Below are 48,163 nucleotides of genomic sequence, written 5' to 3'. Positions count from 1 at the left end.
GTAGTGAAACCGCTTAGCGCCGATGGTAGTGTGGGGTCTCCCCATGCGAGAGTAGGTCATCGTCAGGCACTTATTGTGAAAAATCCCCCGGGGCTTACGCCCCGGGGGATTTTTTTTGCGTGCAGGAAAGGCACTCTGCTCTTTCCGATGGTAGCTATTAAACCCCGGCGGCGCGGGGCGCCGCGTCGCTGGCTGAAGCCTGCTCCTACAACGTACAGGGGCGTTCTCTTGTAGGAGCCCAATTCTATTGGGCGAAAGGCGCCGTCAGGCGCCTTGACTTGGCAGCCCTGCCAATTAACGCCAAATACTTTCCAGGGCTTCTAACAGGCTATCCATTTCATCGTCAGTGCCGATCGTAATACGCAGGAAATTGTTGAGCTCAGCAGTATTGAAGTGACGTACCAGAATGCCCCGCTCGCGAAGGCTGGTAAATAACTGGGCGCCGGCAACGTCAGGGTGCTGGACCAGGACGAAGTTGGCCTTTGAAGGCAGTACTTCAAAGCCCAGAGCTTCCAGGCGCTGACGAGTACGCTCACGCGTGGTGATTACCCGCTCACGGCACGCATCAAAGTGTGCTTCATCTTCAAGCGCTGCAATACCCACAAGGCTTGCCAGGCTATCGACCGGGTAGGAATTGAACGAGTCCTTCACTCTCTGCAAGCCGTCAATCAGCTCGGCTGAGCCTACCGCGTAGCCAAGGCGCAGGCCGGCAAGGCTGCGTGATTTAGAGAAGGTGCCTGTGACCAGCAGGTTGGGGTAGCGGTCAACCAGTGCAATCGCGCTTTCTCCACCAAAATCGACATACGCCTCATCGACCAGCACGACGCGATCGGTTACGCGCTTCAATAGCGCCTCGATGCTTGCCAGTGAATGGGCATGCCCGGTAGGCGCATTGGGGTTGGCAAGGATAACGCCGCTGCGCTCGGATGCCGCGCCAAGCGCCTCCATGTCCACTTCCCAGTTTGAGGTCAGCGGGTGGGTGCGCAGCGCGACATTATAAAGATTGGCGTAAACCGGATAGAAGCTGTAAGTGATCGCGGGCGTATCCAGCGGCGCGTCGTGGCAGAAGAACGCTTGAAAGGCCAATGCCAGTACTTCATCGGAACCGTTACCTACGAATACCTGCTGGCTTTCCACGCTGAACGTTTTGGCAAGCGTGGCGCGCAGAGCGGCAGAGGTGGGGTCCGGATAAAGGCGAAGATGGTCAGTGGCGTAGTGGCGCAGCGCCTCGCCCACGCCCGGTGCCGGCGGGTAAGGATTTTCGTTGGTGTTTAATTTGATAACGCGCTCACGGGGCTGCTCGCCTGGTACATAAGGGGTGAGCGCCTTGACCGCGGGACTCCAGTATTGGCTCATGGTGGTAACCTGATTATCCTTGCGTAATAGGCCATGGTCGCTTGATGCTTGCCCAAGCGCAAGCATTCCCATGCGCCTGGGGGGTGGGCGTCGCACCTTGTAACGGTTATGCTGTCATAACCGCACGTAAGAAATGTATGACCAACACGATAAGGAGAGACCCAATGCAATTCAGGAGTTTGCTAGCCGGTTCGGCTATGTTGGCATTGTTGGCTGGTTGTGCAACCGGCGGCCCGTCAGGCCAGGAGAGTGATGCAGGTGTGAGTGCATCACAACAGCACTACCAGGGAACGCTGCCTTGCCGCAACTGTGACGGTATCGATCTGGACGTTACCATGGTGGGCGAAGAGACCGGTGCAGCAGACGAGCGTACTTTTACGCTGGATGCGACCTATCGTAACCACCCACAAACGCCGCCGCCAGAAAATTACGCGGGTAACTGGGAAGTGCTGAACGGTACGCCGTCCGACCCGGACGCGACCGTCTATGAGCTGACGCCTGATGGCGACGGTCAGATCTACTACTTCCAGCGCATCAACGAGCGTACGCTTGAATTGATCGACCCGGAGCGTCGTCGCTTCGAAAATGGCGAAATGTTGCAGCTACAGCGTCAGTAATCAAGCAGTAGCGAAACAAGGCGGCCACGGGCCGCCTTTTGTATTTTAGCGCCTGACGCCGTCAACATGATTCAATAACGGGAGTATGAACGCAGTGGCTAAAGCCAAGAGTGCCTTTGTATGTACCGAGTGCGGGGCCGAATACCGCAAGTGGCAAGGCCAGTGCTCCAGCTGTAACGAGTGGAATACGTTAAGCGAAATCCGCCTGGCAAGCGCCCGTCCGGGCAGTGGCAGCACGACTACCGGCAGGGCAGGCTATGCAGGTGACCTTTCCCGTGATGTGGTGGATCTAAGCAATGTCGACCTGAGCGAGGTACCCAGACTCAGCTCTACGTTCAACGAATTTGACCGCGTGCTGGGCGGCGGCCTCGTACCAGGTTCAGCCGTGCTTCTGGGCGGCAACCCGGGGGCGGGTAAATCGACGCTTCTGCTACAGACAGCCTGCAAGCTGGCCCAGCAGCGGCGCATCATGTACGTGACTGGGGAAGAATCTCTTTCCCAGGTGGCCATGCGTGCCCATCGTTTGCAGCTGCCCACCAGCGGCCTGAAGATGCTGGCCGAAACCAGTGTCGAGACCATTCTTGCCGTCGCTGAGCGTGAAAAGCCGGAAATTCTGGTGATCGACTCTATCCAGACCATGCATCTGGAAGATATCAGCTCGGCGCCGGGCGGAGTCGCCCAGGTGCGCGAGTCCGCGGCCGCACTCACCCGTTTTGCCAAGCAGAGCAATACAGTGCTGCTGCTGGTGGGCCACGTGACCAAGGACGGTACCCTGGCAGGCCCCAAGGTGCTTGAGCACATGATTGATGCCTCCTTGCTTCTGGAAGGCGGTGCCGACTCCCGCTTTCGCACGCTGCGCGGTCAGAAAAACCGCTTTGGTGCCGTCAACGAACTGGGCGTTTTCGCCATGCTCGAACAGGGCCTCAAGGAGGTCAAGAACCCCAGCGCCATCTTTCTTTCACGCCAGGAAGAGCAGGCGCCGGGAAGTTTGGTCATGGTGGTATGGGAAGGCACTCGGCCTATTCTGGTAGAAGTACAGGCTCTGGTCGATGAATCCGCACTGGGCAACCCACGCCGCGTCGCCGTCGGGGTGGATCAGAACCGCCTGGCCATGCTGCTGGCCGTGTTGAACCGCCATGGCGGGCTGTTTACCGGCGACCAGGACGTATTCCTGAACGTGGTGGGCGGTGTAAAGGTGCTGGAAACCAGCGCGGATCTCGCTGTACTGCTGGCCGTGGTTTCCAGCTTGCAGAACCGCGCGCTTCCCAAGGAGCTGGTCGTGTTTGGCGAAGTGGGGCTTTCCGGCGAGATACGCCCGGTACCCAGCGGCCAGGAGCGTATTGCCGAGGCCGCCAAGCACGGTTTTTTACGCGCTATCGTGCCGCGCGCCAACGCCCCCAAACAGTCGCCCAAGGGCATGGAAGTGATCGCCGTGGATAAGCTCAGCGATGCCTTGGAGGCACTGTAAGTAGGCTACGCTATTAAGTCATCATGAAAAAGACATCTACGTGCCAAGGAGAGACGCCATGAGCTCGATTCGTTTAACCCAGTACAGTCACGGCGCCGGATGTGGCTGCAAGATCGCCCCCGATGTGTTGGATAGCATCCTTGCCAAGGCGGGGCCGGCCGCCGGGCACAAGCAGCTGATCGTGGGCAATCAGGGCCGCGAAGACGCTGCGGTCTACGATTTGGGCGACGGCCGCGGCATGATCGCCACCACGGATTTTTTCATGCCGATCGTGGACGATCCGTTCGATTTCGGACGTATCGCGGCCACCAACGCGATCAGTGATATCTATGCCATGGGTGGCACCCCGGTCATGGCCTTGAGTATCCTGGGCTGGCCGCTGGATAAATTGAGCGCGGAAGTGGCCGGTGATGTGGTCGCTGGTGCCCAGGGCGTATGCCGTGAGCTGGGCATCGCCTTGGCAGGCGGGCACTCCATCGATGCGCCGGAGCCAATCTTCGGTCTGGCGGTTAACGGGCTGGTGGATCTGGACAAGCTCAAGCTCAATAGCCGCGCCAAGCCTGGGGATCTTCTGTTTCTGACCAAACCGCTGGGCGTGGGTCTGCTTACCACGGCCGAAAAGCGTGGCCTGCTGGAAGCGGGGCACCACGGCCTGGCCCGGGAGACGATGCTTAAATCCAACCGCATCGGGGTTTCACTTGCCGGTGTCAAAGGCCTCAACGCCATGACCGACGTGACCGGTTTTGGCCTGGCCGGGCACCTTACGGAGATGTGCAGCGCCAGTAACGTGATGGCCCAGATCGATTTCCGCCGTCTGCCGCGACTGGCCGAAGCCGAGGCGTATCGCCGTCAGGGGGCGGTACCCGGTGGCACGCTGCGCAACCGCGATGCCCTGGGCAAGAGCCTGCCCAGTATGGATGAAGCCCACTGGCAGTGGCTGTGCGACCCGCAAACCTCGGGCGGCCTGCTACTAAGCGTCGACCCGGCCTGGGAAGACGATGTCGAGCGCATTGGTCGGGAATTTGGATTGTCGCTTGAGCCGTTTGGCGTCATGAAGCCTCGTACAGGCGAAGCGTTGATCGAGATGGTCGGATAATGCTTGAAGCGCTGCCTCCATCCCTAGGTTTAATCAGCGAAGCGCGCCCACTGATTGATGTGCGTGCCCCAATCGAGTTTGCCCAGGGCAGCCTGCCCGGCGCGGTCAATCTACCCCTGATGGTGGACGAAGAGCGCCGTCAGGTGGGTATTGCCTACAAGCAGCAGGGCCAGGAGGCCGCGATTGCTCTCGGCGAACGGCTGGTCAGCGGTGAGACCAAGCAGGCACGCATCGCGGCCTGGAAAACGTATCTGCACGAGCACCCTGACGCCGTCATCTACTGCTTTCGTGGCGGGCTACGCTCGCAGATCACGCAACAGTGGCTTGAAGAAGCTGGTCTTTCCAGGCCGCGCATCGAAGGCGGCTGGAAGGCCATGCGCCACGCGCTCTGCCAGCGTATCGAGCAGGCGGCCGAGCAGCCCATGCTGGTGGTGGCCGGATTGACCGGTTGCGCCAAGACCACGCTGATCAATCAGCTGGAAAACGGTGTCGATCTTGAAGCCTGCGCCCACCATAAAGGCTCCGCCTTCGGGCGCAGGCCAGAAGCACCCGCCACACAGATCGATTTTGAACATGCGCTGGGGGCGCGGCTGCTGGCCCTGCCGGATAAGCTCGTCATCGAGGATGAGTCACGCCAGATCGGCAATGCCAACATACCGCTCACCTTCTGGCATGCTCTGCAAAAAGCACCGCGCGTGCGTATCGAGATGCCGCTTGATTGGCGTCTTGACCAGCTCCTGAACGACTACATCATCGAGCTTGAAAAAGAGTACACCGCATATTGCGGCGCGCAAGAAGGTTGGGCATTGATGCAACGTCAATTAGGCAATGCGCTGATTCGTCTGGAAAAGCGTTTAGGGAATGCGCGTCTTCAGCGTTTACAGCGCCTCCAGGCGCTGGCGTTCAAGGCCCATGCCGAAGGTAACCCTCAGGCCCACGAAGCGTGGTTGGCACCACTTTTGACCGAATATTACGACCCACTCTATCGCTATCATCTGGAAAAACAGCAGGCGAGCGCCGCGCCGGATATTCATGTGGGCGATTGGGAAAGCTGCCGGGAGGCTGCCAGGCAGTGGAGCGCCCGGCAGCCTGAGTAGGGTAGGTCAGGCCAGCTTTAACCACTGGGTCATGACCCGGTCGAGCAAAGGCGCCAGTTGATGAAAGCGGGTAGCGTTTTCCAGAATCTGGTTTTCGGACTGTACAAAGCGTTCGGCTGTCGGGCTACTGGAAGCCACAGGCGCGGCCTCGCTTTTCACCTGCTCAATAAGCTGAGTAGCGCTTGCAAGCGTTACCTCCAGGTGGCAGAGCAGGCCTACCACGCGGCCGCTGTCCCAGCTGAAGCCCTGTAGCGGGGCCGCCGGGCTCCCACCCAGCGGCAGGGCGTCTTCCGGCAGGCTGAACACGTAGCGATGCCACATGAACGCCTCGAATTGCTCGGGCAGATCAAACGGGCTTTCCGGGGCCAGGGTCACCTCATGAAAGCCCTGTTCTGGATAGGTGCCAGGAGCCACCACGGCATCCAGCGCCCGGGCAATCAAAAGCGCGCCCAGGCCGATGCCCAGAACGGGCTTCTGGCCATCCAGGTAGCGGTTGATCAGCTTGTTTTCGGCCTTGAACCACGCAGGCGGCTGATCAAGAACGGTTTCTGGACCGCCCAACACGATCAGCGCATCGCTTTCCGCGGGGCGTGGGGTGAGCTCGCCCGCGTATAGATGAAAAACGGTGTAACTATGCCCCATACTGCTCAACCAGTCGGTCAAGCGGGCGGGGTCATGATCAGAGCCGTGCTGTAGCAGATGTATATGCATGGTAATCTCCTCGCCGGCCGTACTCAGTCAGGGCTGTCGGGGTTTACGACAGCGCAGGTTCGACCATAACGTATTGACCCCATTTCACCAATATCGCGCGTTAGGAAATCAGTATGGTGTCCAAACCCTTAGGTTTTTATCAGCGGCTTCAGGTGCTGCCGCTCGCGGCTCAGCAGGCGTTCATGGCCGCGCTTTGTGAGCGGCTATTACCCAATTACGCGCTGTATGAGCAGACCACCGGCCAGGGGGATGGCCATACGCTGCGCACGGTGCTGAATCTGGTCTGGGAGCGGCTTAGCGTGCCCGGTGCCAGTATCGACTTTGCGCGCCAGGCGGAAAAGCTGGCCGAATGCGAGCCGCCTGCAGAAGATGAAAGCTTTGGCGCCCGCCGTGCGCTGGACGCCGTGGTATCCATCTCGGCGCTGCTCGATACGCTGCAGGGCGACTCTCCCGAAGCCGTGCTGGATGTAAGCCGCACCTCGCGCGCCGGGGTGCGCGCCTTTATCGAGCTTACCGAAGGTGAGGAGGATGCTCAGAAGCTTGCTCTGCTGATCCGCGATCACCCGCTGATGGAAGATGAAAACGCCTTTCAGGACGCCGTGCTGGAGGCCGTCAGTGAGCCGCTCAACAAGGCCGCGTTGAAAGAAGTTCGCACGCTTGGCCGCAATGACGGCATCAGCAACCTGGGGCTGAGCCTGGACGAAGAAGAGTAGGCCAAGCCTTAGAAGCGCAGGCCTGCCGTCACCATCATGCCGGCAGTGCCAAACACGATCAGGTCGGACTCAAGGCGCCCCCACTGCACGCCAATGCTTGGCAGCAGCGCCGGGGCCACTTCCAGATGGTTGAGCGGAATCTTGTCGCGGTACTCACCCTTGTAGCCGCGCAGCAAGCCACCGCTCAGCTTGGCGCGAACGTTGATCTCATCGGCAAACTGCCACAGGGGAAATTCACGCCCGGCATAGACGTACCAGGTGGGCTGTTCGTAGGAGTTCTTGAACCAGGCGGCCCCGGCCATCCAGCGGTCAGGGTTGTGAAGCTCGATGCCCATCAAGTGCTGCTGGTTGTTGTGATCCGGCTGCGGGTCGAAGTGGCGTGTCAGCAGGCTGGTCTGTACCAGCGTATGGTCGAGTGTGAACGCCGGCGGCCAGTCGGGCATAGAAAAGGCCGAGGCCGAAGCGCTCAGCCAGATACCTAGAAGCCCTCCTGCCCATGCAGTGTAACGTGGCATGTAAAACTCCTGGAAAGAAGGGCGCTGCGTCAATGGGGTCATCAAAGGCGCATTTCGATGCCGCGTTCGGCCATATAGCGTTTTGCTTCGGGAATGGTGTGCTCGCCAAAGTGGAAAATGCTGGCCGCCAGTACGGCGTCGGCACCGCCCTTGAGCACGCCATCCACCAGGTGGTCCAGATTGCCCACACCGCCAGAGGCAATGACCGGCACGCTGACCGCTTCTGAAATCGCGTGGGTCACGCCCAGATCAAAGCCGATCTTGGTGCCGTCACGGTCCATGCTGGTCAAGAGCAGCTCGCCGGCGCCGAATGCCACCATCTTCTTCGCCCACTCCACGGCATCAAGCCCTGTTGGCCGGCGTCCGCCGTGGGTGAAGATTTCCCAGCGCGGCGGCTCGCCTTCACCAGATACCCGCTTGGCATCGATCGCCACCACGATGCACTGGCTACCAAAACGCTCGGCCGCTTCGCGAACGAACTCGGGGTTGGTCACCGCTGCGGTATTGATCGACACCTTGTCGGCGCCCGCATTGAGCATGGTGCGGATATCGTCACAGGTACGAATGCCGCCGCCGACGGTCAGCGGAATGAACACCTGCCCGGCAATGCGCTCCACCATGTCCACCGTGGTGGCGCGGTCTTCGTGGCTGGCGGTGATATCCAGAAAGGTGATTTCATCGGCGCCCTGCTGGTTATAGCGCTGGGCGATCTCGACGGGGTCGCCCGCGTCACGGATGCCGACAAAGTTGACACCCTTGACCACCCGCCCGGCGTCAACGTCCAGGCACGGGATGATACGCTTGGATAGACTCACGCATTGCCTCCGGTCAGTTGATCGCTGAGGCGCTGGGCCTCGGCTACGTCCAGGCTGCCCTCGTAGATGGCCCGACCGGTAATCGCGCCTAAAATGCCGCTATCGGCCACATCGCACAGGGCCTTGATATCGTCCAGATTGGTCACGCCGCCAGAAGCAATTACCGGCAGGCCGCCTTCGCGGGCCAGCTGGGCGGTGGCTTCCACGTTAACGCCCTGCATCATGCCGTCGCGGGCGATGTCGGTGTACACGATGCTGGATACGCCGTCATCGGCAAAGCGCTTGGCCAGATCCACGGCCTTCACGGTAGAGACTTCCGCCCAGCCATCGGTGGCCACAAACCCATCCTTGGCATCCAGGCCGACAATCACATGGCCGGGAAACGCGCGGCACATCTCGCCCACGAAATCCGGCTCCTTGACCGCCTTGGTACCGATGATCACGTAGGAGACGCCTGCATTCAGATAGTGCTCGATGGTCTCCGCGCTACGAATGCCGCCGCCAATCTGGATCGGCAGGTTGGGGTAGGCGCGGGCAATGGCGGTGACCGCTTCGCCGTTGACCGGTTTGCCTTCAAAGGCACCGTTCAAATCGACCAGATGGAGCCGGCGCGCGCCAGCTTCCACCCAGCGTGCGGCCATGGCAACCGGGTCGTCGCCGTAGGACGTCGCATCTTCCATGCGGCCCTGTTTGAGTCGCACACACTGGCCGTCTTTGAGATCAATCGCAGGAATTACCAACATAACTAAACCTCTTAGGGCGTCCAGGTGACAAAATTTTCAAGCAGGCGCAGGCCCGCACGGGAGCTTTTTTCGGGGTGAAACTGTACGGCAAAGGTGGCGTCACGGCCAATCGCCACGTGGGCGCCTACCCGGCCATAGCGCGTGGTGCCAAACACCTGAGTATCGTCGGCTGCATTCACGTAGTAGCTGTGAACGAAGTAGAAGTGTTCGTTATTATCGATGCCGGCCCACAGCGGGTGGGCGTGATTCTGCTCGACCAGGTTCCAGCCCATGTGGGGTACTTTCAGGCGCTGGTCGTGCTCATCGCGCATATCGATGGGAAACTTGTCGACACTGCCCTGGAAAAAGCCCAGGCAATCGACGCCGCCGTTCTCTTCGCTACGCTCCAGCAGCATCTGCTGGCCCACGCAGATGCCCAGCAAGGGTTTGGCTTGGCGTGTCAGCACATCGTCCACCAGGCCGCGAAGCTCAGTGCGCTCGAGTTCGCCCACGCAGTCACGGATAGCGCCCTGGCCGGGCAGTACCAGTCGCGTGGCGCCCAGAATGCGCCGCGGATCGCGCGTGATAATGACATTTTCATGGGTCACGTGCTCCAGCGCCTTGGCGACAGAGTGCAGGTTTCCCATTCCGTAGTCGATCACAGCAATGGTCATGAAGCGCTCCTTAACGGAATGAACGAACGGTGGCGTGGATTATCACGACGCACCATTAAAGGCTGCCTTTGGTGGAGGGCATCTGGCCTGCCATGCGCGGGTCTTCGGCCACGGCCATGCGCAGGGCGCGTCCAAACGCCTTGAAGATGGTCTCGGCCTGGTGATGGGCATTGAAGCCTTTGATATTGTCGATATGCAGCGTTACCCGGGCGTGATTGACGAACCCCTGGAAAAATTCCCAGAACAGCTGGGTATCCAGGCGGCCGATGATGTCACGGGTAAACTCGACATTCATGTAAAGACCGGGGCGGCCGGAGAAATCGATCACCACCCGCGAGAGCGCTTCATCAAGTGGCACGTAGGCATGGCCATAGCGGTAGATGCCGCGCTTGTCGCCAATCGCTTCATTGAAGGCCTGGCCCAGGGTAATTCCCAGGTCCTCGACGGTGTGATGATCGTCGATATGCAAATCGCCGGTAGCGTGAATATCCAGGTCGATCATGCCATGCCGTGCAACCTGATCAAGCATATGATCCAGAAAGGGAACGCCAGTTTCGCAGTTGAGGTGGCCTTCGCCATCCAGATTGACGCTGACCTTGATCTGGGTTTCATTCGTATCACGGCTAACCGTGGCAATACGCGCTGACATGTTGCATCTCCTGCGCTCTAGCGCATTCTGAGGGGAAGGCGATGGGCCGCACTGTCTCTCCACCAGTTGATCAGGGCATGAATCTGCGGCAAAACAGCCATTATAGAGAATCGGCGCACCCATCCGCTACAATGCGCGAAAGGTAGCTACCGTTTTAGGGCATTCAACATAGCAGCTTGGCTGCTTTGGCAAAGAGGAGTTCACCATGTCGGTGACACTGGAGCATGTCGATAAAGCCCGCTGGGACACCGATGAACAGGTGCGCCTTGATCTTGTGCGTATTTATGAAGACGCGCCCAAGGAGCGGGTGCCTACCCAGGCAGTGTTGCCGTTTATCGAACAGCATCTGGAGGCCGGCCACTTTTTTGCCTGCGCGCACTTCAACGACCACCTGCTGGGAGCTGCGGCGATTCAGGAAGCGCCGGACCGGGCGTGGTGGCTATCTGAGCTCTGTGTGCGCAAAACCACCCGCCGCCGCGGCGTTGGTTCACGGCTGGCGGCGCTTTTGGGTGAACAGGCCCTTCAGGAAGGGCGTAAACTACGCATTGAAACCGCATCACTGCCGCTTGCCGATCAGTTACTGCTTTCCAAGCTTGGCTACCGCCCTGGTAGTCAGGCCGAAAGGCCCGCATTGGGCGGACCGCTTATCAGTGATTTTGTTGAGCTAGACCCACAAGGGAAAGGGTAATGAAACAGTTATTACGTATTTTACTGGCCGCCATCGGTATTCTTGGCATTGTGGCAGTGGCCGCGGTGGTCTATGTCACCACCTTTCTCGACCCTGAGGACTTCAAGCCACGTCTGACTGCCGTGGTCGAGGAGCACACAGGGCTGCATCTGGCGCTGGAAGGGCCGATCACCTGGTCGTTCTACCCACGCCTTGGCGTCAGCGTAGAGCAGGCCCGCGCCTGGTTGCCCGAACAGCCTGAAGATGAAGCCTCGTTTGCAGCGATCAATCGCGCCGAGGTCAGTATTGCGTTTGCGCCCTTGTTGCGTGGTGAAATTGCCATCGATGGCCTGACGCTCGACGGTATGCGCTTGAACCTGGAGCGCGATGAGGAGGGCGAAGGCAACTGGGAGCCGCTGGTCGAGCGTTTGGCCGAGCGCAGCGATGAAAAGGCCCAAACCGTGCTGGCGCCGGCAAGCGCCGGCCCGAACGCCGATGCGGGCAGCCTTTCCGTGGTGCTCAATATCGCAAGCGTTGAAGTACGCGGCGCCGATATCCGCTTTCGTGACATGCAGCGCCAGGCGCTGTGGCGCATGCAGTCGCTGAATATCTCCGGCAGCAACGTCAACCCGGTCAGCCCTTTCCCCTTGAAGGCCATGTTCACGCTTACCCGGCATAACCGCCTGGATGCCGAGGTGCTGGAGCGCACGCCGGATCTGACCAGCGATGTTGATCTCGAGACGCGAATCAGGCTTAAACTTGGCGAGGATCGGGTCGTGCTGGAAAATACCCGGCTGACCACACGCACGCGAATGGACGCCGAGGGCGAGCCGCAGCAGCTCAACCTGCGGGCCGCTGAAATCGTTGCCCATCTGGAAGAGAAGCAGCTAAGCGTTATCGAAGGCGTGCTGGAAACCGGCCTGCAGAATGCGGAAAAGTGGCAGGGCAGCCTGGCACTGGCGCTGGCCTTTGGGCTCGAGAGCGACTGGGAGGCGCAAACGGCGCAGCTAAAGGATCTACAGCTGACTGGACCTGATGGGCTACGTGTCAGCGGGCATCTCAATATCGAGCAGATGCTGGATGCACCAAGGTATCGAGGCCAGATTACCGCCGCTCCCTTTACCCTGCGCCCTTGGCTAAGCCGTACTGGCGTCGAGCTTAACACTGCCAATGAGGCTGCGCTTAGCGACATTGCCATGACCAGCCCCATCGAAGGCGACGCCGAGCAGGTATCTCTACCGCGGCTCTCCCTGGTAGTGGACGACAGTACCTTTACCGGCGAACTCTCCGCCGCACTGGACGGCACGCGAGTCGCCTTCGACCTTGAGGGCGATCAGCTCAATCTTGATCACTATCTGGCCGGGCCCACCACCGCGCAGCAGGCAAGCCGAGGCTTTTTACGCAAGGCCATTGCCCAGAGTAGCGAAACTCTGCTCCCCCAGGCCTGGTTTAGCGAGCTTTCGCTGGACGGCGCGCTGAGCGTCGAGCGGCTGCTGCTTGGCGGGCTGACCTTTGAAAACACGCGCCTGCAGCTGCAGGGTGAAGAGGGTGAACATCGGCTTAGCGGGTTTGAGTCACGCTTTTATGGCGGCGAGCTTAACGCCAGCGGCCGCCTGGACGCGCGTGAACGGATCATGGAGTGGGCGCTTGCACCCAGTGTCAGCAATGTTCAGGCAGGCGCGTTGATTGAAGCGCTGGGCGAGGAGACGTCTCCACTGCGCGGGCGTCTCAATGCCGATGGCGAGCTTACATCGCGTGGCAATAGCCGTGATGCACTGATCAGCAATCTCAACGGCCAGGTGAACGCCCGCCTTGATGAAGGCGCCATTCTGGATATCAACATTTCTCAGCAGATGTGTGAACTGGTTGCCCAACTGGAAGGTGAGGGTACGTTACGGGATTGGCATGCCGATACGCGCTTCGAGCGCTTCGATGCCACCCTCCAGGTACGCAACGGCATCATCAGCAGCGACGATCTGCTGATCACTTTGCCGGGTATCAATGTGAATGGCGAAGGCGAACTTGATTTCAACAGCCGCAACTTCGATACCCAAGCCAACGCACGGCTGGTGGATACCGCTGATGCGGCGTGTAGCGTCAACCCACGCCTTCAGCAGCTGCCGCTGCCCGTGCGCTGTGAAGGCAATCTTGGCGACGACCATACGCAGTGGTGCCGCTTTGACCGTGACGCCTTTCAGACCGCCGTGGTCGATCTGCTGCGCAATGAGGCTGGTAGCCGCGTGACCGAAGAGCTCGAAGAGCGCGTAGGCGGCTCGCTGGAGCAGCTTGATGAGCACCTGGGTAAAGGAGCCGGTCAGGAACTTCGCGAAGGCATCCGACGTCTATTCAACTGAGCATTCAGGTAAGTCAGTCTGCGCCGGCCCACACGCCGGCGCTTTTTTATTGGCGTCATACTAAGCACCATTGCGCCCGCTTTCTCTACTACCTGTTCTATCGAAGGAAACCGCATGGCTGATATGCCAACTCCCCGGCTCGCGGCAGACGAGTTCTGCCGCCGCCTGCTTACCTGGTTCGACCGGTATGGCCGACACGACCTGCCTTGGCAGTCGCCGCGCAGCGCTTACCGCGTATGGGTATCCGAGATCATGCTGCAGCAGACCCAGGTGGCCACCGTGATTCCCTACTTCGAACGTTTCATGGCGCGCTTCCCGAGCCTTGAAGCTCTCGCTCGTGCGCCACAGGACGAAGTACTTCACCTGTGGACAGGGCTTGGTTACTACGCCCGTGCGCGCAACCTGCACAAGGCCGCCCAGCAGGCGCTTGCCGAACATGGCGGTGAGTTGCCCACCGAGAGTGTCGAAGCGCTGGTGGCTTTGCCGGGCATCGGCCGTTCAACCGCTGGCGCCATTATTGCCCAGAGCACCGGTCGTCGGGCGGCGATTCTGGATGGCAACGTCAAACGCTCGCTGACGCGACTGCACGCCATCCCTGGCTGGCCGGGCAAGCCCGAGGTCGAACGTAAGCTATGGGCACTTGCCGAGCACTACACGCCCACAGCCCGCCTGGCGGACTTTACCCAGGCGATGATGGATTTCGGCGCTACCCTGTGCAAGCGCAGCCGGCCGGACTGTAAGGTGTGCCCGTTCAACGACGTCTGCCTGGCCTACGCCCAAGGCGAACCGAAACGCTACCCGGAATCCAAACCCAAGAAAGCCCTGCCCACCCGCAGCACCATCATGCTGGTACTGCGCGACCAACAGGGCAAGGTGTGGCTTGAACAGCGCCCGCCCAGCGGTCTGTGGGGCGGGCTCTGGAGCCTGCCCCAGTTTGATACACACAGCGAACTGAACGACTGGCTGGAGGCGCACGTGGCATCACCCAGACGCGAGTCGACAATGCCTGGGTTCCATCATACCTTCAGCCATTTTCGCCTGGAGATTACCCCTCAGCCGGTATCCTGCGATAGGCTGAACGGGATAAGGGAAGGCGGACTCTGGTACGACATCGATAACCCCCGCGAGCTTGGCCTGGCAGCCCCGGTCAAAGCGCTGCTTGGCCAGCTTGCGCCCTTTACTCTCAACTTAACGCCAGGGCGTGTATAGCCTAAGCCATACGCCTATCAAGGAGTCTCTAATGAGCAACACGGTTTTTTGCCGCAAATATCAAGAGGAGCTGCCCGCGCTCCCGTTTCCTCCGCTACCCGGCAAGCAGGGCCAGGAGATTCAGGCCAGCGTTTCCAGGAAGGCATGGGAAGAGTGGCAGGCATTGCAGACGCGTTTGATCAACGAAAAGCACCTCAACATGCTCAACCCAGAGGACCGCGCCTACCTGATGGAGCAGATGCAGCGCTACATGGATAATGAAACGACCGACCAGGCTGAGGGTTATGTGCCGCCTACGCAGGCGTAAACCGGTACCTTGGCAGGCCGAAATGGCAGGAAATACGGGCGTTTCAGCCCTTCACCGTTAGCCGAAGGTATGCCCTAAGCAACGGTCAGGAAAGAAAGTTTCACAAAGGTGTTGACGAAAAGCTGCGTTTTTAGTTTAATACGCACCGTTGGCAGCGGCCAGATAGCTCAGTTGGTAGAGCAGGGGATTGAAAATCCCCGTGTCGGCGGTTCGATTCCGTCTCTGGCCACCAAACAGTTGGGGTATCGCCAAGTGGTAAGGCACCGGTTTTTGGTATCGGCATTCCCAGGTTCGAATCCTGGTACCCCAGCCATTGCCAACAAGATTTCTTGTTGACTGAATAGCTTAATCGCAAACCAGTCATATTCTCAAGAAAACGTGAAGCGCCGACATAGCTCAGTTGGTAGAGCAACTGACTTGTAATCAGTAGGTCCCGGGTTCGACTCCTGGTGTCGGCACCATCAAAAGATGGTTAAAAGCAACATGTTAGAGAATCAGATCAAGCCGTCCGAAAGGGCGGCTTTTTCGTGCGCGTAATATCATACGTAGCAAAATGGCTATGCGTGTATAAGCTCTCTGCCCAGCGTGAAGACATGTTTTCAATACATAGAGGCCATCCTTGGCCTGCCGTGCTTCCTTCTTCCCTTCGCTTGGTGCCTTCCTTATCCATCCTTGAATGAGCACGGCGTACTTGGCTACTGCGATAAGCAGCTCGTTCAGTGTAGCTGCCAAGTGAATGATTGCTGTAGTCCATCAACGACAGGTTTTGTCAGCTATTTCTTACAACCGGATACGCGTTGCCGCGCCGAATTTTAAGCGGCGCCGATGGGTAAAGGTATGCCGGATGATGGAGCGTGATTAAAGACAAGGCTTACGGGGTAAGGCGGGGGGAGAGAATAGAAAGCTTAAAAGCCAGAAACAACAACGCCCCGGTTAAGGGGCGGTTGATGTACTCATGCCATCCTGGCGAGTAGTCACTCATCCTGAGTGGAAATTCCTTTTCTGTGGTGGCTTCCTGCCGCCGACAACTTCATACTATGCCATGTATAATATATGCACAAGTCTTTAAGGCAAAAAAATTGTACTGATACCTATACCATTCCCTTCTAAGCTCAACCTTTCGTTCCCCAGGTTACGGCAAGCCTGGCTTTGCGTGGGATCGTACGGCTCTTGGCTACCACCGCAATTGTGATCACATTTTGCTCAAGCCGTGAAACGTAGCCGTATGGTTGAACCGGCGTATCAGTACGGACATTACTTGTTAAACTTTTTTCGCCGCTGCTCGGCGCGCTTGAGAGCACTAAGCTTCTCTGGGCGCTTCATGGACGTCCATCGGCGGATCTCCTCGATACTGCGCCCGCAGCCGGTGCACAACTCGCCTTTGAGCTTGCAAACCGAAATGCAGGGGCTTTCAACTGTCTTGGCCATTAGTGGATGGCCTTGACTGAGGTGAGTCGGCGCTGCCAATCACCCCCATGCTGGCGGCGACATGCCTGTTCACTGTCAAAATCAATGTGCGCTGAAACATCATTCACCATGACGCCTGCCTCGATAAGTGCCGCTGCGGTTTCATCGTGAAGGCGCTGCCTCACGTCACTTTTAAGCGCCTCGGACAGGTGGGCATCCGTATCAAACACCCAGATGACCATTAGGCTCATGGGAAAGCGGGTGTAGTCGACCTGATGGGTCACCCATTCAAACCCGGGAATATGGCTTTTATTGTTTTCGCAGGCGGCGGTCAGTGACGTGACTAGCCGACGCTCAATTTTGCCGCGTTCGCGTTTGGCAAGCATGGGATCTCCTGTCCTAGATCAGAGGGGTAAATGTTGCATATATTTTTCGTGTACTCAAAAAAGCACGATTAGGAAGGCGGTGTAAAGTGCTGATGCCAAGCCAATGTGTCATAACATTTATTAGTTGGCATAAGTAGCCGGTTATTATATTGGTATTTAAAAACAATAGCTGTTTGGAAAGATGGGGTTGTTTTATGTGCTGATTGTCTTGTTGTTTTATAGTCAGTGAAGGATCAATTTTTATCGTCTTCTTCATTGTGCTAAAGTTTTTAATTGATGGTAAAAATATATTCAATCATTTAGCTTTTTGTTTTTATTTATTTAAATCATGGATTTATGTTGATCAATGGCTTTCTGTAGTCCTGGTTTAAAAATGTATACATACTGTGTGATAAAAGTTAAATATTTCTACATGCACTTATCCTCGCTTGATAAGTTAGTTTCCTTGGCTACTCTCAAATAGCCAGATTGATTGATCAATGGTTAGAACCAAGTTAATCGGAGTTAGTGATTGGTCTGTTTTTACCACTGCTTGATCTCTTTCTTTTAGATACCTGTCGCATGTTTTGGACGGGCAATTAAATAATGAGGCTATGCTATGTTCCATCACTCTGCAAAACTGCAATACCCCGTCAAAGTGGATAAACCCAATCCTGAATTTGCCATGCTGCTCCAGCAGGCCATCGGCGGTGTGGAAGGGGAAATTCGGGTCGCCATGCAGTACTTTTTCCAGGCGATGGGCGCGCGTGGGGATGACCGTATCCGCGATCTGCTCATGTCGACCGCTACCGAAGAGCTTTCGCATATCGAAATGCTTGGCCATGCGGTGGCCCTTAATCTGGAAGGCGCCCCGGTTTCCTACCAGGAAGCAACGGCCAAGGACCCGGTAATGAATGCCATTCTGGGCGGCGCCAACCCACGTCATATCCTGTCGTCGGGGCTTTCTGCCATGCCGGTGAATGCCAATGGCGTGCCCTTTGATATGAGCCACATCTACGCCACGGGCAACGTAGCAGCCGACATGCTGGCAAACGTAACGGCAGAAGCCAGTGGCCGAGTATTGGCATCGCGGCTTTATAACTGGACCGATGATCATGGCATGAAGGATTTTCTATCCTTCCTCATTGCCCGTGATACCTATCACCAGCAGCAGTGGCTGGCAGTAATTGAAGAGCTTGGTGGTCTAGGCGCACAGCTGCCGGTACCCAACTCGACGCCGGAAGATCACGAAGCGATGCAGCACTCTTACTACTACCTGAACACCCTGCTGGATAAAGAAGCACCCAAAGGGCGTTGGGGTGAAGGTCCATCCTTTGATGGTCGCAGCGAGTTTTCCGTACAAAACCAACCTGCACCTGAAGGCCAGGAGCCTACCCTGGGAATGGCGAAGGAAAAATCAGGCGCTCAAAAAGAGCAGATCGACCCGTCTAAATAAAAGACACCGGATTACTCAGTTTTACAAGGAGATGCACCATGGATACCAAGTACTTAGAAAACTGGTTGCGCGATGCACATGCTATGGAGCAGCAGGCTGAGAAAATGCTGAAATCCCAGGCAGAGCGCCTGGTAGATTACCCGGAGTTACAGGCGCGTATTGAACAGCACCTGGAAGAAACACGTCACCAGTCTGAGCGTCTGGAACAGGCCATGTCAGGCATGAATATAGATACGTCTACCATCAAGGACCTGGGCGGCAAGTTAACAGCGTTTGGTCAGGCATTGGGTGGCATGATGGCAGGCGATGAAGTGTTGAAGGGCACTATTGCCTCCTACGCGTTCGAACATTTCGAAATCGCCAACTATAAGGCGCTGATTCAAGCCGCAGAAAATGCGGGTCAAACAGGTGTTGCTCATGTATGCCGGGATATCCTCAAAGAGGAAGAAGCCATGGCGGATTGGCTGGGGCAGCATATCGAGTCGACCACTACTCAATTCCTGCAGCGTGACGATGACGATAATTTACGCGCCAAACGGTAGACCTTCAATTATTTAGATACCTGATCTTATTGTATGCCATACCCTGACACATCGTTGTCGGGGTATTCTCGTTTTAGCCATCGCAATTTTCTTATAACTTGGCTTTTCTGAATAGAGTTAAAAGTGTTGTTGTTATGAAAAGTCAGACTGACTATTTCGTTCATTGTTTTTTTAAGCTTTTTGATCGGTGGTTAACTACGTTTGTTGATGTTTCAAAGAGGCGCGGTTTGAGTGATTAAGATATTTAAGCCGATTTATTAGATACGTTTATTTAAGAGATTGATTTAAATTTATCGCAGGGTGAGTAAAATAGTTTGATCTGTAGCCACAATTGCCGAGGGTGGACATTCAGGTATCTTTATGTTTTCCAATGTAACTTTCACTTCTTATAATCTATGTTATATGAAATCTCAGAGATCTTGTGTAGGCAGCTTAAATTCTAAACGGTCGTTTCATTTTAATATTTGTTAATTTTCTTGCGGTTATTTTAGTTAAAGCGCTAATACATTGATGTTATGGTTAGTAAAACAAATAATTCTTGTTTATATCTTATCCGTTAGCTATATTTTTTTCGCCCCCGGTTCCTTTGAGTTGTATTGGTATTCTACATAATTTATACCTTGTATAGCTTCCGTCTAACTGCAAAGGAGTGTAGATAATGGATAAGGTTTTGGTTGGAAGTAGCGAGTCTATGGACAAGAAAGTAATTAACAATAGCCCCAGTGATTTCGAGACCATTAATTTCGATATTACACTGGAGAATGTTCTAGGCTTGTATGGAGAACTGGGTGAAGAAACTTTAAAGAGTCTGAATGATGTACGAAAGAAATCAGTTGAATTAAAAAGAAATCAAAAGATGTTCTCCGTCTCTGATGGGAGAGCCGATATTTTTGTGGTTAAAGAGGGCTGGGCAAGCCTTTGCCACGCGACTAACAAGCGTGGTCAGGATATATGTAATATATTTATGCCTGGCGATATTATCGGCGTTCGGGAAAGTTTTTTTGAAAATCACGACATCATTATCTTGGCGCTGACCAACTGTAAGTTGGAAAAGGTATCTATTGAAGATGTGCATGAGCTTTTCAAAACCAATCTTGAAATAAGAAAAGCCGTCATGTCCTATATCATGGTAAATGACAATATTACCATTGAGCGTTTGAGGAGCTGCACGCATCATCGTTCTGAAGAGCGTGTTGCCCATTTCTTGTTGGAGATTTATACGCGCTTCTGTTTCAAAGGCTTGTTAAAGACCAATATTTACTCTTTCCCTATTACACAAGACGTGGTTGGAGAGCTTTTGGGTATTACCAGTGTGCACGTAAGCCGCTGTATGACAGCGCTCGAGCAGAAGAAATTTATCCGTAAAACAAGAAGTAGCATAAAACTGTTGAAACCTGAAGAGATGGCTAAAGCAACCGGGTTTGATGGTGATTTTATTTATGGACACATTCGCCTCGATTGAGAAGCCGCCATTTTTTATCAGCTTGCTTCTACTAGCAGGTAGCAGGCTTTCACCGAGTTTAGTTATCAGGTTATTGCTGAATAAAATGCTTAAAGCCACGGCAATCATTGCGGTGGCTTTTTGTTGCGCTAATAGTCAGTCTTGAAAATATCTATCATTGCTGATGCTTATTATTTATGTGGCCGTATTGATATTCATGGATATTGTTAGAGTGGAATAAGCTTAATGCTGTAAGTTTTATCCGTATTTTTCATAACGCAAGTTATAAAGCGCGCTTCATGGCTTGCAGCCCCCCACGTGTTGTCTACCTTGTTATGGCATGACATTGATCTGAAATTTAATCATACAAGGAGTGGATTAGATGACAGTCAGCAATCTATCTCTCAATAATGTAACAGCGCATAAGCAGTACAGTGAATTAGCCGATATGCCTTCTACCCAGCAGGCAGGCGTGCAAGATGCCTACCCATCGCGTTTGACCAGCCGGCCTGAGTCGCTCTGGCAGCCGCGTAAGGATGCGGTAGTGAAGGGGCAGCATCTGTCGGGGCCTTTAAGTGAAGCCCAGCTTGAAGAGTTCGAGCGCAAGGGGTTTCTGTTCATTCCCAATCTGATCACCGGTGATGAGCTTGAGACGCTGCGCGACGATATTCAGGCACTGATGACAACGGATGCTTACCGCGACCAGGAGTTCAGCATCACCGAACCTGAGAGCAATGAAATTCGCTCACTGTTTGCCGTGCATCGCCTGTCCGAGCGCCTGGGTGCGCTGGCAAACGATGAGCGAGTTGCCGGTGCGGCGCGCCAGATCGTTGGCGATGACCCTTACGTGCATCAGTCGCGCATCAACTACAAGCCGGGGTTTGCAGGTAAGGGGTTCAACTGGCACTCGGATTTCGAAACCTGGCACGCAGAAGATGGTATGCCGGGTATGCACGCGGTAAGCGCCTCGCTGATTCTGACCGACAACCACGAGTTCAATGGCCCATTGATGCTGATCCCGGGCTCGCACACGAAGTTTGTGCCCTGCCTTGGAGAAACGCCCGAGGACAACCATAAAAGCTCACTGAAGGCGCAGGAGGTTGGCGTACCCAGCCCAGAGGCGCTGAGCGAACTGGTGGCGCAGCATGGTATCGAAGCGCCCAAGGGCAAGGCCGGCGGACTCTTGCTGTTCGATTGCAATACGCTGCACGCCTCCAATGCCAATCTGTCGCCTGACCCGCGCAGTAACGTGTTCTTCGTGTTCAATCGTCCGGACAATCGCTGCCGCGAACCGTACGCTGCTCCCAAGCATCGTCCGGATTTCCTGGCCCATTCGCCTGATGAAAATTGATCGTTAGAACAGTAGTTTCGCTCAAGGAGTAATCGTGTATTAGGTTGTGGAACATTCGCATAGGTAGGGTAGACTGTTGCGTCTGTCGTTGCGAAGGCGGCACGCATAAAGAGAAGGAGAATACCCCCCATGCGTCTTGTTCCACAATTTACCGATGGTCAGGCATTTTCCCATGCATTGGGTAAAGTCGTATGCGTTGGCCGCAACTATGCTGATCACGCCAAGGAACTGGATAATCCTGTTCCCAGTGAACCTCTGCTATTTATCAAGCCTGCCACCAGCGTTGTAGATATTGCCGCACCGCTTACCCCACCTTTTTCGCGCGGCGATGTTCACTACGAAGCCGAACTGGCCCTTCTGGTGGGCGAAACTCTGACCCACGCAACGCCGGATGAAGCCGAGCGCGCGATCGTCGGTATCGGCCTGGCGCTGGATCTGACCCTGCGCGATGTGCAAACCCAGCTCAAGGAGAAGGGGCACCCTTGGGAGATTGCCAAGGGGTTCGACGGTTCCTGCCCGCTCTCCCAGTTCTTGCCGCTCAGCCGCGTGCCCAACTGGAATGCGTTGGCCTTTACGCTGGAGATCGATGGGGAAGAGCGCCAGCGTGGCGAAGGCTCGGACATGATCTTTGCGATTCCTTCGCTGGTCGCTGAAATGAGCCGGCACTTCACTCTGGAACCGGGCGATGTCATTCTGACCGGCACCCCAGCGGGTGTGGGTGAACTGACCCGCGGCATGGCGTTACGCCTGACCCTGACCGGCGGTCTGGAAATCAGCACGTCCGTTGCCGAGTAGACGCATACTACGCTAACCAAAACGCCCCCTGATAGTGCTCAGAGGGCGTTTTTCATGCCTCGCACTTACCGTCTGGAATTACTCCAGATAGGTGTAGCCTTCAAGCCCTTCGCTCAGGCTTGCGGCAAAGCTCTCCTGCTCCTGCTCTGAAAATCCGCTATTGGCGATCTGCTCGGTCAGCTTCTGTTTCAGTACGCTGGCATCGAAGTTGACGTAGGCCAGCACGGCGGCCACGCTATCGCCGGCAAGCGGGTTGGAAAGCACCCAGTTGCCATGCTCATCAAGTGCCGCATCCACCGAATCGGTATCACCAAACAGATTGTGCAGGTCGCCCAGAATCTCCTGATAGGCGCCTACCAGGAAAAAGCCCAGCCAGCGCTCATCCTCCGAGGGCCACTCGGGCAGGGGCAGGGTGCTTTCCACCCCTTGGCCGTCCACATAGCTATCGATACGTCCATCGGAATCGCAGGTAATATCCTGAATCACCGCACGGCGCGTGGGCGTCTGGTTGAGCCCGCTGAGCGGGAGTACCGGGAAGATCTGCTCGATCCCCCACACATCGGGTACCGACTGGAACAGCGAGAAGTTGACGAACAGCTTGTCAGCAAGCTTTTCAGCCAGCTCGTCCATGATTTCGCGGTGGGCGCGGTTGCGGGTGTCCAGCAGGCTGCGCAGTCGGGCGCAGGCGGCCAGATAAAGGCGCTCGCCTTCAGCGCGGGCGTTGATATCGCTTAGCCCCAGCACGAAGCGGTCCTGAAGCTCGCTCACGGCCTGAAGCAGGTCGTGCCAGGCCTCGACCAGCATGCGCGGCTCCTGAGGGGTCTCCAGCTGCTCGAAGACGCGCCACAGGTCATCCACCTGCGGGTCCTTCGTGGATGATTTCTCCGGCGGCGTATCGTCGATGCGCTCCTCACCGATCACGTTGGTCACCAGTACCGCGTGATGCGCGGTCAACGCCCGGCCGGATTCGCTGATCAGGTGCGGCTGGGGGAGGCTGGCTTCTTCGCACAGCTGGGCGAAGGCGCTTACCACGTTGCGTGCGTATTCGCGCATCGAGTAGTTCGCCGAGCAGTAGCTGCGCGAGCGGGTGCCTTCGTAGTCGATGCCCAGGCCGCCGCCGACGTCTACCGTATCAATCGGTGCGCCGAGAGTAATCAGGTTTTCATAAAACCGCGCGCACTCGCGCAGGCCACGCTGAATGTCGCGAATATTGGCGATCTGCGAGCCCAGGTGGAAGTGCACCAGCTGCAGGCTTGCCAGGGCATCCTGGGCGCGCAGCGTTTCCACCACCTCGAGTATCTGGCTTGCGGTCAGGCCGAACTTGGATTTTTCACCGCCGGTGTTCTGCCACTTGCCCTTGCCCACCGAGGCAAGCCGGGCGCGCAGGCCAATACGCGGCGTAACGTCCAGCTCCCGGGCCTCTTCCATGATCATGGCAAGCTCGGAGAGCTTTTCCACTACCAGATAGACGCGGTGGCCAAGCTTCTCGCCCAGCAGGGCAAGGCGCACGTACTCGCGGTCCTTGTAGCCGTTACAGACAATCAGCGAAGAGCCGCCGCCTGACAGGGCCAGCACGGCAAGAAGTTCAGGCTTGCTGCCGGCTTCCAGGCCTACGCGGCCATTGCCACGCTCGGACGTGGCCAGAATTTCTTCTACAACGCGGCGCTGCTGGTTGACCTTGATGGGGTAAACCGCGGTGTAGCCACCCTGGTAGTCGATGTCGCTCATGGCGGCATCGAAGGCGCCGCACAGCTGCTCCACGCGGTCGTGAAGGATATCGCTGAAGCGAACGAGAACGGGCAAACGCAGACCCGCCTCCTGCAACTGGCACACCAGCTCACGCAGGGGCAGGGCAGGGCCTTCGGCGTCGCTGCCCAGAGGGCGCACCAGCGCCTGGCCCTGGTCGTCGACGTCAAAGTAACCGCTGCCCCACTGATCGATATTCCATGTGCGGCGGGCACTCAGCGCCGATCCGCCAGTCTGCGTTGCACTCATAAATCAGCCTCGGGCAAGGGTAGGGCGCCATCTGCGATGCGCGCTTTTAAGATGGTATGAAAACGCTCGGGGTCGTGGGGCGTCAAGTCGTGGGCCGGTGGGTCGACGTAGACCACCAGCAGGCGCGAAAGCCAGTAGCGCAGCGCGGTCAGGCGCAGCATGACCGGCCATAGGTCGCGCTCATCCTGGGTCAGCGGGCGGCGCGCCTGGTAGGCAGCAAGCAGCGTGTTGTAACGCTCGGCATTGAGCGTGCCGTCTTCGTTGGAGGCCCAGTCGTTGACCACGATGGCCAGATCAAACAGCAGATCACCGGTGCAGCCGTTGTAGAAGTCGATGATGCCGCCCAGCCGGTCGCCGTCAAACAGTGTGTTGTCACGGAACAGGTCGCCATGAATCGCGCCCTGGGGCAGCGTATCGACCTGGCCGAAGGCACTCTCGAAATCATCGACCTCATTTTTCATCAAGGTCTGATCATCCGGGCTTATATAAGCCAGCACCTTGTGGTGCATGGCCTGAAGCCAGTGCAGGTCGCGCGGGTTCGGGCGATGTCCGGAAAAGTGCTGGGACACCACGTGCAAACGCCCCAGGGTATCGCCCAGCGCCTTGCACTGGGTCAGGTTGGGAGCCTCGGGGTGGCGCCCCGGCATGCGCGGAAACAGCAGTGCCGGTTTGCCTGCCAGGCTATGCAGGGCAATACCCTCGCGGTCGTGCACCGGGCCGGGTACCGGCAGGCGGTGCTCGTCCAGATAGTCCAGCAGGTCGACAAAGAACGGAAGTTCCTCATGCTCGCCCTGCTCAAACAGGGTCAGCACCAGTTCGCGATGTTCGGTAGTGATAAAAAAGGTCGAATTTTCGGTGCCGCCCGCCACTCCTTGCAGAGTCTTGAAGCTGCCAACATCAAACTTTTCCAGAAACGCTGCGACCTGTGCGTCGCTAAGCGGGGTGAATACAGCCATGAGAGTCTCGCCCAGGTTGCTAAGCCCATTATTGTAGCGGCTTGCCGCACGAGTTGGCAGCGTTGATCCGTACGTGGGGCAATTTGCCCGAAACGGTTTGGTTCTAGCCCTGGCGCTTAACGCGTATCATGCCACACTACTTATTTTTGCAATGGATATTGGTTATGGCCCGTGCTCCGATCGTGCTCGTCGATGGCTCCTCGTACTTGTACCGTGCTTTTCACGCGCTGCCGCCGCTGACAACTTCCAATGGCCAGCCCACTGGCGCCGTCAAGGGCGTGATCAACATGCTCAAGCGGTTGATCAAGGATTACCCGAAAAGCCCCATGGCCGTGGTATTCGACGCACCGGGCAAGACCTTCCGCGACGACATCTACACCGAGTACAAGGCTCACCGCCCGCCGATGCCGGACGACCTGCGCAGCCAGGTCGCGCCGCTGCACGCCTGCGTAAAAGCGCTGGGCCTGCCGCTTCTGTGCATCGAAGGCGTGGAAGCGGACGATGTGATCGGCACTCTGGCCCACCACGCCACCCAAGCCGGGCGCGATGCGGTGATCTCCACCGGCGACAAGGATATGGCGCAGCTGGTCAACGCCCATATCACACTGGTCAACACCATGAAGGATGAAACCCTGGACGAAGCCGGAGTAGAGGCGAAGTTTGGCCTGCCACCTTCGCTGATCATCGATTTTCTGGCCCTGATGGGCGACAAGGTGGATAACATTCCGGGCGTGCCGGGGGTGGGTGAAAAGACCGCGCTGGGACTTTTGCAGGGCATGGGCGGTGGGCTGGACACCATCTACGCAGACCTGGAACGGGTAAAAACGCTGAGCTTTCGGGGCGCGAAGACGATGCCCAAGAAGCTCGAAGAGCACCGCGAACAGGCCTATCTCTCCTATGAGCTTGCCACCATCAAGGTCGACTGCGAGCTGCCGGTGGGACTTGATGAGCTGGACATCGCCCACCCTGATCGCGAGCAGCTCGCTGAGCTCTACAAGCAGCTGGAGTTCAGGCAGTGGCTGGCGGAGCTGCTCGACGGCAAGGACGAGGGCGTTGACGATGTAAAAGGCGGCGAGCCGGTGCCGGCAGACGCCGCCGATGAAGGCAGCGACGCCGAAGCCCCTGCCGGCAGTTCGGCGCGCGAAGATCACGTCATCACCGAGCAGGGCGAGCTGGAGGGTTGGCTCAAGCGGCTGAAAAGTGCCAAGCGGTTCTGCTTTGATCTGGAAACTACCAGCCTCAACTACATGGAGGCTGAAATCGTGGGTATCGGCCTGGCGCTCGAAGCCGGGCAGGCGGCCTACCTTCCGCTGGCCCACGACTACCTGGACGCCCCGGCCCAGCTCGACCGTGCCCAGGTGCTGGCCGCGCTCAAGCCGATTCTGGAGGACACGAACATCGTCAAGATCGGCCAGAACCTCAAGTACGATATTTCCGTGCTGGCCAATTACGCGATCAACGTCGCCGGCCCCTTGGCCGATACCATGCTGGCCTCCTACGTGCTGAACTCCACCGCCACCCGCCACGACATGGATTCGCTGGCGCTCAAGTACCTGGGCGAGAAGACCATCTCGTTCGAAGAGATTGCCGGCAAGGGCGCCAAGCAGCTGACCTTCAACCAGATTGCCCTGGAAGAAGCCGTGCCCTACGCCTGTGAAGACGTGGATATCACCCTGCGCCTGCACGACACCCTGCGCCCGCTGGTCGAGAAAGAGGGCCGCCTGGCCCAGGTGCTGGACCATCTGGAGCTGCCGCTGATCAAGGTGATCTCGCGCATCGAGCGCAACGGTGTGGCCATCGACGCCGAGCGCCTGCACGAGCAGAGCCAGCAGCTCGACAAGCGCATCCGTGAACTTGAGCAAAAGGCCTTCGAGCTTGCCGGGCGCGAGTTCAACCTGGGCTCGCCCAAGCAGCTTGGCGAGATTCTGTTCAATGAGCAGAAGATCCCGGTGATCAAGAAGACGCCGAAAGGCGCGCCCTCCACCGCAGAAGCGGTACTCGAGGAGCTGGCGCTGGATTTTCCGCTGCCCAAGGTGATCATGGAGCATCGCGGGCTTTCCAAGCTGAAATCCACCTATACCGACAAGCTGCCGCGCCTGATCAACAAGCAGAGCAAGCGGGTTCACACCAGCTACCATCAGGCGGTCACGGCGACCGGGCGGCTATCATCGTCAGACCCCAACCTTCAGAACATTCCGATCCGCACCGAAGAGGGGCGCAAGATCCGCCAGGCGTTCGTTGCCCGCCCCGGCTACCGCATCGTCGCCGCCGACTACTCGCAGATCGAGCTGCGTATCATGGCGCACCTTTCCGAAGACAAGGGCCTCTTGGAGGCATTTGCCGAGAACCGCGACATTCACACCGCCACGGCGGCGGAAGTGTTCGGCACGGCGCTGGATAAAGTAAGCAGCGATCAGCGGCGCAGTGCCAAGGCGATCAACTTCGGGCTGATCTACGGCATGAGTGCCTGGGGCCTGGCGCGCCAGCTGCGCATCGAGCGTAATCAGGCGCAGACCTATATCGACCGCTACTTCGACCGCTACCCGGGCGTGGCCCGTTACATGGATCGGATCCGCACCCAGGCGGCGGAAGACGGGTTCGTCGAAACCGTGCTGGGCCGGCGCCTCTACCTGCCGGAAATCCACTCCCAGAACCGCAACCGCCGCCAGGGCGCCGAGCGCACCGCGATCAATGCGCCCATGCAGGGCACGGCTGCCGATATCATCAAGCAGGCGATGATCGACGTGGATGCCTGGCTCGATGAGGGCGAGTTCGATGCGTTGATGGTCATGCAGGTGCACGATGAACTGGTGTTCGAGGTCAAGGAGGAGCAGGTCGAGGCGTTCATCGGCGAAGTGCAGGCGCGCATGCAGGCCGCCGCCGAGCTCAAGGTACCGCTGATCGTCGAAGCCGAAAGCGGCGCCAACTGGGATGAAGCGCACTAGAGTGACAAACGAAACGGCCCGCCAAATGGCGGGCCGTTGGTTTTAGCGCCGGTTAGCGCCAGCCCACGCGATCAAAAATGCGGATGGCTTCAGGGTTGTTGTTGCCAAGCTCGCTTACGTTCAGCTCATCGACCTTGAAATCTTCCCATCCTTCAAGCACTTCGTGGCGTGCTATGCCGTCCACCACCGGAAACTCGAAGTTGCCGCTGGCGAAGATTTCCTGAGCGGTATCCGAGGCAAGGTACTCCAGAAAACGTACGGCGTTATCATAGTGTGGCGCATTGGCCGCAACGCCCGCACCGCCTACGTTCACATGGGTGCCGCGGTCGTTCTGGTTGGGGAAGATGATGCCCACTTTTTCGGCTTCTGCGCGCTGGGATGCGTCATCCGAAGTCAACAGGCGCACGTAGTAGTAGTGGTTGGCCACTGCAATATCGCACTCGCCGCTGGCCACACCGAGAATCTGGTCGGTATCACCGCCTTCCGGGGCGCGTGCCATGTTGTTGACCACGCCCTGCGCCCACTCTTCGGCCTCATCAGCGCCGTGGTGGGAAATCATCGATGCCAACAGCGACTGGTTGTAGATATTGTTCGATGAGCGAATGCACACCTGGCCTTCAAAGGAAGGGTCGGCCAGGTCTTCGTAGGTGTCGATCTGCTCAGGGTCGAAGTTTTCCAGGTTGTAGAAAATCACCCGGGCGCGCTGGCTGAAGCCAAACCACAGCCCGTCAGGATGGCGCATGGCTTCAGGCAGGCGTTCGTTGAGCACGTCGGATTCCACACTCTGGAAAATGCCTTCCTGCTCGGCGCGCCACAGGCGACCGGCATCCACGGTGATCATCACGTCGGCGGGGCTTGCCACTCCTTCGCGCTGAATGCGTTCGATCAACTGGTCGGAGTCGCCCTCCAGCAGATTGACCTCGATGCCGGTCTCTTCGGTGAAGGCCTGATAGAGCTGCTCGTCGGCATCGTAGTGGCGGGCTGAATAGATATTCAGCTCATCCGCCAGCGCGCTGCCGGCAACGCCGGCGCCTGCCATGATCGCTGCCATGGACACTGAAAGGCGTGTTGTTTTCATATGCTTAGCACCCTAAATGATTATGATAATAAGTTGCATTACGGTGTTTGCATTGAAGCCGTTCAGTGAAGTGAGGTCAAGTGAAAATAAGAACGACGCGTTCGCTTCACTGCAACCCCGCGTGCATAACGCCCTCCATGAAAATACAATGCATTAACGTTTAACGCCTGAACCCGTTTTTTGCCGGTCAGGCATGCTGAAGGTGACACGATGGCGATCACTGCATCTCTTCCGGATAAAACGGCTCACGCGGCGGCACTGTCGCTTTCCGGTGTGCGGCATATCTTTGATACCCGCCAGGTGGTGAAGGGGATTGATCTGGAGATTGCCCCCGGCGAAGTGGTTTGCCTCCTGGGGCCTTCGGGCTGCGGTAAGACCACGCTGCTGCGCATTGCCGCCGGGCTTGAGGTCTTGCAGGAAGGGCAGGTCAGTCTGGAAGGGCGCTGCATAGCCGCCCCCGGCCAGCGCCACGTGCCGCCGGAAAAGCGCGGCGTCGGACTCGCCTTTCAGGACTCAGCCCTTTTCCCGCACCTGAGCGTGCTGGAAAACGTAAGCTTTGGCCTGAAGCACTTGCCGGCACGGGCGCGCCATGAACAGGCGCTGGCCCTGCTTGAGCAGCTGGGCATGGCGGGCTACGCGCAAAGCTATCCGCATCAGCTCTCCGGCGGCCAGCAGCAGCGCGTAGCACTGGCCCGAGCGCTGGCGCCCCGGCCGCAGCTGATGCTGCTCGATGAGCCTTTCTCCAGCCTGGATGCAAGGCTGCGCGACCGCATTCGCGATGACACCCTGCACGTGCTGAAAAAGCTCGGATCGGCCACGCTGCTGGTCACCCACGACCCCGAAGAGGCCATGTTCATGGCCGACCGGATTGCATTGATGCGCGATGGCCGCATCGTTCAGACCGGCACGCCCCGTGAACTTTACTGCGAACCGGTCGACCCTTTCGTCGTGACGTTCTTTGGCGAGGTCAATACGCTCGCCGGGCGTATTCACGGCGGGTGCGTGCAAACGCCCATGGGGAAAATCGACGCAAGCTGGCTGCCGGAAGGCAGCGAAGTGGAAGTGATGATTCGCCCCGAGGCGCTAAAGCTTGCCGTGCGCGATCTACCGACCACGGCGCACGACCATAGCCATGTGGTGATGGCCAAACTGCTGGGGCGCAGCAGTCTGATCCATCTCTGCGTGCACGGCGAAGATGGCCAGGAGGCCCACCTGCATGCCCGCGTGCCGGGCGTTTTTCTGCCTGCCGAGGGCCAGCCGGTGGATATCGACCTCGACCACTCTCAGGTCTTCATCTTCAAAAGCGCAGGCGAAAGCGCCTAAGCGGTACTGCTGGCCGGCCGTGCCCGGCGCATGGCGAGGCTCAGCAGGATCACCGGCACAATGCCGACCACTACAATGGTCAGTGACGCGGTCGAGGCCTCGGCCAGACGCTCATCCGAGGCCAGGCTATGTGCCCTGACCGCCAGCGTGTCGAAGTTGAACGGGCGCAGGATAATCGTGGCGGGCAGCTCCTTCATCACATCCACGAACACTAGAATACCGGCCGCCAGCAAGCTGCTGCGCATCAGCGGCGTATGGATATGGCGCAGCGTGCCGCCGGCGGTTTGCCCAAGGGTGCGCGACGCGGCGTCCATGCTGGGGGTTACCTTGCCAAGGCTTGCTTCCACCGCGTTGAACGAGACCGCCAGAAAGCGCACCACGTAAGCGTAAATCAGGATAAACGCCGAACCGCTGAATACCAGCCCGACGATCTTGCCGTAATGGGCGTGCAGCCAGCTGTTGAGCGTGTGATCCAGCCAGGCAAACGGAATCAGAATGCCCACGGCCACCACCGAGCCTGGAATGGCGTAGCCCATGGCGGCAATGCGGGAAAACAGCCGGGTGGTGGGCGTGTCATACAGCCGAACGCCGTAGCTGAGCACCACTGCCAGACTCACCGCAATCAGTGCCGCCACCGCGGAAAGGCTCAAGCTGTTGATGGCAAAGCGGATGAAGCGCGTGCCAAACAGGCTGTCGCCCTGCTGAATGGCCAGATTGAGCAGAATGCCTGAAGGCATCAGAAAACCCACCAGAATGGGCAGCAGGCACGCAAGCGTGGCCCCCAGGGCAGCCCAGCCTGTCAGCCGGTACTCGGGCAACTGCTGGTAGCGGCTGGAGGTATGAAAGTAGCGCCGCCTGCCCCGCGACCAGCGCTCAAGCAGTACCAAGGCAATCACGAAGGCCAGCAGGCAGGCCGCCAGCTGAGCGGCAGCCACCGGCTCGCCCAGACCAAACCAGGTACGGTAAATGCCGGTCGTAAAGGTATCCACACCAAAAAACTGTACCGCCCCGAACTCGTTCAGGGTTTCCATCAGCACCAGCGAAACGCCACCCACCAGCGCGGGGCGGGCAAGCGGCACGGCAACGGTGACAAACAGCTGCCAGGGGCCACGCCCAAGGGTGCGCCCCACATCCAGCACGCCAACCGACTGCTCAAGAAACGACGCCCGGGCCAGCAGATAGACATACGGGTAGAGCACCAGCGTAATCAGCGTGGTGGCCCCGCCCAGCGAGCGGATATTGGGAAAGTAGTAGTCGCCGTGCTGCCAGCCAAACCAGCCGCGAAGCGCGCTCTGCAGGGGGCCGGCAAATTGCAGGAAGTCGGTATAGGCGTAGGCAATCACGTAGGTAGGCACCGCCAGCGGCAGCAACAGCGCCCACTCGAAGAGCCGCTTGCCGGGAAACCGGCACATGACCACCAGCCATGCACAGCCGGTGCCTATCACCAGCGTGCCTACGCCCACCCCGCTGACCAGCCAAAAGGTGTTGCTCAGATAGCGGGGCAGCACGGTACTTGCCAGGTGCTGCCATACGCCGCCGGCGGGCACCACGATATGCCCGAACACCACCAGAATGGGAAGCGCCACCACCAGCGCGACACCTGAAAGTACTATCACCCAGGGGTTGAGTGAGCGTCTGAGACGTGCAGGAAACACCGGTAAAGAGCGGTGGTCAGGTAGCGTCACGGTGTCTCCTTGGGCAGGCGAAGCCTTGCTGCGAATGAATTACAGGCGCAAAGAGTATCACTTGGCAGGCGGAGTGGCAGCTGTTGATAGCGGTACGCAAATAATGCGTGCAGGCAAGAAGCCCCCGCAGCATGCCGGGGGCGGAAGGGCGTCTAATAGCCGACCATCAGGCTTGGCAGCCCGGTGACCAGAACGGGGAAGAAGGCCATCAGCAGGCAGGCCAGCAGAATCAGCACCACGAAAGGCACCACGGCCTTGTAGAGATCGACTATCTCCACGCCGGGCGGGGCCACACCCTTGAGATAAAACAGCGCATAGCCAAATGGCGGGGTAAGAAACGACGTCTGCAGCACTACCGCCACCATCACCACGAACCACAGCGGGTCGACGCCCATCTGCTGGATGATCGGGAGCATGATCGGAAAGCTCAGCAGCACGATGCCTGTCCAGTCGAGAAACATGCCCAGCACGAACACCAGCAGCAGCATCATGATCAGCGCACCGGTAGTGCCGCCGGGCATGGTCAGCAGCAGATCCTGAATCACCTGCATGCCGCCGCCTCTGGAGAACACGCCGGTAAATGCCGTCGCGCCCACCAGCACCAGCATCACCATGGTGGTGGTCTTGCCCGCCTCCAGCAGCGTCTTGAAACAGGTGGAAAGCCTGCGGTCGCCAAAGATCAGAAACAGCACGAAGGCGATGAAAACACCGATGGCGGAGGCTTCTGTTGCCGTGGCCACGCCGGTGAACAGCGCCCCCAGCACGCCAAGAATCAGCGACATGGGCGGCACCACGTACTTGCCTAGCATAATCAGCAACTGGCGCGTACTCACTTCAGCACGCTCCTCTCTGGGTACCGGCGGCCCAAAAGCGGGTTTGAAGTGGCAGACCAGCAGCACGTAAAGCGCATACATCACGCCCAGCATCAGCCCCGGCACCATGGCACCGGCAAACAGCGCGCCTACCGATACCGGCGAGTAGCTCGCCATCAGGATCAGCATGATGCTCGGTGGAATCAGAATGCCCAGGCAGCCGCTGGCCATGATCACCCCGGCGCTGAGCTCCTTGTTGTAACCGTACTTGAGCATGGGCACCAGCGCGATCATGCCCATCACCGCAATCGACGCGCCAACGATGCCGGTCGTGGCGGCCAGCAGTACTGAAACGATGACCACGGTCAGTGCCAGCCCGCCGCGCAGGTTGGCCAGCAGCAGACGCATGGCGTCGAACATGCGCTCGGTCACGCCGGAGTCGTTCAGAAAGCGCGCCATGAGGATAAAAAGCGGTATCGCCACCAGCACGTAGTTATCCATGGCATTGCCGTAGATATTGTTGATCAGGGTGCCCAGCACCCGCTCGCCGGGGCCCAGAAAGGCGCCTATCACCGCCACACCACCCAGCACGAAAGCCAGCGGATGGCCCATGAACAGCCCGACCAGCAGACCGCCGAACATCGCAAGGGCGAGTAATTCAGGGCTCAGGTTCATGCCGGTGTCTCCTCACGCAGCTGCATAAAGGCGCGCAGAACGATAGCGATGGCCTGAAGCAGCAGCAGAACCGCCGCCACCACAATCACGCCCTTGATGGGGTAGACCGGAATCGACATCATGCCGTAGGTGGTTTCACCGCGGTTGAAGGCGCGCTCGAAGAACAGCCAGCCGTACTTGATCAGCATCCAGATGAACGGCACGAAGAACACCGCATAGCCGATCAGTTCCAGCACGGCCTGCTTGCGGCGCGATAGCAGGCGCTTTAGTACGTCTACCTCCACATGCACGTGGTGGCGCAGCCCGTAGGCTGCCATCAGCATGAAGTGCGCGCCAAACAGCATCTTGGTGACATCGAACGCCCAGTCGCTGGGGCGGCCGAACACGAAGCGCGAGACGATATCGAACAGCACGATCAGGGTAATCACGGCAATCAGCGGCGCTATCAGGCGCCCAAACGCCTCATTGAGCGCATCGATGGCGCGGGCAATCGCATTCATGAAAGACCTCCTTCGCACAATAACCGCCCCGGCCCGGCCGGGGCGAAACGTGAGCGCCTTACAGGCAGGCTTCGATCTCTTCCAGAGACGGCAGGTCGTTCATGGTGCGGCTCATGTTGAAGGGCACCGATACGTCGCGCCAGGTGGCGTACTCCTGGAGATAGCTCACCATGGAGTGGTAAACCTTGGCGTGGTCAGGGTTTTCGCAGGCGCCCTGGACGATGACCTGATTGGTCACTTCCTGAATGCGCGCCAGATCCTCTTCGGAGAACTGGTTGATGGTCACGCCGGCATCAATAAACTTCTGGGTGGCAGTATTGGACTCACGCTCGGACCAGGCCAGCGACCATGCCATGGTGGCATCGGCGGCGATGCGCAGCTTCTCCTGGGTCTCCTCGGAAAGCGCATTCCAGGCATCCATGTTGATCATCACGCCGAACACGCTGGCGGACTGGTGCCAGCCCGGCGTTGCCCAGTTGTCGGCCACTTCCGCAAAGCCTGCGTTGAAGTCGACCCCTGGCGTCGAGAACTCGCCGGCATCGATCACGCCGCGCTCGATGGCCTGATAAACCTCGCCACCGGCAAGCGTCACCTGGGAGCCGCCCAGCTGCTCGAGCACCCGGCCCTGGTCGCGGCCTGAAAGGCGCAGGCGCTTGCCTTCAAGGTCGGCGATGCTGGCAATCGGCGTGCGGCCCATGAAACCCGATTCGTTGTTGGTGATCCCGTAGGGCAGGTACATCATGTTGAACTGGCCGTAGATCTCCTCGTAGAGTTCGCGCCCACCCCACTGCTGAATCCAGTTAAGATAGTCGACGCCGTTGAAAAGGCTGGTGGTCGTGGCCAGGGGAGAAAAGGCCGGGTTGACGCCCGCCCAGTAGCCTGGCCAGTCGCCGGCGGCTTCGATGCTGCCGGTTTCGGTGGCGTCAAATACCTCCGGGCCAGGCATCAGCGTGCCACCGGCGCGAAAGTTGATCTGCACCTCGTCGCCGGCAAGCTTGTTGACCAGCTCGACCCAGTGCTGGTCGATCTTGATCAGATCAAGGTTTTCCGCCCAGGTGGAGGTCATGGTCCACTGCTCCTGAGCGTGGGCAGTCGTCGTCAGTGCAGCGAGTGTGATGCCAGTTGCAAGGCTGGTGAGGCTGAAACGGGAGAGCTTGTTCATGATGGTTTTTCCTGGTTGGCATAAGGCATTATTAGTGGTTGTTACCGCAATGCAGGAAAGAGGCCGCAAGCTAACGTTTACGTAAGCGCGTTAGTGGCAGGCCGCAAGGCTAAGCTAGCACACTCACCCGGCGGCAACGCAATAGCCGCAAAATGGGTAACATGGCGGCGCGTAAATCAAGTGCTGTGACTTATTTTCAGATAAACCAAGTAGTTGCTTTTGTTTGGTGGAAGTTGAGAGGGCGGCCTACAGGCGTCAGAGTGTTCAATCAAACCGTTTTGTTCCACCAAAGTGTTAATCAATTGACCGCCATCAGGAGCTTTATGCCTGCGCTACCCCAGCCCGACTCTGGCCCATGTTGACGAAAGCGTTAAGCAGCGATGCGCGCGCCATCAAGGCGCTGCTGGCACATGCTGGACGTCTTCGCCGCCGCCGCTGGCGCCAGCTGGTCTGGCTTGCAGGCGATCCCGCAGAGTGCCGCGCCCGTGCCCAGCAGCTATGGCATGCCGCTAGTTGGCAGGCGCCGCTGTGGGTTGCCCATGAGGAGGACGCGCCGACGGATTTGAGCTTTATAACGCCGCGCAAGGCGCGCACGCGCCTGGGGGCCGAGCATCAACTGGTAGTGTTCGACGCCAGCGGCCGTGCAGGTTTCGACCCGGAAGCCTTGGGGGCGCTGGCGGGCACGCTGACCGGCGGTGGCCTGCTGGTGCTCATCACGCAAGCGGACTGGGGCGCCCGGCCAGACCCGGACTACGCCCGTCTTGCCGATCACCCCTGGCCATGGCAGCAGCTGAGTGCCCGCTATCTGGCCCGTCTGGCGCATCTATTGGGTGGCCGCAAGGATGTGGTGACGTGGCAGGCCCAGGCGTTGCCCGCGCTTCCCCGCCTGGCGGCGGGCTTGCAAGCCGCAGGCGCAATGGATGACATGGCCTGCCGCACGGCGGATCAGACCGCCTGTGTGGCCCAACTGGTGCGCCTGAAGCGCCGCCGCCCGTTGGTGATCACCGCCGACCGCGGCCGGGGTAAGAGCGCCGCGCTGGGCATTGCCTGCGCGCGGCTGATGCAAGACGGCATGTCGCTGGTGACCACCGCGCCCAGGCTGGGCGCGGTAGAAAGCCTGTTCGAGCGGCTGGCAGCGCTGTGCCCTGATGGCAAGCGTTTGACCCCGAACCGCTTTCAACTGAAAAACGGCGCCGAGCTCTGTTTTCTGCCACCGGACGTGCTGACCCAGGAGGTCGAGGCCGGGCGGCAGGGCGGCGATGGCCGCTACCTGATGGTCGATGAGGCAGCGGCCATTCCGGCGGCGCTTCTCGGGCAGTGGCTTGCTGCCTTTCCGCGCATCGCGTTTGCCACCACCGTGGATGGCTACGAAGGCTCCGGGCGTGGCTTTGCGCTGCGTTTTCGTTGCGCGCTCGACCGGCTGACGCCGCAGTGGAAAGCGTTGACCTTGAACGCACCCATCCGCTGGGGGGCGGGTGACCCGCTTGAAGCCGCGGTGAACCAGCTGCTGCTGCTCAAGGCGCCGTTGCCTGATGCTGAACGCCAGAAGCCGCCGGTAGCATCGCAGGTGATCGAGCGCGACGCGCTGGCCCTGGATGAAGAGGCCCTGCAAGCCATGTTCGGTCTGCTGGTGCAGTCGCACTATCGCACCTCGCCCAGCGATTTACGCCAGCTGCTGGATGGGCCGGGCACCACGCTACGCGTGATGGGCAGGTCCTGCGCCCCCCAGGCCGTACTGGTCACGCGGGAGGAGGGCGGCTTTGCACCAGCGCTTGCCGAGCAGGTGGCGCTGGGCGAACGCCGCCCTCAGGGGCACTTGCTGGCCCAGTCGCTGGCGGCGCACGTGGGCAGCCGGGCCGCGCTTCGCGCCCGCTGGAAGCGCGTGGTGCGTATTGCCACTCACCCTGAACGCCGTCGCGAAGGCCTGGCTCAGCAGCTGATCGACGATGACAGCCGGGCCGCCGCGCGCCAGGGCGTTGCGCTGTATGGCGCGACCTTCGGCGCCGAAGCCGCTCTGCTGCGGTTCTGGTTTGCTCAGGGGTTTCAGCCCGTGCGTCTGGGGGTGACCCGCGAAACCGCCACGGGCGAGTTTGCGGTGATGGTGGCCAAATCGCTGAACGATGAAGGCGACGCCGTGCTGAGCGCCTTGAGCGCTGCGTTTGCCGCAGCGCTGCCCGGGCTTCTGGCCTTCGAGCTTTCCGGCCTGCCAGCGGATGTAGTATCGCTGCTGCTCCAGGCGCTACCCCGCCAGCCGCTGAGCGCCGAAGAGTGCCAGGCGGTGAGCGATGTGGCCTACGGGCGGCGCGACCCGGCGCTGGCGCGCCCGGCACTTCAGGCGCTCGCGCGGGAAACCGGCGCCGCGCAGGCGGCCTCTATCGAGCATCAGCAGCTGGCGGGGTGGGCCTACCAGAATCGCCCCTTGGCCGCTGCCCACGCCGAGGCCGTGCGGGCACTGCGTCAGGCAGTTGAAAGGGTCGCTGCACACGGCATGCTTTTCCCTCGCCGCGTGGAGGGGTAAAGTGGGGCGACTTTGGATAATGAAGAGTTTTTATGAACGCACACCTGGACGCGCTGACGCCATCCATCGTTTGGCGCCACTTTCGCACGCTGTGTAATACGCCGCGCCCCTCGGGCGAAGAGGCGGCGCTGGTCGCGATTCTCGAAGCCTGGGCCGATGACCAGGGCCTGGCCCACGACCGCGACAGCTTCGGCAACCTGCGTATCTGCAAGCCGGCCACACCCGGCTGCGAGCAGGCCCCCGGCGTCATTCTCCAGGGCCATCTGGACATGGTGGCCCAGGCCAACGCCGGCCACGCCCACGACTTCTCCCGCGACCCGATCAGCACCTACGTAGCCGACGGCTGGCTGCACGCCGACGGCACCACGCTCGGGGCCGACAACGGCATGGGGGTGGCGGCCATTCTCGCCGTGCTGGAAGACCCCAGCCTGACCCACGGGCCGCTGGAAGCGCTGTTCACCCTTGAGGAAGAAACCTCCATGGGCGGCGCGCTGAACCTGGCCGAGAACTGGCTCAAGGGCTCGCTGCTGCTCAACCTGGACAGTGAAGACCGTGGCGAGGTGTATATCGGCTGTGCGGGCGGCGCTGACGTGGTGGTGGATGCCCAGCTGCCCAGCGCCGCGCTGCGCGACGATGAGCAGCTTCTCGACCTGGCCCTCACCGGCCTCAAGGGCGGGCACTCGGGCATGGATATCCATCAGCCGCTGGGTAACGCCAACCGCCTGCTGGTACGTGCGCTGCGCACTCTGGAAGGCTTTGACGCGCGCCTGGTGAGCTATCAGGGCGGTACGCTGCGTAACGCCATCCCCCGGGAAGCGTTTGCCCAGGTCGCCCTGCCCAGTGACGAAGTGGACGCTGCTCTGAAGGCGCTGGGTGATCTTGAAGCCACGCTGCGCGCCGAGCTGGGCAGCGGCGACAGCGGCCTGGCGCTGAGTGCCGCGCGGTCAACGGGCAGCACTCAGGCAGAGCCGCTGACCCTGGACGCGAGCGCCATGCTGGTTGCCGCGCTGCACGCCGCCCCTTGCGGGGTCGAGCGCATGAGCGCCGACGTGCCCGGTGTAGTGGAAACCTCCAACAACCTGGGCGTATTGAGCCTCGAAGCCGGGCGTTTACATCTGTGTGCGCTGGTACGCTCGCTGCACGATACGGCGGCAACGGCCATGGCGGATCGTTTTCAGGCGCTGTTCGGGCTTATCGGCGCCCGGGTACGCGTGGAGAATGGCTACCCAGGCTGGGCGCCCAATCCGGGCAGTGCGCTGCTTGCCACCTTCAACAAGCGCCATGCGGCGCTGTTCGGCAAGGAGCCGGCGGTCAAGGTGATTCACGCAGGCCTTGAGTGCGGCATTCTGGGCAGCAAATACCCGCACCTGGACATGATCTCGTTTGGCCCGCTGATTCGCGGCGCCCACTCACCAGACGAGCGTGTCGAGCTTGATTCCGTCGATGAGTTCTGGCGCATGCTGCACGCGCTGATGGAAGATCTGGCTCAGAAATCCTAGATAGCAGGCATAAAAAAACGGCACCTTGAAGGTGCCGTTTTGCTGGGCAAGCTGCGTGCGTTTTACTTGCCGAGATAGGCGTTAAGCATCCAGATGGTCTTTTCCTGGTCGCGAATATAGTCGCTGGCCATGGAAGCGGTGCCTTCATCGTCGGCATCGGAGGCCAGAGAGAGCACTTCGCGCTGAAGCTCGATCAGGGTCTGATAGCCTTTTACCACACCGTTGACGCAGGCCTTGCCATCGTGAACGTCCTTGTCTTCCTGAATGTGGGAAAGCTTGGCATAGTCGCTGTAGGCGTGAACCGGCTTGTGGCCCAGGGTCAGAATACGCTCGGCGACTTCGTCTACCTTGGTCAGCAGGTCGGTATAGAACTCTTCGAACTTGACGTGCAGCTCGAAGAAGTCGCTACCCTTGACGTTCCAGTGGTAGCCGCGCACGTTCATGTAAAAGATCTGATAGTTGGCCAGCAGGTGGTTCAGTTTCTCGGCCAGCTGGCTGGCGCTGCTTTCATGTAGGCCAATGCTGTTGGTATCGGTCATGTCGTCTCTCCCTGTTGCAGCCGAAAAACGGCTATCAAATCGTTTGATCAGCATAAAACGTCGTAGTGATGTTGAAAAACAGGTTTTCTACATCGTGCCCATAGCTTGGTGGCATCAGCGTGGTGGCATGGCTTTCACACCTGATGACGCTATGTCCTTTCATCAGTAATGCTGGCACGGGCCGAGTTTTTCAAGGGGTCATCGGGTTTATCCACACCCGGGTGATACTTTCCGAGCGCGCGCTGAGCAGTTCGGCGGTTCGCGGTAGTGCTTCTTCCAGAGTCATCGGGCCATCGGCCAGGGCGAAGGCGGCCGTGACGCCTTCATCCAGGCAGGCCTGCCAGCCTTCGCCCAGGCTGCCGGCAAGCACAATCACCGGCTTGCCCAGGCGCTTGGCGGCCCGGGCAATGCCAATGGGGGTCTTGCCGGAGAGGCTTTGCCCATCCAGGCGGCCTTCACCGGTCATCACCAGGTCGGCGCTGGCCAAAAGCGCGGGCATATTGGCCTGCTGCATGATCATGTCAATGCCGGGCTTGAGCGTGGCGCCGAGAAAGGCTCGTGCAGCAAAACCCATACCACCCGCAGCGCCTGCGCCGGGCAGGTCACGGTAATCTTCGCCCAGGATCTGCGCACTGACCTGCGCCCACCGGTCAAGCGCTTCATCAAGCGCTGCCACCTGCTCCGGCGAGGCGCCTTTTTGCGGGCCAAATACGGCGCTGGCGCCACGCTCGCCCAAGAGCGGGTTATCCACATCCACCGCGGCTTCCACGCTAAGCGTGGCCAGACGCGGGTCAAGACCGGAAAGCTCCAGAGTTTCAAGCGTGGCCAGCGCCGCGCCGCCCGGAGGCAGCGGCTGGCCTTCGCCATCGAGCAGGCGCGCGCCCAGCGCCTGAAGCATGCCGGCCCCGCCATCGTTGGTGGCGCTACCGCCCAGCAGCAATAGAGCCTTTTCCGCGCCCTGATCCAGCGCGGCCAGAAACAGCTCGCCTACCCCGAAGGTCGAGGTGTGCAAAGCGTCGCGCTCCTGGGCGTTCAAGTGTTGCAGGCCGCTGGCTTCTGCCAGCTCGATAAACGCGGTACGCTGTTCGGCAAGCCAGCCCCAGGCCGCCTGGCGGGGGCGGCCAAGTGCATCCTGCACCGTTACCTGACAGCGCTTGGCACCGGTAGCCGCAATCAGGGCGTCCAGGCTGCCTTCCCCGCCGTCGGCCAGCGGGCAGCAGTGGGTCTGCGCGTGAGGCGCGGCACTGAGCACACCTTGAGCCATCGCCTGGGCGGCCTGTTCGGCGCTCAGGGCGTCTTTGAAACTGTCGGGGCAAAGCAGGATATTCATCGCACGACCTCCGTGGATTATGGTCTGTGATCTATCGTGATAATAGGGCGAGCTTAACGCGCCGCTTGGTGGCAAACCAGCCGTGACGACCGCTAGAGGATCCAACATGAAGCCAATACCTGTTACGTTGACCTGCCTGCTGGCACTGGCTGGCTGTCAGGCCACGCCGGACCGCTTGCCCCAGGCAGAACCCGCCCCGGCCGCCGCGTGCTACTTCTCCATCGGTGGCGCCGATACTCAAGCGGTGCTGCGCCAGAGCGTGGCGGTGCTTACCGAATGGGGCTTCGAGCTGGACTCCACCGATACGTCGCTGGGGCTGATCAGCGCCAGTCGGCAAGAGGCGCTGCACGGCTACTACGACCCGTATGATAACGCCTACGGCTATGGCCGCGGCATGCGCGTCTTTGGCGGATTCGGTATCGGGCGAGGCGCTGGTGCCGGCATCGGGCTTGGTTTCGGCGGCGGGCTCAATCAGCAGCCTGTCGAAGTCGAGCGGGTGTCGGTGCTGGTCGGCGACGACGATGTGCGTATTTCCCGCGATCTGCGCCGCTACGACACTCAGGGTGACATGCGCGAATCCTACAGCGCCAGCAGTCACGATTTCTGCCAGCGCTTCGAGTCAGCGCTCAAGCCGGGCGGCATGCCTTCAGGAAGGTCGCTATGAGGTATTCACCCGTGAGCTTGATCAAATGGGCCGGCATCGGTGCGCTCATTGTGCTGGTGTCCGGCTGTGCAACCACGTCGCCTTCAGCCCCGCGTGAGCTTGTGTATACCGCGCCGGTAGACACCACGTTTCGCAGCGCCGTCGAGCTGATGATGGAGCAGGGCTACGTGATCCGTCACGCCGATCTGGCGCTGGGGCGGGCAGAAGCGGCGCTGGCGCGCTGGCCCGAGTATCGCGTGCAGCTACAGGTCAGCGAAGCTGGTCGCGGCAGTCAGGTAAGCGTTACGGCCTGGCGCGGCTCGCAGCCGCTGCCGCCCTATCTGCTGGACCCGTGGCTCGTCAGTTTAGAGGCAAAGTTGGGATTGGCACCGTGAAGCAACGCATGAAACAGAGGCATCATCAGAACATGAAGCGTAGGTTAGCTACCCGGCGCTGGGCGCTGGGAATGGGCATCATCAGCCTGATGCTGAGCCCCCTGGCAGCGGCACACCCCCATGGATGGATCGATTTCAGCATCCGGGTGATGACCGACGATGAAGGGGTAATGCGCGGGCTTCATCAGACCTGGCGCATGGACCCGTTCTACAGCCTGGTGGTGTTTGAAGAGCTTACGCAGGTAGACGGCGCAAGCCTGGACGAAGGGCTTGATCAGCTCGGCCTCGAGATACGCAATAATCTGGCCGCGCAGCACTACTTTACCGATATACGCCTGGACGGTGAGCCGCTGGCGCTTGGCGAGGTCAGCGAGTATACGGCCATGGAAAAGGACGGGCGGCTTGCATTCACGTTTATTCTGCCCCTGGAAACGCCGCAGCCGCTGGCCGGGCATACCCTCGACTATCAGATATTCGATCCGACCTATTATATCGAGATGGTGCATGACGCCGAAGGTAACCAGCCCGACCCGAATGCCCTGGTGCTGCATGGCGAACCGGTGTGCGAGCTGAGCATTCTGGGCGCCGACCCGGACCCGGAGCTGGTCATGCAGGCCGCACTGCTGGATGTGGACGAGGAGGGTGAGCCGGGGCTTGGCCGCCACTTTGCCGAAACCGGGCACATCGACTGCCGCTAGTCGATCGATCACCGATGAACACAGGTACCGCGCGTCATGCACTCTCCCGTTAACCGTAAACCACTGATGGTGGCCGGGCTCTTGGCCCTTGTCGCCATCGCCATGTTTTTCCTGCTCCAGGGTAGCCTGCAAGGCGCAAGCTACCAGCTGCTTGCCTGGCAGCGGGAGCTGCACCGGGCGCTGACCCTGGCAATTACCGAGCTTGCCCGCGAGCCTACCCGTGCCACCTGGTGGGTGCTGTTGAGCGTAAGCTTTGGCTATGGCGTCTTTCACGCCGCCGGCCCCGGCCACGGCAAGGCGGTACTGGCGACCTATCTCGCCTCTCACGGTGGCGCTACCCGGCGGGCGCTGGGGCTCTCATTTGCCGCATCGCTGCTTCAAGGCGTCACCGCTATCGTGATGGTGGCCATTCTGGTCCACGGCCTGGGGTGGTTGACCCGCCAGGCCATGGGCAGCGTTGTGTGGGTGGAGCAGGCCAGTTTCCTGCTGGTGACGCTTTTGGGCGTGTGGCTTTGTCTGCGCGCCTACAAGCAGCTGCGCCGCGCGTATCGGCCGCTGATGTTCACGCCCGTGGCGCATAGTCACACGACTGGCGCTGTCCAGCGCCATGCCCATTTGCCCGGCCACGACCACCACTGCTGCGGTGGGGCCCATCATATCGAACCCCAGCAGGCGCTGGACTGGCGCACGGCCCTCATGACGGTGTTGGCCATCGGCATGCGCCCCTGTAGCGGCGCGGTACTGCTGCTCGGGGCCGCCAGTCTGCTGGGACAGTTTTATGTGGGGGTGCTGTCGGTTATCGCGATGTCGCTGGGGACCGGTATCACGGTGTCGGCCCTGGCGCTTGCCAGCGTGTTTGCCCGCCGCTGGGCCACACGGCGCCTGGCCAAACAGCAGCACGCCTCCGAGGCCATTCAGAAAGTAGCGGGATGGGCAGCATTGGCCGGCGGCGCGCTGATTATCGTGCTCGGGCTCACGCTTGCCATGGCAAGCGTGAGCCAGCCTGCCGGTACGCCACTGCTGGGTGAACCGCCTGCCCGGCAGGCGAGCCCCCTGCTGCGCTAGACGTTCAGACGATCAATATGGGCGATCAGCTGGTCACGCAGGCTGGCCAGCGGTTCAAGGGCGTAAGGTTCTGGGCTGCCATTCCCCCATACCGGGGCAGGCCAGGTAGCGTCAGTGCGATGGCGTACCACCACGTGGACATGCAGTTGGCTGACGACATTGCCAAGCGTGGCAATATTGAGCTTGTCGCCTTCAAACAGGGTCTTCATCACGTTGCCAAGCTGGGTGGCTTCTCGCCATAGCGTTGCCTGATCTGTGTCGGAAAGCTCGAATACTTCGCTGATACCGTCATGGCGCGGCACCAGAATGGCCCACGGATAGCGTGAGTCGTTCATCAGCAGCACCCGGCACAGCGGCAGGTCTGCCAGGGGAAAGGTGTCACTCTCCAGACGTGGGTCCAGCGTAAAGTCGTTCATGGGGTGCTCCAGGCGGTCTTGGATCGGCTCATCATAGCAGGTGAACGCCACGGTCAATGCTTGTCAATAAACGCCCTGAGTGAAATTACGCCATGGAAAACAGGCGAAAGTGCTAAAACGCTGTTACGCTGAGAGTACTCCTCAGAAGGGCAATCGCTGCCCGAGGGGATTTCCGCTGTTGACTGACACGTTAAGGAGAACATCCATGAAAAAGCTTTTAGCGACGAGTCTTATTCTTTTGATGGCAGCCGGTACACTGGCTGGCTGCAACACGATTTCCGGTGCTGGCAAGGATGTGGAGCGCGGCGGTCAGGCGGTTCAAGACGCCGCTGATTAATCGCGAGCCTTGAAGATATCGAGCGGGCCGGGCGTATGCCCGGCCCGTTTTGCGTGTGGGTAACCTATCAATAACCAGAATAAAGGTAAGCCGATGAAAACCTGGCAATACACCCCTGATGACGCAATACGCTACGCGAAAATGATCATGGCAGGCGGGGTAGTTCTGCTGCTCGGCGCCTGTGCCTCCGGTGCGGAAGATTCATCCGCGGAGGAGCCGGCCGCCCAGCCCATTTCCCTTGAGAGCTGTGATACAGCGGCGGTCGAGTATGCGCTTGGCGAAACCTTCGATGAAGCCAATCTGCCCCAGCTTCAAAGCGAAAGCCAGTCGCGCCAGGTGCGGGTGCTGCATCCCGGCGATGCAGCCACCATGGACCATCGCCCCGAACGCTTGAACATCCATGTGGATGACAATGAGCGCATCGAAGCACTGCGCTGCGGCTAACGCAGAATCAATATCACGCAGGCGGCGGTCAACAAGCCCATGATGACGTTGAACGCACGCCAGGCCCTGTCACTCTTGATCCAGCGGCCGATGGCCATGCCAAAGCCCGCCCACACCAACAGGCACGGCAGCGCGACCAGCTCGGCAAAGCCCACCAGAATCACGGCGTTGATGAGCTTGGGCCCGCTTTCGGGCAGAAAGCCGGCAATCAGCGCCAGCCCCAGTACCCAGGCCTTGGGATTGGCCAGCTGAAACAGAGCAGCCTGCCAGAACGTCAGCGGCGTACCCCGGGCAGCGGCATCCTTCAAGTTGGGCGGCGGCGCCGTGGCGATCTTGAACGCCAGGTAAAGCAGGTAGGCGCTGCCCACCCAGCGCAGAGTCATGTGCAGAACGGGAAAGCGCTCGAACAGCACGCCCAGGCCCAGCGCGATGGCCAGATAGAGCATGAAACACCCGCCCACGATGCCCCCCATATGCGGCACGGTCCGGCGTACGCCAAAGTTGGCCCCGGATGCCGTCAGCATCAGGTTGTTGGGGCCAGGCGTCAGCGTCATCGACATCATGAACAGGGCCACCGGGCCCAGCAGGATCAGCCATTCACTACTCATAGCGATCTTTCCAGCGTTGGCGGTTTACCTGCTCCTTGAGCATTTCAAGAATATCGTACAGCACCAGCTCGGTAATCCGGTTGCTCTCCTGATCCACGCTCAGCCAGCTGTCAAAGCCGCTGTCCGCCGTGCGTTCGACCAGTTGCCTGAACTCGGGGGAGTGAATGCCGAGTGCCATCTCGTCTACCAGCCGCTGGGCAACGCCGCTGATGGATGCCTGCATGGCGCTGGCCGTGGTCTGGCCCATGGGCAGCCGGTGCAGGCGCTGAATTTCAGGGCTTTCGTTCAGCGTGCGGGTCACCAGGTTGTCGATCGCGCTCATGGCGGCATCGCGGTTGAGCTGGTAGGCCTCGCCGACGGTGCTTTCCAGGCGCTGGACGATCTCGCTGATCAGCGCTGCCTTGCGCGGCATGATGACCCGGTCGATGACCCGTTCGGTCAGCGAATCGCTGGACATGATCTGCTGCTGCACGTTACCCAGCAGGCGCAGGGCGATGCGGTCCGAAAGCTCTTCGAGCAGGATGTCGTAATACTTGAAGAAGAACTGATAGATGGACCAGTGGGTGACGTTGATAAGCCCCAGACGATGCAGCCGGTGAAGCAGCGAGACCACGCGCAGTACCCGCAGCAGGCGAAAACCGCTCAGCGGGATACAGCCCAGCACGTCATACCAGTGGACGAAGGGGTAGAAAAACCAGCGGTGATAGCGCCGCTCGGCGATGGCCGCCGCCCAGCCCAGGAGGATATCGACCACGAACAGGCCGACGAAGAAAAGGTCGATATGAAAGAAGCGGCTATGGACCTCGTTTTCGTAGAACGCGTGAAAACCCGGTGCAAGGCTTGCCACCGCCTGATTGAACGGCCCGATCAGATAAAGCGAATCAAACAGCAAAAGCCCCAGGTTGAGCACTACCGCGACGATGATAAGCAAGTCCCAGCCGATATGAGCGTACTCAACGGGCTTGGGCAGTTGTGGGTAGCGCCGCCGGATAGGCATGCAACCTCCTTGTTGGGCGTGAGAGCAGTGTCGCTGCGTGGTCGTCAAGCCTGCGTCTGGCCAGGTGTGGTCTGCGTCTGATAGTGCTGCTGGGTCATCTTCTCTTCCTGCTCGGCCTGCTTGCGGTGTTTCTTGCGCAGCGCCGCCTTCTCGAAACGCAGCTTCTGGATCGGCGTGGTCAGCGTCAGCGGCGGTACGCTGGCCGGCTTGCCGTCTGAATCCACGGCCACCATGGTCAGGTAGCAGCTGTTGGTATGGCGAATCAGCTTGTTGCGAATGTCCTCGGCCACCACCTTGACGCCAATTTCCATGGACGAGCGGCCTACATGATTCACACACGCCAGAAAGGTGACCAGCTCGCCCACGTGAATGGGCTGCTTGAACAGCACCTGATCGACCGAAAGCGTCACCACGTAGTGGCCAGAGTAGCGGCTGGCGCAGGCGTAGGCGACTTCATCGAGCTTCTTGAGAATGGCCCCGCCATGCACCTTGCCACTGAAGTTGGCCATGTCGGGGGTCATGAGAACGGTCATCGACAGCTCGTGCTGTCCTGGCAGGGCCGTTTGCGCTGCGTCTGACATAATGAATCCTTGTCTATACGGGCTACCCGCCTCCGGCGGGCAGCGCATTCAAGGGTGAGTGCCTGACCACTAGAACCAGACCAGACCCACCGAGATAATGATACCGGTAATGAACAGCTGCACCAGGCAAAAGCCCATGATGTCCTTGGCCTTGAGCCCGGCGATGGCCAGCACCGGCAGCGCCCAGAAGGGCTGCAGCAGGTTGGTCCAGGCATCGCCCCAGGCAACCGCCATCGCCACGCGGGAAATATCCGCGCCCAGCGCCTGGGCCGCCGGCAGCATGACCGGCGCCTGTACCGCCCACTGCCCGCCGCCGGAAGGCACGAACAGGTTAACAATGCCCGCGCTGATAAACGACCAGAAAGGCAGCGACGTTGGCGTAGCAAAGGAGATCAGCCACTCCGACATGCTCTGTGCCAGGCCCGACTGCACCATGATCGCCATGATGCCGGCGTAAAAGGGAAACTGGATGACAATGCCCGCACCGCCCTTGATGGCCTCATTCAGGCTGGTCAGCAGATTGCGCGGCGTACGGTGCAGCACGATCGCCAGAAACAGAAACAGAAAGTTGACGACGTTCAGGTTGAGGCCGCCGCCGCGCAGAATGAAGTGATCCAGCAGGAACACAAGCCCGG

General features: G+C 59.4%; 47 protein-coding genes and 3 tRNA genes (1 of these 50 running past the window's edge). 27 read left to right on the top strand and 23 right to left on the bottom strand.

What is annotated here, in order from left to right:
* Positions 1-294 precede the first annotated feature (294 nt).
* Positions 295-1,356 carry a histidinol-phosphate transaminase gene (gene hisC / locus B0H98_RS04550; RefSeq protein WP_106373892.1) on the bottom strand — a complete coding sequence of 354 codons (1,062 nt, stop codon included), beginning with the start codon at positions 1,354-1,356 and terminating at the stop codon, positions 295-297.
* A 164-nt stretch (positions 1,357-1,520) separates the two neighbouring features.
* On the opposite strand from hisC, the gene B0H98_RS04545 reads away from it, so the two are divergent.
* From B0H98_RS04545 to mnmH, 4 genes are all read left to right on the top strand, one after another.
* Complete coding sequence (locus B0H98_RS04545; protein WP_106373849.1) at positions 1,521-1,973, top strand: copper resistance protein NlpE N-terminal domain-containing protein; 453 nt, start codon at positions 1,521-1,523, stop codon at positions 1,971-1,973.
* A gap of 94 nt (positions 1,974-2,067) precedes the next feature.
* On the top strand, positions 2,068-3,441 hold the full coding sequence (gene radA / locus B0H98_RS04540) for a DNA repair protein RadA (RefSeq protein ID WP_106373891.1): 1,374 nt from the start codon (positions 2,068-2,070) through the stop codon (positions 3,439-3,441).
* Positions 3,442-3,499: 58 nt separating this feature from the next.
* Positions 3,500-4,537 carry a selenide, water dikinase SelD gene (gene selD / locus B0H98_RS04535; RefSeq protein WP_106373848.1) on the top strand — a complete coding sequence of 346 codons (1,038 nt, stop codon included), beginning with the start codon at positions 3,500-3,502 and terminating at the stop codon, positions 4,535-4,537.
* Positions 4,537-5,634 (top strand): tRNA 2-selenouridine(34) synthase MnmH, encoded by a 1,098-nt coding sequence (mnmH, locus tag B0H98_RS04530; RefSeq protein ID WP_106373847.1) that lies wholly within the window; start codon positions 4,537-4,539, stop codon positions 5,632-5,634. The genes selD and mnmH overlap by 1 nt, the downstream gene beginning before the upstream one ends.
* A gap of 6 nt (positions 5,635-5,640) precedes the next feature.
* Here mnmH and B0H98_RS04525 read toward each other — a convergent pair whose 3' ends face one another.
* Positions 5,641-6,345, bottom strand: a complete 705-nt coding sequence (locus B0H98_RS04525) for a type 1 glutamine amidotransferase (protein WP_106373846.1) — start codon at positions 6,343-6,345, stop codon at positions 5,641-5,643.
* Between the two features lie 113 nt (positions 6,346-6,458).
* On the opposite strand from B0H98_RS04525, the gene B0H98_RS04520 reads away from it, so the two are divergent.
* Positions 6,459-7,058 (top strand): YjaG family protein, encoded by a 600-nt coding sequence (locus B0H98_RS04520; protein WP_106373845.1) that lies wholly within the window; start codon positions 6,459-6,461, stop codon positions 7,056-7,058.
* Between the two features lie 8 nt (positions 7,059-7,066).
* Here B0H98_RS04520 and B0H98_RS04515 read toward each other — a convergent pair whose 3' ends face one another.
* The 5 genes from B0H98_RS04515 to hisB are packed head-to-tail and all read right to left on the bottom strand — an operon-like array spanning position 7,067 to position 10,433.
* Positions 7,067-7,573: a hypothetical protein gene (locus B0H98_RS04515; protein ID WP_106373844.1), complete on the bottom strand. Its 507-nt coding sequence runs from the start codon at positions 7,571-7,573 to the stop codon at positions 7,067-7,069.
* A 41-nt stretch (positions 7,574-7,614) separates the two neighbouring features.
* The gene (gene hisF, locus B0H98_RS04510; RefSeq protein WP_106373843.1) at positions 7,615-8,388 is read right to left on the bottom strand and encodes an imidazole glycerol phosphate synthase subunit HisF; all 774 of its coding nucleotides are present in this window, start codon (positions 8,386-8,388) and stop codon (positions 7,615-7,617) included.
* Positions 8,385-9,131: a 1-(5-phosphoribosyl)-5-[(5-phosphoribosylamino)methylideneamino]imidazole-4-carboxamide isomerase gene (gene hisA / locus B0H98_RS04505; RefSeq protein WP_106373842.1), complete on the bottom strand. Its 747-nt coding sequence runs from the start codon at positions 9,129-9,131 to the stop codon at positions 8,385-8,387. The genes hisF and hisA overlap by 4 nt, the downstream gene beginning before the upstream one ends.
* 11 nt (positions 9,132-9,142) lie before the next feature.
* A complete protein-coding gene (hisH, locus tag B0H98_RS04500; RefSeq protein ID WP_106373841.1) occupies positions 9,143-9,784 on the bottom strand; it encodes an imidazole glycerol phosphate synthase subunit HisH in 642 nt (213 codons plus the stop codon).
* 55 nt (positions 9,785-9,839) lie between these two features.
* Positions 9,840-10,433: an imidazoleglycerol-phosphate dehydratase HisB gene (gene hisB / locus B0H98_RS04495; RefSeq protein WP_106373840.1), complete on the bottom strand. Its 594-nt coding sequence runs from the start codon at positions 10,431-10,433 to the stop codon at positions 9,840-9,842.
* 205 nt (positions 10,434-10,638) lie between these two features.
* On the opposite strand from hisB, the gene B0H98_RS04490 reads away from it, so the two are divergent.
* The 7 genes from B0H98_RS04490 (at position 10,639) to B0H98_RS04460 (ending at position 15,431) form a co-directional block, all read left to right on the top strand.
* Entirely contained in the window at positions 10,639-11,121 is a 483-nt protein-coding gene (locus B0H98_RS04490; protein WP_106373839.1) for an acetyl-CoA sensor PanZ family protein, read from the top strand.
* On the top strand, positions 11,121-13,454 hold the full coding sequence (locus B0H98_RS04485; RefSeq protein WP_106373838.1) for an AsmA family protein: 2,334 nt from the start codon (positions 11,121-11,123) through the stop codon (positions 13,452-13,454). Before B0H98_RS04490 ends, B0H98_RS04485 begins: the two co-directional genes overlap by 1 nt.
* Positions 13,455-13,568: 114 nt before the next feature.
* On the top strand, positions 13,569-14,663 hold the full coding sequence (gene mutY / locus B0H98_RS04480) for an A/G-specific adenine glycosylase (RefSeq protein ID WP_106373837.1): 1,095 nt from the start codon (positions 13,569-13,571) through the stop codon (positions 14,661-14,663).
* Positions 14,664-14,694: 31 nt separating this feature from the next.
* Entirely contained in the window at positions 14,695-14,970 is a 276-nt protein-coding gene (locus B0H98_RS04475; protein ID WP_106373836.1) for an oxidative damage protection protein, read from the top strand.
* Positions 14,971-15,126: 156 nt separating this feature from the next.
* Positions 15,127-15,202 (top strand) — tRNA-Phe (locus tag B0H98_RS04470).
* 6 nt (positions 15,203-15,208) lie between these two features.
* Positions 15,209-15,283 (top strand) — tRNA-Gln (locus tag B0H98_RS04465).
* 72 nt (positions 15,284-15,355) lie between these two features.
* Positions 15,356-15,431, top strand: a tRNA-Thr gene (locus tag B0H98_RS04460).
* A gap of 793 nt (positions 15,432-16,224) precedes the next feature.
* Here B0H98_RS04460 and B0H98_RS04455 read toward each other — a convergent pair.
* Together B0H98_RS04455 and B0H98_RS04450 are read right to left on the bottom strand one after the other, a co-directional pair.
* Positions 16,225-16,398: a DUF1289 domain-containing protein gene (locus tag B0H98_RS04455; RefSeq protein ID WP_106373835.1), complete on the bottom strand. Its 174-nt coding sequence runs from the start codon at positions 16,396-16,398 to the stop codon at positions 16,225-16,227.
* The gene (locus tag B0H98_RS04450) at positions 16,398-16,763 is read right to left on the bottom strand and encodes a hypothetical protein (RefSeq protein WP_106373834.1); all 366 of its coding nucleotides are present in this window, start codon (positions 16,761-16,763) and stop codon (positions 16,398-16,400) included. The genes B0H98_RS04455 and B0H98_RS04450 overlap by 1 nt, the downstream gene beginning before the upstream one ends.
* A gap of 598 nt (positions 16,764-17,361) precedes the next feature.
* Here B0H98_RS04450 and B0H98_RS04445 point away from each other — a divergent pair.
* The 5 genes from B0H98_RS04445 to B0H98_RS04425 all read left to right on the top strand — a co-directional run bounded on the left by B0H98_RS04445 (position 17,362) and on the right by B0H98_RS04425 (position 22,327).
* Complete coding sequence (locus B0H98_RS04445) at positions 17,362-18,198, top strand: manganese catalase family protein (protein ID WP_106373833.1); 837 nt, start codon at positions 17,362-17,364, stop codon at positions 18,196-18,198.
* Between the two features lie 38 nt (positions 18,199-18,236).
* Complete coding sequence (locus B0H98_RS04440) at positions 18,237-18,740, top strand: ferritin-like domain-containing protein (RefSeq protein WP_106373832.1); 504 nt, start codon at positions 18,237-18,239, stop codon at positions 18,738-18,740.
* A gap of 658 nt (positions 18,741-19,398) precedes the next feature.
* Positions 19,399-20,202 (top strand): Crp/Fnr family transcriptional regulator, encoded by an 804-nt coding sequence (locus tag B0H98_RS04435; RefSeq protein ID WP_106373831.1) that lies wholly within the window; start codon positions 19,399-19,401, stop codon positions 20,200-20,202.
* Between the two features lie 361 nt (positions 20,203-20,563).
* Entirely contained in the window at positions 20,564-21,532 is a 969-nt protein-coding gene (gene thpD, locus B0H98_RS04430) for an ectoine hydroxylase (protein WP_106373830.1), read from the top strand.
* Positions 21,533-21,661: 129 nt separating this feature from the next.
* A complete protein-coding gene (locus B0H98_RS04425; RefSeq protein ID WP_106373829.1) occupies positions 21,662-22,327 on the top strand; it encodes a fumarylacetoacetate hydrolase family protein in 666 nt (221 codons plus the stop codon).
* A gap of 78 nt (positions 22,328-22,405) precedes the next feature.
* Here B0H98_RS04425 and speA read toward each other — a convergent pair whose 3' ends face one another.
* Together speA and B0H98_RS04415 are read right to left on the bottom strand one after the other, a co-directional pair.
* Entirely contained in the window at positions 22,406-24,322 is a 1,917-nt protein-coding gene (gene speA / locus B0H98_RS04420) for a biosynthetic arginine decarboxylase (protein ID WP_106373828.1), read from the bottom strand.
* Positions 24,319-25,278: a homoserine kinase gene (locus tag B0H98_RS04415; RefSeq protein WP_106373827.1), complete on the bottom strand. Its 960-nt coding sequence runs from the start codon at positions 25,276-25,278 to the stop codon at positions 24,319-24,321. The genes speA and B0H98_RS04415 overlap by 4 nt, the downstream gene beginning before the upstream one ends.
* 164 nt (positions 25,279-25,442) lie before the next feature.
* Between B0H98_RS04415 and polA the strand changes: the two genes are divergently transcribed.
* Complete coding sequence (gene polA, locus B0H98_RS04410) at positions 25,443-28,223, top strand: DNA polymerase I (RefSeq protein WP_106373826.1); 2,781 nt, start codon at positions 25,443-25,445, stop codon at positions 28,221-28,223.
* Between the two features lie 52 nt (positions 28,224-28,275).
* On the opposite strand, the gene B0H98_RS04405 is transcribed toward polA, so the two are convergent.
* On the bottom strand, positions 28,276-29,301 hold the full coding sequence (locus tag B0H98_RS04405; protein ID WP_106373825.1) for a Fe(3+) ABC transporter substrate-binding protein: 1,026 nt from the start codon (positions 29,299-29,301) through the stop codon (positions 28,276-28,278).
* Between the two features lie 210 nt (positions 29,302-29,511).
* Here B0H98_RS04405 and B0H98_RS04400 point away from each other — a divergent pair, with 210 nt between their 5' ends.
* Positions 29,512-30,624 (top strand): ABC transporter ATP-binding protein, encoded by a 1,113-nt coding sequence (locus B0H98_RS04400; protein ID WP_106373824.1) that lies wholly within the window; start codon positions 29,512-29,514, stop codon positions 30,622-30,624.
* Here B0H98_RS04400 and B0H98_RS04395 read toward each other — a convergent pair.
* The 4 genes from B0H98_RS04395 to dctP all read right to left on the bottom strand — a co-directional run bounded on the left by B0H98_RS04395 (position 30,621) and on the right by dctP (position 35,458).
* Positions 30,621-32,309: an ABC transporter permease gene (locus B0H98_RS04395; RefSeq protein ID WP_106373823.1), complete on the bottom strand. Its 1,689-nt coding sequence runs from the start codon at positions 32,307-32,309 to the stop codon at positions 30,621-30,623. The two genes, B0H98_RS04400 and B0H98_RS04395, sit on opposite strands and share 4 nt — an antisense overlap.
* A gap of 152 nt (positions 32,310-32,461) precedes the next feature.
* The gene (locus B0H98_RS04390; protein WP_106373822.1) at positions 32,462-33,796 is read right to left on the bottom strand and encodes a TRAP transporter large permease; all 1,335 of its coding nucleotides are present in this window, start codon (positions 33,794-33,796) and stop codon (positions 32,462-32,464) included.
* Positions 33,793-34,296: a TRAP transporter small permease subunit gene (locus B0H98_RS04385; RefSeq protein WP_106373821.1), complete on the bottom strand. Its 504-nt coding sequence runs from the start codon at positions 34,294-34,296 to the stop codon at positions 33,793-33,795. Before B0H98_RS04385 ends, B0H98_RS04390 begins: the two co-directional genes overlap by 4 nt.
* 58 nt (positions 34,297-34,354) lie before the next feature.
* On the bottom strand, positions 34,355-35,458 hold the full coding sequence (dctP, locus tag B0H98_RS04380; protein WP_106373820.1) for a TRAP transporter substrate-binding protein DctP: 1,104 nt from the start codon (positions 35,456-35,458) through the stop codon (positions 34,355-34,357).
* Between the two features lie 355 nt (positions 35,459-35,813).
* Here dctP and B0H98_RS04375 point away from each other — a divergent pair, with 355 nt between their 5' ends.
* Positions 35,814-37,976 carry a tRNA(Met) cytidine acetyltransferase TmcA gene (locus tag B0H98_RS04375; protein ID WP_106373819.1) on the top strand — a complete coding sequence of 721 codons (2,163 nt, stop codon included), beginning with the start codon at positions 35,814-35,816 and terminating at the stop codon, positions 37,974-37,976.
* Between the two features lie 32 nt (positions 37,977-38,008).
* On the top strand, positions 38,009-39,475 hold the full coding sequence (locus B0H98_RS04370) for an aminoacyl-histidine dipeptidase (protein ID WP_106373818.1): 1,467 nt from the start codon (positions 38,009-38,011) through the stop codon (positions 39,473-39,475).
* Positions 39,476-39,537: 62 nt separating this feature from the next.
* Here B0H98_RS04370 and B0H98_RS04365 read toward each other — a convergent pair whose 3' ends face one another.
* Positions 39,538-40,014 carry a Dps family protein gene (locus B0H98_RS04365; RefSeq protein WP_106373817.1) on the bottom strand — a complete coding sequence of 159 codons (477 nt, stop codon included), beginning with the start codon at positions 40,012-40,014 and terminating at the stop codon, positions 39,538-39,540.
* A 190-nt stretch (positions 40,015-40,204) separates the two neighbouring features.
* Positions 40,205-41,344, bottom strand: a complete 1,140-nt coding sequence (locus B0H98_RS04360) for a glycerate kinase (RefSeq protein ID WP_106373816.1) — start codon at positions 41,342-41,344, stop codon at positions 40,205-40,207.
* Positions 41,345-41,450: 106 nt separating this feature from the next.
* Here B0H98_RS04360 and B0H98_RS04355 point away from each other — a divergent pair, with 106 nt between their 5' ends.
* The 4 genes from B0H98_RS04355 to B0H98_RS04340 are packed head-to-tail and all read left to right on the top strand — an operon-like array spanning position 41,451 to position 44,145.
* On the top strand, positions 41,451-42,008 hold the full coding sequence (locus B0H98_RS04355; protein WP_106373815.1) for a hypothetical protein: 558 nt from the start codon (positions 41,451-41,453) through the stop codon (positions 42,006-42,008).
* Between the two features lie 11 nt (positions 42,009-42,019).
* The gene (locus B0H98_RS04350; RefSeq protein ID WP_244182957.1) at positions 42,020-42,382 is read left to right on the top strand and encodes a hypothetical protein; all 363 of its coding nucleotides are present in this window, start codon (positions 42,020-42,022) and stop codon (positions 42,380-42,382) included.
* A gap of 32 nt (positions 42,383-42,414) precedes the next feature.
* Positions 42,415-43,080, top strand: coding sequence for a DUF1007 family protein (locus B0H98_RS04345; protein ID WP_244182956.1), 666 nt, complete (start codon positions 42,415-42,417; stop codon positions 43,078-43,080).
* Positions 43,081-43,116: 36 nt separating this feature from the next.
* A complete protein-coding gene (locus B0H98_RS04340; protein WP_146130230.1) occupies positions 43,117-44,145 on the top strand; it encodes a nickel/cobalt transporter in 1,029 nt (342 codons plus the stop codon).
* On the opposite strand, the gene B0H98_RS04335 is transcribed toward B0H98_RS04340, so the two are convergent.
* Positions 44,142-44,561, bottom strand: a complete 420-nt coding sequence (locus B0H98_RS04335) for an HIT domain-containing protein (protein WP_106373889.1) — start codon at positions 44,559-44,561, stop codon at positions 44,142-44,144. The genes B0H98_RS04340 and B0H98_RS04335 overlap by 4 nt on opposite strands.
* 205 nt (positions 44,562-44,766) lie before the next feature.
* Between B0H98_RS04335 and B0H98_RS04330 the strand changes: the two genes are divergently transcribed.
* Complete coding sequence (locus tag B0H98_RS04330; RefSeq protein WP_106373812.1) at positions 44,767-44,898, top strand: entericidin A/B family lipoprotein; 132 nt, start codon at positions 44,767-44,769, stop codon at positions 44,896-44,898.
* Between the two features lie 93 nt (positions 44,899-44,991).
* Entirely contained in the window at positions 44,992-45,342 is a 351-nt protein-coding gene (locus tag B0H98_RS04325) for an I78 family peptidase inhibitor (protein WP_106373811.1), read from the top strand.
* Here B0H98_RS04325 and B0H98_RS04320 read toward each other — a convergent pair.
* The 4 genes from B0H98_RS04320 to B0H98_RS04305 form a co-directional block, all read right to left on the bottom strand.
* A complete protein-coding gene (locus B0H98_RS04320; RefSeq protein ID WP_106373810.1) occupies positions 45,339-45,950 on the bottom strand; it encodes a LysE family translocator in 612 nt (203 codons plus the stop codon). The genes B0H98_RS04325 and B0H98_RS04320 overlap by 4 nt on opposite strands.
* The gene (locus tag B0H98_RS04315; protein ID WP_106373809.1) at positions 45,943-46,947 is read right to left on the bottom strand and encodes an ion transporter; all 1,005 of its coding nucleotides are present in this window, start codon (positions 46,945-46,947) and stop codon (positions 45,943-45,945) included. The genes B0H98_RS04320 and B0H98_RS04315 overlap by 8 nt, the downstream gene beginning before the upstream one ends.
* A 44-nt stretch (positions 46,948-46,991) precedes the next feature.
* A complete protein-coding gene (locus tag B0H98_RS04310) occupies positions 46,992-47,528 on the bottom strand; it encodes an acyl-CoA thioesterase (protein ID WP_106373808.1) in 537 nt (178 codons plus the stop codon).
* 69 nt (positions 47,529-47,597) lie between these two features.
* On the bottom strand, positions 47,598-48,163 hold the end of the coding sequence (locus B0H98_RS04305) for a short-chain fatty acid transporter (protein WP_106373807.1). 745 nt of this gene lie beyond the right edge of the window; 566 of the gene's 1,311 nt are visible here — the last part of the coding sequence; the start codon falls outside the window, past its right edge; its stop codon occupies positions 47,598-47,600.

The organism is Vreelandella songnenensis (assembly GCF_003002925.1).
Lineage (GTDB): Bacteria > Pseudomonadota > Gammaproteobacteria > Pseudomonadales > Halomonadaceae > Vreelandella > Vreelandella songnenensis.
This window is presented reverse-complemented; position numbering and strand designations above follow the sequence as displayed.

Bases quoted from the DNA above. Each gene is read 5' to 3' on its own strand.
- B0H98_RS04315 (WP_106373809.1), bottom strand. From the start codon at position 46,947: ATGCCTATCCGGCGGCGCTACCCACAACTGCCCAAGCCCGTTGAGTAC.
- B0H98_RS04475 (WP_106373836.1), top strand. From the start codon at position 14,695: ATGAGCAACACGGTTTTTTGCCGCAAATATCAAGAGGAGCTGCCCGCG.
- B0H98_RS04385 (WP_106373821.1), bottom strand. From the start codon at position 34,296: ATGAATGCGATTGCCCGCGCCATCGATGCGCTCAATGAGGCGTTTGGG.
- selD (WP_106373848.1), top strand. From the start codon at position 3,500: ATGAGCTCGATTCGTTTAACCCAGTACAGTCACGGCGCCGGATGTGGC.
- mnmH (WP_106373847.1), top strand. From the start codon at position 4,537: ATGCTTGAAGCGCTGCCTCCATCCCTAGGTTTAATCAGCGAAGCGCGC.
- B0H98_RS04370 (WP_106373818.1), top strand. From the start codon at position 38,009: ATGAACGCACACCTGGACGCGCTGACGCCATCCATCGTTTGGCGCCAC.
- B0H98_RS04490 (WP_106373839.1), top strand. From the start codon at position 10,639: ATGTCGGTGACACTGGAGCATGTCGATAAAGCCCGCTGGGACACCGAT.
- B0H98_RS04330 (WP_106373812.1), top strand. From the start codon at position 44,767: ATGAAAAAGCTTTTAGCGACGAGTCTTATTCTTTTGATGGCAGCCGGT.
- B0H98_RS04355 (WP_106373815.1), top strand. From the start codon at position 41,451: ATGAAGCCAATACCTGTTACGTTGACCTGCCTGCTGGCACTGGCTGGC.
- B0H98_RS04485 (WP_106373838.1), top strand. From the start codon at position 11,121: ATGAAACAGTTATTACGTATTTTACTGGCCGCCATCGGTATTCTTGGC.
- hisC (WP_106373892.1), bottom strand. From the start codon at position 1,356: ATGAGCCAATACTGGAGTCCCGCGGTCAAGGCGCTCACCCCTTATGTA.
- B0H98_RS04320 (WP_106373810.1), bottom strand. From the start codon at position 45,950: ATGAGTAGTGAATGGCTGATCCTGCTGGGCCCGGTGGCCCTGTTCATG.
- B0H98_RS04450 (WP_106373834.1), bottom strand. From the start codon at position 16,763: ATGCTTGCCAAACGCGAACGCGGCAAAATTGAGCGTCGGCTAGTCACG.
- B0H98_RS04520 (WP_106373845.1), top strand. From the start codon at position 6,459: ATGGTGTCCAAACCCTTAGGTTTTTATCAGCGGCTTCAGGTGCTGCCG.
- hisA (WP_106373842.1), bottom strand. From the start codon at position 9,131: ATGTTGGTAATTCCTGCGATTGATCTCAAAGACGGCCAGTGTGTGCGA.
- B0H98_RS04405 (WP_106373825.1), bottom strand. From the start codon at position 29,301: ATGAAAACAACACGCCTTTCAGTGTCCATGGCAGCGATCATGGCAGGC.
- dctP (WP_106373820.1), bottom strand. From the start codon at position 35,458: ATGAACAAGCTCTCCCGTTTCAGCCTCACCAGCCTTGCAACTGGCATC.
- B0H98_RS04375 (WP_106373819.1), top strand. From the start codon at position 35,814: ATGTTGACGAAAGCGTTAAGCAGCGATGCGCGCGCCATCAAGGCGCTG.
- speA (WP_106373828.1), bottom strand. From the start codon at position 24,322: ATGAGTGCAACGCAGACTGGCGGATCGGCGCTGAGTGCCCGCCGCACA.
- hisH (WP_106373841.1), bottom strand. From the start codon at position 9,784: ATGACCATTGCTGTGATCGACTACGGAATGGGAAACCTGCACTCTGTC.
- B0H98_RS04335 (WP_106373889.1), bottom strand. From the start codon at position 44,561: ATGAACGACTTTACGCTGGACCCACGTCTGGAGAGTGACACCTTTCCC.
- B0H98_RS04345 (WP_244182956.1), top strand. From the start codon at position 42,415: ATGAAGCGTAGGTTAGCTACCCGGCGCTGGGCGCTGGGAATGGGCATC.
- B0H98_RS04415 (WP_106373827.1), bottom strand. From the start codon at position 25,278: ATGGCTGTATTCACCCCGCTTAGCGACGCACAGGTCGCAGCGTTTCTG.
- B0H98_RS04310 (WP_106373808.1), bottom strand. From the start codon at position 47,528: ATGTCAGACGCAGCGCAAACGGCCCTGCCAGGACAGCACGAGCTGTCG.
- B0H98_RS04360 (WP_106373816.1), bottom strand. From the start codon at position 41,344: ATGAATATCCTGCTTTGCCCCGACAGTTTCAAAGACGCCCTGAGCGCC.
- B0H98_RS04435 (WP_106373831.1), top strand. From the start codon at position 19,399: ATGGATAAGGTTTTGGTTGGAAGTAGCGAGTCTATGGACAAGAAAGTA.
- B0H98_RS04325 (WP_106373811.1), top strand. From the start codon at position 44,992: ATGAAAACCTGGCAATACACCCCTGATGACGCAATACGCTACGCGAAA.
- B0H98_RS04515 (WP_106373844.1), bottom strand. From the start codon at position 7,573: ATGCCACGTTACACTGCATGGGCAGGAGGGCTTCTAGGTATCTGGCTG.
- B0H98_RS04425 (WP_106373829.1), top strand. From the start codon at position 21,662: ATGCGTCTTGTTCCACAATTTACCGATGGTCAGGCATTTTCCCATGCA.
- polA (WP_106373826.1), top strand. From the start codon at position 25,443: ATGGCCCGTGCTCCGATCGTGCTCGTCGATGGCTCCTCGTACTTGTAC.
- B0H98_RS04545 (WP_106373849.1), top strand. From the start codon at position 1,521: ATGCAATTCAGGAGTTTGCTAGCCGGTTCGGCTATGTTGGCATTGTTG.
- B0H98_RS04455 (WP_106373835.1), bottom strand. From the start codon at position 16,398: ATGGCCAAGACAGTTGAAAGCCCCTGCATTTCGGTTTGCAAGCTCAAA.
- hisB (WP_106373840.1), bottom strand. From the start codon at position 10,433: ATGTCAGCGCGTATTGCCACGGTTAGCCGTGATACGAATGAAACCCAG.
- B0H98_RS04365 (WP_106373817.1), bottom strand. From the start codon at position 40,014: ATGACCGATACCAACAGCATTGGCCTACATGAAAGCAGCGCCAGCCAG.
- B0H98_RS04390 (WP_106373822.1), bottom strand. From the start codon at position 33,796: ATGAACCTGAGCCCTGAATTACTCGCCCTTGCGATGTTCGGCGGTCTG.
- B0H98_RS04400 (WP_106373824.1), top strand. From the start codon at position 29,512: ATGGCGATCACTGCATCTCTTCCGGATAAAACGGCTCACGCGGCGGCA.
- mutY (WP_106373837.1), top strand. From the start codon at position 13,569: ATGGCTGATATGCCAACTCCCCGGCTCGCGGCAGACGAGTTCTGCCGC.
- B0H98_RS04440 (WP_106373832.1), top strand. From the start codon at position 18,237: ATGGATACCAAGTACTTAGAAAACTGGTTGCGCGATGCACATGCTATG.
- B0H98_RS04445 (WP_106373833.1), top strand. From the start codon at position 17,362: ATGTTCCATCACTCTGCAAAACTGCAATACCCCGTCAAAGTGGATAAA.
- B0H98_RS04525 (WP_106373846.1), bottom strand. From the start codon at position 6,345: ATGCATATACATCTGCTACAGCACGGCTCTGATCATGACCCCGCCCGC.
- B0H98_RS04340 (WP_146130230.1), top strand. From the start codon at position 43,117: ATGCACTCTCCCGTTAACCGTAAACCACTGATGGTGGCCGGGCTCTTG.
- thpD (WP_106373830.1), top strand. From the start codon at position 20,564: ATGACAGTCAGCAATCTATCTCTCAATAATGTAACAGCGCATAAGCAG.